Raw genomic sequence first — 57,671 nt, forward strand, 5'->3', positions numbered from 1 at the left:
AAGCGGAACAGCAGCGAGGTGGCGACATTCCGCGCGCCGAGGAAGCCCAGCGGCACGGCAACGATCGCTGCCATCACCGTGCCGAGGAAGGCCATGGCGACACTCTCGCTAAGGCCCCTCAGGATGTCGTCGAGATGCTCGCCGGGCGATGGCGGCACCATCAGCCGCAGGATCGTCATCACCCCGGCGATGCCGTTCCAGATGCGCACCGGCGAGACGTCGAACCACCAGAGAACGGTGCCGAGCCATGCGGCGAAGGCAAGCCAGCCGAGCCAGCGAAGCACACGCTGCGTTGGCGGGCTGCCGAAGGCAGCGGGAACCTTCGCGCGCGCCGCGGCGACCGCTGCGGCGTCGATCGTGGCCAGCCCCGGGCTCATCACCGCGCCCCGATCACGCGGAACCGCAGCCGTTCCGAGACGAGATCAATCGCCGAGACGGTGAGGATGATCAGTGCCACGATTGCCGAGACCTCCTCGTAGTAGTTGAACGAGATCACGGTGTAGAGCTCCTGGCCGATGCCGCCGGCGCCGACGAAGCCGATGACCGATGCGCCGCGGACATTGATCTCGAAGCGCAGCAACGCATAGCTGAGCATGTTCGGCAGCACCTGCGGCAGGATGGCGAAGCGCACCGCATGCAGCCAGGTTCCGCCCGAGGCGCGCACGCCATCGACGGGCCGCCTGTCGGCATTCTCGACCGCTTCGGCGAACAGCTTGCCGAGAGCGCCCGTGGTATGCAGCGCGATGGCAAGGATGCCGGCCAGCGGCCCGACGCCGAAGGCCCAGACGAGGATGAGCGCGTAGACGATGTCAGGCACGGTGCGGAACAGCTCGAGAAACCGCCGCACCAGGATAAAGGTGACGGGCGCGAGCGGCATCAGGTTGCGGCTCGCCGGAAAGCACAGCACGAGCGCCGCCGCACTGCCCATCAGCGTGGCGAGTGCGGCCATCTGGCTCGTCTCAAGCATGAGCAGCGCCCAGGCATCGAGCCGATACATCCAGAAGGCGAGGCTGCCCTCGACCTTCACGCCATAGAACAGCGTCTCCCACCGCAGGGTCGGCAGGATCAGCCAGAAATACTCGCCGATGCGCGGCAGGCCGGCGGCGAGCGTCGCCGGCCTCACCTCGCTCACCAACGCCGCAAGCAGAAGGCAGGCAAGCATGACCGCTGTGTAGAACAGCGTCGCCGTGCGCCGGGCGCGGCGCTGCCCCTCCCACGCAGCGAGCATGCGTGGGATGGGTGACGCGAGGGTCGCGACCGTCATGCCCGCCCTGCCCTCGTCCGTGTGTTCAGCGCGTGCGCCGCGCCGCCGCCTCTGCCTGACGCATCGCCACGAAGGGAGCGTACATCTCGTGGGTGGCAAGCTGATAGCCGCGCGGGTTGCCGCGCTCGATCTGGCGGAACACGGCGGCGTTCTCGGTCGGCAGCGCGAGCAGGAGGCGGCGGAAATCGTCGCGGAAACCCTGCGGAAGATCCTTCCGGATGCCGATCGGCCCGTTCACGATCTGGCGCGAGCGCCAGACGATGCGGATGTCGGACATGTTCAGCATGCCCTTCTCCACCATCGCGCGGAGGTTTCCGCGCGAGAAGCCCTGCGCCTCGTCACCGATGCCGCTCGTCCATGTCACGCCGGCGTCGAACTGCCGCTGCAGCACCGCAATCACCGCCTGCTCATGCCCGCCGCCGAAGCCGGTACGGCCGAAGAACTGCTCGGGCGGCTTGCCAGCCTCGCGCAGCTCTGCCCGCGGCACAAGGTAGCCGGAGGTGGAGTTCGGGTCGGCGTAGGCAAGGCTGCGGCCGCGCAGGTCGTCGATCGTGCGGAACGGGCTGTCGGCGCGCACATACATCACCGCGAAGTAGCCGATCGAGCCGTCCTGCTCCTGGGTCACGACCATCGGCTCGATGTTGCCGTTCGTGTCCATCCAGATGCCGGCATAGCCCGAGGGGCCGAGGCTGGCGATCTCGAGCTGGCGTGCCGAGAAGCCCTGCATCACGCCGGCATAGTCGCCAGCGGCGAAGATGCGCGTCGGAACGCCGAAGCTGTCCTCGACGAGCTTGCGGAAGCCGTCAAAGCGGGCGATGCGGTCAGCCTCGTTCTCGCCGCCGAGCAGGCCGATGCGGATCTGAGGCACCTCGCGCGCCCAGGCCGGCGGGGTGCGCTGCGCCAACGCCGGCGCGGCGAGGCCTGCCACGGTGGCCAGCAGCGTTGACCCAAGAAGCGTGCGTCGGTTCAGCATCGTCGCTCTCCTGCGATGATCGGTGAAAACGCGGGCTGTGCTGTAATGCCGGGCAGCGAAACCACATTGACGGTTTCGTTGCTGACGCATGACATCGCGCTGGCAGGGCGGACAGCTCAGGCGATGGCGAGTGCCGGGTCGCGCAGCGTGCCGACGGAGGTGCTCGTCACCGCCTCTGCCTCGGCGAGTTCGTCCTCGGTCATGCCGTAGATCTCGCGCACCATGTGGGCCGTGAGCGCCGCCGGCGCGCCATCGAACACCACGCGACCCTTGGCCATGCCGACGATGCGGTCGCAATAGGCGCGCGCCGTGTCGAGCGTGTGCAGGTTGCAGATGACGGTCAACCCGTCCTCGCGGTTGATGCGGCGCAGCGCATCCATCACCACCCGGCCGTTGCGCGGATCGAGGCTCGCGATCGGCTCGTCGGCCAGCAGGATGCGTGGTTCCTGCAAAAGCGCGCGCGCGATCGCCACGCGTTGCTGCTGCCCGCCGGACAGGGTGTCAGCACGCTGCAGCGCGGCCTCGGCCAGGTCGAACCGGTCGAGGGTGCGGATCGCCAGCGCACGCTCCTCGGCCGTGAACAGCTTCAACAGCGACGACAGGGTGCCGCGATGGTTCAACCGGCCGACGAGAACGTTGGTCAGCACATCGAGGCGCTGCACAAGGTTGAACTGTTGGAAGATCATGGCAGCGCACGTGCGCCAGTCGCGCAACGCCTTGCCGCGCAGCGCGGTGACGTCGGTTCCCTCGAACATGATGCGGCCGCCGGAAGGCTCGGCGAGGCGGTTGATGAGCCGCAGCATGGTCGACTTGCCCGCACCGGAGCGGCCGATCACGCCAAGCATCTGGCCGTTGGACACCCTCAGTGTCACGTCATCGACAGCCGTGACGGCACCGAAACGCCGTGTGAGACCCTGGAGTTCGAGCATGCCATCCCCATCCCTCGGTGCAGCGGGAATGCGATAGCCGAATGCGCGCGACGCTTGGGTGACGCTTCGGTGACAGAGAGGGACGCGGGGTCAGCGGAGCCGGGCGGCAGCCTCTGGTGCCAGGTGGGCGATGCGGCCGGCGGCAATGGTCGCGAGCACGCGCGGTGCGCCCGGAGCGTCGGTGTCGAGCAGCACGAGATCTGCACGCCTGCCCGGTGCGATCACGCCGCGATCGGCAAGCCCCGCGGCCCGAGCGGGGTTGGCGGAGACGAGCGCCCAGGCCTCCGGCAAGGCGAGCGCCCCGCGGGCGACGAGCGCGAAGGCAGCGCGTGCCATGGCCGGATAGAAATAGTCGGACGCGAGGATGTTGCAGGCGCCTGCGCGCACCATCGCCTCGGCGCTGTGCCAGCCCATGTGGCTGCCGCCCCGCACGACGTTGGGGCAGCCCATGATGACCCCCTCGCCGGCCGCGCGCGCGTCAAGCCCCGTCTCGGCGTTCATCGGGAACTCGCAGATCGCGCAGCCGAGGGAGCGCCAGCGGCCCCGCACCTCCGGCGACGAGTCGTCATGGCTCGCCATCGGCAGGCCTGCCGCGCGCGCCGCTGCCGCCGCATCCGCGACGAACGCCTCGACCTCATCGGCGCGCTCCAGCATCGCGCGCGCCTGGGCGAGGATCGCCGGCGCCTTCACATGCGCCCGATCGGCGTAGCGCGAGGCGCGCGCGGGGTCCTCGGCACGGCGGGCGATCTCGGCCGTATGGTCATTGAAGGCGAGCAGGTGGACGGAGCCATCCGCGATCGCCGCCTTGGCGTCGGGCCAATGGTCCATCGCGAAGGTCTCGAGGCGGAGATGGATGCGGTTGTCGGCGGCAAGCGTGCCGGCGAGCGCACGGCGTGCGGCAAGCAGCGCGCGGAACGTCTCGACGCTGCGAAGCCCAGGCTCCCAGGAGAGCGTGACGCCATGGAACGCCGTGGTGATGCCGTTGGCCAGGAGCTGCCTGTCAGTGTCGACCAGCGCAATCTCGGCGGTGAAGTCGACGCCGGGCCGCGGCTGGAGTTGCCGCTCGAACGCATCGCCGTGGATGTCGACGAGGCCGGGGGCGAGCAGCAGCCCGCGCGCGTCGAGCCTCAGCGAATCGGCCGGGATGGGAGCACCGAGCGGGGCGAGCACGCCCCCCTCCGCGAGCACCGACGCTTCCATGAGCCCGCCCTCGGCGAGCACCTCCGCGCCGACGACAGCGACCGGTCTTCCTTGCACCATCGGAATATCCCTCAGAACTCGAACACGAGCTGCACCCGCCCGGCGGCGTAGAGACCGATGCAGAACTCCACCGGCATGCCTTCGGGATCGACGTTGATGTTCTCCGACACGATCACCGCGCGGTTGCGCGGCTGGCGGAGATGATCGGCCTCCTCCGGCGTCGGCAGGCGGGCGGTGACCCGCGTCGTGCGGCGCGCATAGTCGGGCAGGCCGCAGGTCGAGAGCGCGCGGGTGATCGACCCGCTGCTCGTCGCAAGCGCAGAAGGCAGGTCAGGGAAGCGGGCCAGCGGGAAGTGGTGAAGGCCGAAGGAGATGGGCCTGCCATCGGCGAGGCCCAGCCGCTCGACCAGCCACACCGGCCTGCCCTTGCGGATGCGCAGGCCAGCAGACACCGCGTCGGGCGCGGGGATTTCGGCGATGCGCAGCACGCGGCCCGAAGGCTCGCGGTTGCCGCGGGCGATCACCTCGGAGAAGCGCGTGCGGGGGCCGACGCGATAGTCGATCACATCCTCCGCGACGAAGCTGCCGCGGCCCTGCTCGATTCGCACAAGGCCGCGGCGCTCGAGCTCCTCCATGGCGCGGCGGACGGTGTGCCGGTTCACGCGGAACGAGGCGGAAAGCTCCGCCTCGGTCGGCAGGCGCGCGCCGGCGGCGGCGCGGCCGGCGACGATGTCGGCCTCGATCACCTGCTCAATCTGCCGCCAGAGGGTGACGCCGCCGCCGCGTTCGACGCGCGCGACCTCGCGACCAGCGTCACGCCCGGTCATGCCCTCGGCCTCCATCCGTTCGGCGATCGCCATCGATCCCTCATCGCGAATGCCCAGCCGGTCGGCACGGGCGGCAGCGTCACCGCAACGTCATGCAACCCGTCGTTCCGGCGCGCTATTGTGCGGCAGACTAGTTGTTGGTATGTAGGGACGTCTAGACCTTTTTGCCGCAGGCCATGAACAGCACGATGCCAGAGACCCTCGGAGAATCCGCACCGGACGCAGCGATCGCTGCGCGGCGTGCCCGCATGGCAACGCTCGCGCGCGCCCCCCGCGAACGGCTCGAGGCCGCGATCGCCTCGCTGGCGCCGACACCGCAGTGGGAACGGCTGCGCGGCCCCGAGGCCGGCATGGTCATGGTGCGCGGCAGGATGGGCAGTGTCGGTGGCGCGTTCAATCTCGGCGAGATGACCGTCGCGCGCTGTGCCGTCAGGCTCGATGATGGGCGGGTCGGCCATGCCTATCGCGCCGGCCGTGACCTTCGCGCGGCGGAACTCGCCGCGGTGCTCGATGCCTGCGCGCTCGGGCCCGGCCTCCCCGCCTCCCTCGCCGCGGCGCTGGCTGCGATGGACGCGGCGGAGGATGCGGCGCGCGACGACCGCTCGCGCCGTGCAGCGGCAACGCGGGTCGATTTCTACGGCATGGTGCGGATGGGATGAGCAGCGTGGATGGTCTTTCGCCAGGCTTCACGGCGCCGGTCGAGGACCAGCAGGCCTGCTTCCGCGCGGTGCTGGAGGCAACCTCCCGCCCCGGCACGATCGTGACGCTCGCGGGCCCGACCAGGCCGCCTGCCCCGCTTGGCGGCGCGATGGCGGCGGTGGCGCTCACGCTGGTCGATGCCGACACGCCGCTCTGGCTCGACGATGCGATCATGGCGGGCGCTGCGCCGTCATGGCTGCGATTTCACTGCGGTTGCCGTCTTGTCGCCGATCCGTCCTCGGCGGTCTTCGCCTTCGCGGCCGATGCCGCTGCCCTTCCCCCCCTGTCGCGGTTCTTTGCGGGAACAGACGAGTATCCCGACAGGGGCGCGACCATCGTTGTCGCCGTCGCAGCGCTCGGCGAAGGCCATCGGCTTACGCTCACCGGCCCTGGCATTGCCGGCACGGCGATGATCGCCACCACCGGTCTGCAGAAGGGGTTCGCTGCGATGCGTGCCGCCAACCACCGCCTGTTCCCACGTGGCGTCGACGTCATCCTCGTTGCCGGCAACCGCCTCGTGTCGCTGCCGCGCAGCACGACCGTTTCGTCACCGGAGGGTTGAGCGATGTATGTCGCGGTCAAGGGCGGCGAGCGGGCGATCGAGAATAGCCATGCGGTTCTTGCAGAGGCGCGGCGGGGTGATGCCGCCGTCCCTCCCCTCACCCTCCCTCAGATCGCCGGCCAACTCGGCCTCGCCGTCGATCGCGTCATGGCGGAGGCCTCGCTCTACGACCGCGAGCTTGCCGCACTGGCAATCAAGCAGGCGCAGGGTGACCTGGTCGAGGGCGCGTTCCTGCTGCGTGCCTACCGCACCACGCTGCCGCGCTTCTGTGCGTCCCTTCCCGTCGAGACCGAGCGGATGGTGGTCGAGCGCCGCATCAGCGCGACGTACAAGGACCTGCCCGGCGGCCAGGTTCTCGGCCCCACCTACGACTACACGCACAGGCTGCTCGACTTCTCCCTTGCCGCCGAGGGCGATGCCACGTCAGCGCCGCGGGCTGATACGCCGCTCAACGCCACGATGCCGCACGTCACCAGCCTGCTCGGCGCCGAAGGGCTGATGCGCCCCGAGGCGCCCGACCAGGAACGCGAGCCGGCGGACGTGACGCGCGATCCGCCGCGGTTTCCCGCCGATCGTTCCGCGCGGCTGCAGACGCTCGCGCGCGGCGACGAGGGGTTCGTTCTGGCAATGGGTTATTCGACGCAGCGTGGCTATGGCGGCGCGCATCCCTTCGCCGGCGAGATCCGCCACGGGTCGGTCGCGGTCGAGATCGTGCCGGAGGAGCTGGGCTTTCCCATCACCATCGGCGACATCATGGTGACCGAGTGCGAGATGGTGAACCAGTTCAAGGGGAGCCGCACCGAGAAGCCGCAATTCACCCGCGGCTACGGCCTCGTGTTCGGCCATGGCGAGCGCAAGGCGATGGGCATGGCGCTGGTCGACCGTGCGCTGATGGCGGCCGAACTCGGCGAGGATGCCGTCCACCCGGCACAGGACCACGAGTTCGTGCTGAGCCATTGCGACAATGTGGAAAGCTCCGGCTTCGTGCAGCACCTGAAGCTGCCACACTACGTCGATTTCCAGTCGGAGCTCGAACTGGTCCGCCGGCTGCGCGCCGAAGCCGATCTGCGCATGGCGGAGCAGCAGCGCGAGGCAGCCGAGTGATGACACCGAAGGCAGCGCACGACCCCGATTACAACCTCGGCTACCTCGATGAGCAGACCAAGCGGATGATCCGCCGCGCGCTGCTCAAGGCCGTCGCCATCCCCGGCTACCAGGTGCCGTTCGCAAGCCGCGAGATGCCGCTTGCCTATGGCTGGGGCACCGGCGGAATGCAGGTGACGGCAGCGGTGCTGGGCCCGGACGACGTGCTGAAGGTGATCGACCAGGGGGCCGATGACACGACCAACGCCGTCTCGATCCGCCGCTTCTTCGCCCGCGTCACCGGCGTGCGCACGACGGAGCGGACGGTGGAGGCAACCGTGATCCAGACGCGCCACCGCATTCCCGAACAGGCGCTCACCGAGGGCCAGATCATCGTCTACCAGGTGCCGCAGCCGGAGCCGCTGCGAAAGCTCGAGCCGCGCGAGACCGAGACGCGGCGGATGCACGCGCTCGCCGATTACGGGCTGATGCACGTGAAGCTCTACGAGGACATCGCGCGCCACGGGCGCATCACGCTGTCCTACGACTATCCGGTGCTGGTGAATGGCCGCTACGTGATGGCGCCTTCGCCGATCCCGAGCTTCGACAACCCGAAAATGCACCACTCCCCGGCGCTGCAGCTGTTTGGCGCCGGGCGCGAGAAGCGCATCTATGCCATCCCGCCCTACACCGAGGTGCGCAGCCTCGATTTCGAGGACCATCCCTTCCACCCATGGCGGGCCAGCAATTGCTGCGACCTCTGCGGCGCGGCGGACAGCTATCTTGACGAGGTGGTGACCGACGATCGCGGCGGGCGCATGTTCGTCTGCTCCGACACCGATTGGTGCGCGGATCGGCGCGAGGCCGGGCATCGCGGCAGGCTTGCCGGCCACGCGCTCGCCACGCCGCGCGCGGACGATCCCGCATGAGCGACCGCGCCATCCTCGACGTCCCCATTCTTGATGTGACCGGCATCGGCGTCCGCTTCGGCGGCCTCAACGCAGTCAAGGATGCCACTTTCTCACTCTGGCCGGGCGAGGTGCTGGCGATCGTGGGTGAGAGCGGCAGCGGCAAGACCACGCTGCTGCGCACCCTCGCGGGCGAGCTCGCCCCCGATTCCGGCCAGGCGCTGTTCCGCACGCGGGCCGGCGAGGTTGTCGACATCCCCCGCCTGGCCGAACCGCAGCGCCGGGCGCTCGCCCGCACCGAGTGGGGCTTCGTTCACCAGAACCCGCGCGACGGGCTGCGCATGGCGGTGTCGGCCGGCGGCAACGTCGGCGAGCGGCTGATGGCCGCTGGGGCGCGCCACTGGGGCCACATCCGCGCCGAGGCAGCCGCATGGCTTGCCCGCGTCGAAATCGACGGGAGCCGGATCGACGATCCGCCGCGCGTTTTCTCGGGCGGCATGCAGCAGCGGCTGCAGATCGCGCGCGTGCTCGTCACCGAACCCAGGCTGGTGCTGATGGACGAGCCGACGGGCGGGCTTGACGTTTCCGTCCAGGCGCGGCTGCTTGATCTCATCCGCACCCTGGTGGGAGAGCTTGGCATTGCCGCGATCATCGTCACGCATGACCTCGCCGTCGCGCGCCTGTTGGCTGACCGCATGCTCGTGATGCAGCAGGGCCGCATCGTCGAGGCAGGGCTGACCGACCAGGTGCTCGACGATCCGCAGCACCCCTATTCGCAGCTGCTCGTTTCCTCTGTGCTCCAGGCATGAACGCGATCACGGGGGCGCCCGAAGCGCTCAGGGTCGAGAACCTCTCGAAGCGCTTCACGCTGCACCTGCAGGGCGGGCGTCGCTTGCCGGTGCTCGACCGCGTCGACCTCGCCGTCCATCCTGGCGAATGCGTTGCCCTCGTCGGCCCCTCGGGGGCGGGCAAGAGCACGCTGATGCGCACGCTCTACGGCAACTACCTCGCGGGGGCGGGGCGCATCCTCGTGCGGCACGAGGGAGCGATGGTCGACCTCGCGACAGCCGAGCCGCGCACGATCGTGGCGCTGCGTCGCACCACGATCGGCTATGTCTCGCAGTTCCTGCGTGTCATCCCGCGCGTGCCGACGGCCGCGATCGTCGCCGAACCTGCACGGCGTGCCGGCATGGCGGAGGCAGGGGCGATGGTGGCCGCACGCGGCCTGCTCGACCGCCTGAACCTGCCCGAGGCGCTGTGGGACCTGCCGCCCGCGACCTTCTCGGGCGGCGAGCAACAGCGCGTGAACCTCGCCCGCGGCTTCGTCCACCCCTATCCCGTCATGCTGCTCGACGAGCCGACGGCAAGCCTCGACCCAGCCAACCGCGACATCGTCATCGGCCTCATCACGGAGGCGAAGGCACGCGGTGCGGCGATCGTCGGCATCTTCCACGACGCCGCCGTGCGCGAGGCGGTGGCCACGCGCAGCCTCACGGTCGCGGCCCTTGCGGTGGAGGCGGCATGAGCACCGAGATCATCCTTACGAATGCGCGGATCGTCACGCCGAGCGAGGTGTTCTTCGGAACTGTCGCACTCCGTGACGGCAGGATCGCCCGGCTCGACAAGGGCAGCTCCGCCATCCCCGGTGCGCAGGACCTCGAGGGTGACCTGCTGATCCCCGGCCTGGTCGACGTGCACACGGACAATCTCGAGAAGCACATGATGCCGCGGCCGGGCGTGCGCTGGTCGGCACGCGCAGCCCTGCTCGCGCATGATGCCCAGGTTGCTGCGTCAGGCGTGACGACGGTGCTCGACGCGCTCTGCGTCGGCGAGGTCGAGCATGCCGACCAGCGCGACGAGATGTTCCGCGAGGGTGTCGCGGAACTGCGCGCACTGGCCCCCCGAGGCCTGCTGCGGGCCGAGCATTTTCTCCATCTCCGCTGCGAGATCAGCGCCGAGGGGATGCAGGAAAGCTTCGCGGTCGTGGTCGGTGATCCGCTCGTGCGGATGGTCTCGCTGATGGACCATACGCCGGGCTTCGGCCAGTTCGGCGACATCGAGAAGTACAAGCGCAAGAACGCACGCAACATCGGCATGAACGAGCAGGAGGCGGAGGCCTATGTCGCCCGCCGCTGGGCGCTGCGCGAGCGCGTGCGCGAACCCAACCGCACGGCCATCCTCGACGCCGTCGCGGGTCGCGACATCGCGCTTGCCAGCCACGACGACCGCACCGAGCTGGAGGTGGCCGACTGGCGCGAGGCCGGTATCACCATCAGCGAGTTCCCGGTCACAGCGGAAGCGGCGCGCGCGGCACGACGGCACGGCATGGGCATCATCGCGGGCGCGCCCAATATCGTGCGCGGCGGCAGCCACAGCGGCAACGTGCGCGCGGCCGATCTCCTCGCCGAAGGCCTCGTCGATGTCTTCGCGTCCGACTACGTTCCGTCGGCGATGCTGGGCGCCGCCATGATCGCGCATCACGCGATGCGGGTGCCGCTCCCGGCCGCGATCGCCACGATTTCGCAACGACCTGCGCTGATGGTGGGCCTTCCCGATCGCGGCGCGATCGACACCGGCCTGCGCGCCGATCTCGTTCAGGTCCATCTCGCCGATGGCCACCCGCTGGTGCGCCAGGTGTGGCGCGAGGGGCGGCGGATCGCCTGACGCGGATGCATCGCTACGCCATCTACTTCGCACCACCACGCGACCATGCGCTCTGGCACGCAGGCTGCGCCCTGCTCGGCCGCGACCCGGAGAGCGGCGCGGCGCTTCACCTGCCCTCCCTGCCCGGCATCGACCCGGCACGGGTCGCCGCGATCACCGATGAGGCAAGGCGCTACGGCTGGCATGGTACGCTGAAGCCGCCCTTCGCGCTGGCCGAGGGAACCGACGCTGCGGGGCTTCACGAGGCGCTGGTTCGTTTCCTTGCCATCCAGGCGCCGTTCCCGATGCCGACGCTGATGCTTGCCCCCCTCTCCGGCTTCCTCGCCGTCATCCCCGCGGCACCCTCCGAGGCGCTGGCATCGCTTGCCGCCGATTGCGTGCGGGCGTTCGACGCGTTCCGCCGCCCACCCTCGCAGGCAGAACTCGCGCGGCGCCGACGGTCAGGGTTGGACGAGGAGGAGGAACGGAACCTCGCGCGCTGGGGCTACCCCTACGTGATGGAGCGGTTCCGCTTCCATATGACGCTCTCCTGCAAGCTCGACGAGCCTGAGCGCAGTGCCGTTGCCGCTGCCATTGCGCCACGCCTCGCCGATGCGCTCGCGACGCCCCTGTTGGCTGATGCGGTCGCCCTCTACGGCGAACCCGCGCCGGGCGCGCCCTTCGTCCTGCTCGCCCGCTACGGCTTCGGCGGCTGATCGACCAGCAGGTCAGCGAAGCGCCGCGCGGCGTCAGCAAGTGCGCCGCCGTTCACGATCTCCATCACCGGGAGGCCGAGGTCAGGCTCCGCAAGGCCGGCGCGGGCGAGGCGATGGCTGATCTCGCCCTCGCTCTCGCGGCCGCGTGCGGCAAGCCGCCCGGCGAGCACGGCGGCAGGGGCGGTGACGCGCACGGCCAGCACGGGCCAGCCGAGCCGCGCTGCCTCGCCGAGCACGGTGCGCGAGACGCTGGCCACCACCGTGCGCCCGGCCGCGAGATCGCCCGTGACGGCGCGCGGGATGCCATAGCCGTTGCCGTTCGCCTCCCAGGAAAGCAGGAACGCACCGGCCGCGCGGCGTGCGGCGAACATGGCCCAGCTCACCGCCTCATGCGCCTCGCCGCCTGAGCCTTCCGGCCGGGTGATGGCGCGGCGGGCGAACACCACGGGCGCATCGTCCGGCAGCATCGCGCGCGCTGCCTCGATCACGCTGTCCTTGCCCGCGCCCGATGGGCCGAAGACGAGGACGAGCGTGCCGGTCATGCCGGATCGTATCGCTTGCAGAACGCCTCGGCGCCGAGGGCGCGGAAATCGGCCAGCCGTTCCTTCAGCGTCGCGTGCGGCCAATCCCACCAGGCGATGCGGAGCAACGCGGCCTGGATCTCGGGCAGGAAGCGGAAGCGGATCACCTTGCCCGGCACGCCGACGACAACGGCGAAGGGCGGCACGTCCTTCGACACGACCGCCCCTGCGCCGATCCCCGCGCCCGTCCCGATGGTGATGCCGGGCAGGATGGTCGCCCCATGGCCGATCCACACGTCGTGGCCGAGCGTGACATGCGAGGCGCGGCGCCAGTCGAAGAACGCGTCATCGTCCTCGCCGAGTTCGTACTTCGCCGCGCGGTAGGTGAAGTGGTGCAGGGCGGCACGCTCGAGCGGGTGGTTGCCGGGGTTGATGCGGGTGTGCGCGGCGATCGAGCAGAACCGCCCGATCGTTGCATAGATGATGGAGCTGTCGTTCACGACGTAGCTGTAGTCGCCCATCACCGTCTCGGCGATCGTGGTGCGCGCGCCGACCTCCGTCCACGCACCGAGGGTGCTGTCGGTCACGTGCGCGGTGGGGTGGATGGTGGGGCTCAGGGACAGCAGGGGTGCTTCGCTCATGCGGCGATGATGCCACGGCGGATGCGGGCTGACACGGTGTCGATCACGATGACGGTCCCGAGGATCAGAAGGATGAGGAACGCGACCTCATCCCAGTTGTTGAGGCGGATGCGATCGGACAGCGCAAGCCCGATGCCGCCCGCTCCCACCACGCCGAGGATCGAGGCTGAGCGGACGTTGCTTTCGAAGAAGTAGAGGATGTGGCTGAGGATCACCGGCAGCACCTGCGGCAGCAGGCCGTAGCGTGCCTCGGCGAGCCTTCCGCCGCCAGTGGCGCGCACGGCCTCGACCGGGCGGCGATCGGCATTCTCGATCGCCTCGGCGAACAGCTTGGCGAACACCCCCGTGTCGGGCACCGCGATGGCGAGGATGCCGGCGAACGGCCCCATGCCGACGGCGGAGACGAAGATCAGCGCCCAGATCAGGCTGTCGACGCCGCGCAGCCCGTCGAAGCCGCGGCGCAGGCCGAAATGCAGGAGTGCGGCGGGGGCAACGTTCCGCGCGCCGAGGAAGCCGAGCGGCAGGGCGGCCACGGCCGCGATCAGCGTGCCGAGGAAGGCCATCGCCAGCGTTTCGGCCAGCGCGTGCAGCATCGGCCAGAGCGCGCCGCCGGCCGAGGGCGGCACCATGAAGCCCACGAGGAAGCCAAGCTTGCCGACGCCCATCGCGAAAGCCTCCGCCGTCGGCGCGACACGCCAGCAGGCGAAGGCGAGCAGGGCGACGCCACCGAGCCACAGCAGCGCAGGCTTCAGGTGCCGGGCGGCTGCATCCGTCATCGTGCTGCCCCCGCTGGTGCGATCAGCGCGTGGCGCAGCTTCTCGCAGCCGATATCGACGATCGCGACAGCGAGCAGGATCAGCAGAACGATGGCACTGATGTCGCTGTAGATGAACTGCCGCACCACGAGGTAGAGCTCCTCCCCGATGCCGCCGGCACCGACGACGCCGAGCACCGAGGCGGCGCGCACGTTGATCTCGAAGCGGAGCAGCAGATAGCTCAGGTGGTTGGGCAGGATCTGCGGCACGATGCCGAAGCGGATGGCATGCAGCCTCGTTCCGCCCGCGGCGAGCACGGCCTGGTAGGGTCCGGCTTCGGCATTCTCGTTCGCCTCGGCGAACAGCTTGCCGAGGGCGCCTGCCGAATGCAGCAGGATGGCCAGCACGCCGGCGAAAGGCCCAGGCCCGAAGGCGAACACGAAGACCAGGGCAAAGACGAGTTCCGGCACGCTGCGGAGAACGTCGAAGGCACGCCGCGCCGCCTGCCGCGCGAGCGGGCTGGCGCCGCAGTTCTCGGATGCCTCGAAACAGAGGAGTGCCGCGATCGCGCCGCCGAACACGGTGCCGACCAGCGCCATCAGCACGGTGTCGCCCAGCATCACGAGCCAGATGTCGATCGCCCAGAGCCACTCGCCGATATCGGCCCAGAGCGTGTCGAGGCGAAGCACGGGCAGCGTGCGGCCAATGTAGGCGGCGATATTGGGCAGCCCCGCGGCAAGCCGCGCGAGATCGACCTCGCCCACGATCGACGAGACGATGACGGCCACGAGGAAAAGCGCGGCGTAACCCGCGCTTGCGGCACGGCGCTGGGATCGGTGCGCGGCGAAGCGGCGGGAGAAGACCTCCGCCGCGTCGGCCTGCGCCGCAGCGACCGTCACGACCGGCGCTGGCGGCGCCTCGCCTCGTTCTCCTCGGTGACGGCGATCACGTCGAGATAGTCCTCGTGCCGCGCCGGCGCGAGCTGCGGCGTGGTCGAGGAAAGGGCTCTGAGTGCCTCGGGATCGTTCGTGTGCATCGCCAGAAGCGCATCGCGGAACGCCTCCTGCAGCGCGCGCGGCAGGTCAGTGCGCGTGACGAAGGGGGAGTTCGGGATCAGCGGTGTCTGCCAGATGTTGCGGACCGCGCCGGCCGGGATCATCCCCTTCTCCACCATGCGGGCAACGTTGCCGCGCCGCTCGTTCGTCCAGAACGTCGCGGCGGCATCGTAGCTGCCGTTGATGACGGCGAGGACGCCTGTCTCGTGGTTGCCGGCAAAGCCGGTACGCGAGAAGAAGCGCTCGATCTCGATGCCCTCCTTGCGGAGATAGTAGGAGGGAAATGCAAAGCCCGATGCGCTGTTCGGATCGGCCCAGGCGAGGCTCCTGCCGCGCAGGTCGGCAAGGCTGCGCGCGGGGCTGTCGGCCTTCACCACGATGACGCTGAAATAGCCCTCGGCACCGCTGTCGTCACGGTCGCGCGCAACAGCGGTCGCACGCTCGCCCATCACCTTGCGCGAGAGTGCGTAGGCAGCGGGGCCGAGGCGGGAGAACTCTACCTGGTTGGAGCGGAGCGCCTCGACCGCACCGGCATAATCGGTCGCGCGGAAGACGCGGAAGGGAACGCCGAGGGTGCGCTCCATGTAGGCCGCGAAGGGCTGGAAGCGCACGATCGCATCCCGCTCGTTCTCCGACGAGATCAGGCTCATGCGCAGCTCGCGGAACTGGCCGCGCCACTCCTGCGCCCGGGCGGAGACGGGAAGGAGAAGCAGAGGTGCCGCAAGGGCTGCGCGGCGTCGGAGCATCGGTGCCATGGGGCCTCTCCATCCCGGGGTGTGATCCTCCCCGGTGTGGCAGCGTCGCGTTGCCGGACGATGACGCAGCCATGAAGCTTCGATGACGGAACGGATGAGACCGATGCGCGGTCCGGACTATGCCTGCCGCAGCGCCACCACGGGGTCGAGCCGCGAGGCCCGAAGTGCCGGGTAGAGCCCGGCCGCAAGCCCGACGGCGGCCGAGACGCCGAGCGCGATGAGCCCCGCCATGGGGTCGATCACCACCGGCCAGCCCCCGAGGAGTGCGAGCCCCACTGCGGCGCCGACGCCGAGCACCACGCCCGCGATGCCGCCGATGAGCGCGAGCAGCGCGGCCTCGACCACGAACTGCGCCAGGACGTGCCGCGGCCGCGCGCCGATCGCCATACGCAACCCGATCTCGCGCGTCCGCTCCGTCACGCTGACGAGCATGACGTTCATCACCCCGATGCCGCCGACGAGCAACGCGATCAGCGCGACGGCGGCGAGGAAGCTGCCCAGCGTCTCGGCTGCCTTCTCGCGCGCGGCCGCTGCCTCCGTCACGTCGAACACCACGAACGGGTCCGCCCCGCCGATCGGCACGCGCTGTCGCGTGCGCAGCACTTGGCGGATCTCCTCGGTCACAGCCTTCCTGTCGGCGGTCTCCGACGCCTGGATGATGAGCGAGCCGATCAGCCGCCCGTGGCCCCCATCGGCGCCGAAAAGGCTTCGCCGCGCGGCCCAGAACGGCACGAACACGATGTCGTCCTGGTCGGCACCATCGAGGCTCTGCCCCTTCCGCTCCATCACGCCGATCACCTCGAACGGTGTCTGTCGGATGCGCACGGGCTTGCCGATCGCATCGCCGTCCGGGAACAGCCGCTCCGCCACCGAGGCGCCGAGCAGCACGACCTTGGCCCCGCCGACGAACTCGGTGTCGGCGAACATCCGCCCGTCAGCAACCCCCCAACGGCGGATGGCGAGCCACTCTGCCGTCGCCCCCTGCACGGTGACGTTCCAGTTCATGCTGCCGGCGACGATCTGCTGCGAGGCGCGGAGGCTCACAGCGACGAGCTCGACACCTGGGATGCTGCGCACAGCCTCTGCGTCGTCATAGACGAGCCTCGGCCGCATGCCGGTGCCGACATGCGCGCCGGCAACGCGCGTCGAGCCGTTCCAGACGGCGATGACGTTCACGCCCATGGTGTTGACGGTATCGAGGATGCGCTCGCGCGCGCCCCGCCCGACCGCGACCATGGCGATGACGGCAGCGATGCCGACAGCGATGCCGAGCGCGGTGAGGCCCGCCCGCAGCCGGTGCGCGACCAGCGCCTCGAACCCCGCGCGCAGCGTGTCGAGCGGGGCCATGCGATCAGAAGCCGAGGCGCAGCCCGGATGAGCGGCGCGCCGGCCCCTCTGTCGCCACACCGATCACGACCGGCACGCCGGGCTCGAGCACGCCCGCGGGCTCAGCCGAGGCAATCTCAGTGTAGCGCGCATCAGCAGCGCCCGTGGTGACGCGCACCGCCGTCAGCCGCCCGCCCTCGCCCTGCACATGCACCAGCCCCACGCCCGGCGGCAGCGGCTGTGCCGGACCATCGATGGCGGGGCGGAATCTCAGCGCGGCGGCTGGCACGCGCAGCACGTCGCCGCGACGGTCGGTCTCGATGCGCATGGTCGCGGTCATGCCCGGCATCAGCCGCCCGTCCTCGTTCCGCGCGGTGACGACGACAGTGTAGGTGACCACGTTCTGCGTCACGGTCGCCGCGAGGCGGACGGTGCGCACACGGCCCTCGAAGGTCTCGTCAGGCCAGGCGCCCACGGAGAAGCGCACCACCTGGCCCTCGCGCACGCGGCCGATATCGGCCTCGTCCACCGTCGCCCACACCTCCATCTCGGTCAGGTCGCCGGCGATCAGGAACAGGGTCGGCGCCGCGAGAGAGGCAGCAACGGTCTGGCCCACATTCACCTGGCGGTTGACGACCACACCCGCGATGGGCGAGCGGATCACGCTGCGCTCGATGTCGACCTCGACCTGCCGGCGCTGAGCGACACGCTGGGCCACCGTCGCGGTCGCTGCCGCGATCGCTGCCTCCGCCACCTGGAGATCGGCCGCGGCGGAGGCCGCGAGCGCCACGGCGGACGCCGTATCCGCGTCCGCCGCGGCGGCTTCGGCGACGGCACGCTCGGCGGCGAAGCCGGCACGCTCGGCGTCGTTGGCGGCACCGACGCCACGGTCACGCAACGCGCGGCGGCGGGCGAGCTCAGCCGTCGCATCACGCTCGGCCGCATCGCGGGCCCTGGCATTGGCCAGGGCGCGGTCATGCACCGCATCGGCGGCGGCAACCTGGGCGATGGCACGGGTGCGCTGGCTCTCGGCCAGGATGAGGTTGGCGCGGGCGGCCTGCTCCTCGGCCACCGCTGCGCCGAGGCGGGCGACGAGGTGGCTGTCCTCGAGCTGGGCCACCGGCTGGCCGGCCTCGACACGGCTGTTGTAGTCGACCAGCACCTCGCGCACCTGGCCCGAGAGCTGGCTCGACACATCCACCGTCCGCCGCGGGTTCAGCGTTCCGGTGGCCGAGACGGAGGCGACGATGGTGCCGCGATCGGCCACGGCGACGCGGAGCGGGCGCGCAGGCTCATCCCGGACGGAGGCAACGGCGATCGCGCCCCCGGCGGCCAGGCAGGCAATCACGACAAGGCTTCTCAGCGACATGCGGTCGATCGGTTCCCCATGGTCATGCACGCAGCGGCATTGCCGCACCACGCGCCCTGTCCCCATACTCGCCACCATACACCAGAACGGCCCGGCGCGGGACCGCCCAGCCCGGATGTGAACGCCACGGCAGAGGACAGGCGCAACCACCATGACGCGTATTCGCGACATCCGCCTCACCCCCCTCCGGCACGGGCTGTCGGAGCCCTATGGCATGGCGCGGGGGCTCGCCCCTGCCCGCCAGTGCACGCTGGTGGAACTCGACACCGATGATGGCATCACCGGCATCGGCGAGGCCTGGGGCCCGCCGGCCACCGTGCGCGGCTATCTCGACGCGGTGAAGGATGCCTGGATCGGGCGTGACCTTTTCGCCCACGCCCAGGCGCTGCCGCTCATCCTCGGCCGGAACTACCATTTCGGCATCGAGAACCAGATGCTGGCGCTTGCCTCCGGCATCGACATCGCCGCGCATGATGCGATCGGCAAGCGGCTGGGGCTTCCCGTCCACGCGCTCATCGGCGGCAAGGTGGCCGACCGCGTCGCGGTATACGCCTCGGGCGGCTACATGACGGCAGAGCCGGAAAAGAGCCTCGATGCGATGCTCGACCGGTTCGAGGGCCGCGGCTTCTTCGCAGCGAAAATGAAGATCGGGCATTCCATCGAGAAGGACGTCGCCCGCGTCGCGCACGCGAGGCGCAGGCTCGGCGAGCCCTTCGCGCTGATGGTCGACATCAACGGCAACTGCACGGCCGACCAGGCGCTGCTGACCATCCGCGCGATCGAGCCATTCCGCATCCACTGGATCGAGGAGCCGCTGGCCCCGCTCGACTGGGCCGGATACCGCTGGCTGCGTGACCGTTCGCCCGTGCCGATCGCCACCGGCGAGGCGCTCTACACCGCGTACCAGTTCAACCGCCTCGGCATCGAGGGCTGCGCCGATGTGTGGCAGCCCGACCTTTCGCTGTGCGGCGGGCTTTCGCAGGGGAGGCTGATCGCGCAGCTGGCACAGCTGCACCACAAGCGGTTGAGCCCGCATGTCTGGGCATCCGCCATCGGGTTGGCGGCGGCCGTCCACCTCGTCGCTTCCCACAGCCCCTATCCGGCAACGACCCACCCGCCAGACCCGACCTATGTCGAATACGATGTCGGCGAGAACCCACTGCGCGACGACCTCCTCGCAGAGCCGCTGGTGCCGGTGGATGGGTTCATCACCGTGCCCGACGGCCCCGGCCTCGGCATCACGCTCGACCCCGATGCCGTGAAGCGCCTTTCGGCTGACGCCTGACAACGGAGACCGCGAGGATGTCGGACATGCCCACCAACCGCCGCGTCATCCGCAGCCCGCGGGGGAGCACGCTCAACGCCATCTCGTGGCAGACGGAAGCGCCGCTGCGCATGCTGATGAACAACCTCGACCCCGAGGTGGCGGAACGGCCCGACGACCTCGTGGTCTATGGCGGCATCGGCCGCGCGGCGCGGGACTGGGCGAGTTTCGACCAGATCGTATCCGTCTTGAAACGCCTCCGCGACGACCAGACGCTGCTCGTCCAGTCCGGCAAGCCCGTCGGCGTGTTCCCGACGCACGCCGATGCCCCGCGCGTGCTGATCGCCAACAGCAACCTCGTTCCCGCCTTCGCGACGTGGGAGCATTTCGACGCGCTCGATCGCAAGGGGCTGATGATGTACGGCCAGATGACGGCCGGAAGCTGGATCTATATCGGCAGCCAGGGGATCGTGCAGGGCACGTACGAAACCTTCGTCGAGCTCGGCCGGCGGCACTACGGCGGCAGCATGGAAGGCCGCTGGATTCTCACCGCAGGGCTCGGCGGCATGGGCGGTGCGCAGCCGCTCGCCGCCGTGTTCGCCGGTGCCTGCATGCTCGCCATCGAGTGCCAGCCGAGCAGCATCGAGAAGCGGCTTGCCACCGGCTATGTCGATCATTGGGCGAAGAGCCTCGACGAGGGGCTCGCGATGGTGCGCGCGGCGTGCGCGGAGAAGCGCGCGATCTCCGTCGCCGTGCTCGGCAACGCGGCCGAGATGTTCCCGGCCCTCGTCGCTGCCGGCGTCAAGCCCGACGCGGTGACCGACCAGACCTCGGCGCATGACCCGACCAACGGCTACCTCCCCCTCGGCTGGACGCTTGAGGAATGGGAAACGCGCCGCGTGTCGGACCCGCGCGGAACGGCTGCCGCGGCACGGAAAAGCATGGTGGCGCATGTCGAGGCGATGCTCGCCTGGCACCGCATGGGCATTCCCGTCGTCGACTACGGCAACAACATCCGCCAGATGGCGAAGGAGGAGGGGCTGGCCGACGCCTTCGCCTTCCCGGGCTTCGTGCCAGCCTATATCCGCCCGCTGTTCTGCCGCGGCATCGGCCCGTTCCGATGGGCCGCTCTGTCGGGTGATCCGGAGGACATCGCGCGGACGGATGCGAAGGTGAAGGAGCTGATCCCCGATGATCCGCACCTGCACCGATGGCTCGACATGGCCAGGCAGCGCATCCACTTCCAGGGCCTTCCCGCGCGCATCTGCTGGGTCGGGCTCGGGCAGCGGCACCGCATCGGGCTCGCCTTCAACGAGATGGTCGCGAAGGGCGAGGTGTCGGCGCCGATCGTGATCGGGCGCGATCATCTCGATAGCGGTTCGGTCGCGAGCCCGAACCGTGAGACCGAGGCGATGCTGGACGGCTCCGACGCCGTGTCGGACTGGCCGCTGCTGAACGCGCTGCTCAACTGCGCCTCGGGTGCCACCTGGGTGAGCCTCCATCACGGCGGTGGCGTCGGCATGGGATGGTCCCAGCATGCGGGGATGGTGATCGTGTGTGACGGCACCGAGGATGCCGCGCGGCGCCTCGCACGCGTTCTCTGGAACGACCCGGCAACCGGGGTGATGCGTCATGCCGATGCCGGCTACGACATCGCCATCGCCTGCGCCCGCGAGCAGGGCCTCGACCTGCCGATGATCCATGGTTGAGGCGGTGACCCCAGGCGCGATCACGCTGCCCACACTTCGCCGCGTGTTCGCTGGCGGGGCTGCCGCGCTGGCGGATGGCTGGCAGGATGCGGTTGCTGCCTCGGCCGCCACCGTTGCCGGCGTTCTCGCGCGCGGCGAGACGGCGTATGGCGTGAACACCGGCTTCGGCAAGCTCGCACATACCCGCATCGCCGCTGATGACGTGGCGGCCCTGCAGCTCAACCTGGTACGCAGCCATGCCGCGGGAACCGGCGCTGCCCTCCCCGCCCCCGTCGTGCGGCTGATCCTGCTGCTGAAGGCCGCAAGCCTGGCGCGTGGCTTCTCCGGCGTGAGGCCGGAGGTCGTTACCGGGCTGATGCGGCTCTTCGACGCCGATGTGCTGCCGGTCATCCCCGGCCAGGGCTCCGTCGGCGCGTCGGGCGATCTCGCACCGCTGGCGCATCTCTCGCTCGTGCTGGTGGGCGAAGGCGAGGCGATGGTGGCAGGGCGGATCGTTCCGGGCGCTGAGGCGTTGCAGGCCGCCGGCATCGTGCCCGTCACGCTCGCGGCCAAGGAAGGGCTCGCGCTGCTCAACGGCACGCAGGTCTCGACCGCACTCGCGCTCGCAGGCCTGTTCATGGCGGAGGACTGCCTCGCCGCCGCGCTCGTCACGGGGGCAATGTCCGTCGACGCGGCACGCGGGTCCGACACGCCGTTCGATGCGCGCATCCAGGCCGTGCGCGGCCACCAGGACCAGGCGGATGTCGCCGCAACGCTGCGCGGTCTGCTCGCCGGCAGTGCGATCCGCGACAGCCACCGCGTGGGTGACCCGCGGGTGCAGGACCCCTACTCGCTGCGCTGCCAGCCTCAGGTGATGGGGGCCGTGCTCGGCCTTGTCCGCATGGCCGCAGCGACGCTCGAGACCGAGGCGAACGCCGTTTCCGACAACCCGCTCGTGTTCGCCGATGCGGGCGAGATCGTCTCCGGCGGAAACTTCCACGCCGAGCCGGTGGCCTTCGCCGCTGACATCCTCGCGCTTGCGATGGCCGAGATCGGCAGCCTCTCTGAACGCCGCATCGCGCTGTTGACTGACCCAGTGATGACGGGCCTGCCCGCCTTCCTCGCCCCCGACCCGGGGCTGAACTCAGGCTTCATGATCGCGCATGTCACGGCCGCGGCACTCGCAGCCGAGAACAAGGCGCTGGCCTCCCCCCGGTCGGTCGACAGCCTTCCAACGTCGGCGAACCAGGAGGACCATGTGAGCATGGCCACCCATGCCGCGCGGCGCCTCGGCGAGATGGGCGGCAACCTCGCGGCGATCATCGGCATCGAGGCGCTGGCGGCCGCGCAAGGCATCGGGTTCCACCGGCCGCTCGTCTCCTCTCCCCCGATCGAGGCAGCGATCGCGGCCTTGCGCGAGACCGTGCCGGCCTGGGGCACCGACCGCGTAATGGCGCCCGACATCGAAGCGGCCCGGGCGCTGGTCGAGACCGGGCTCCTCGCGGGCCTCGCCCCCATCGTCCTTCCTTCGCGCGGCTGAACGGGCCTTTTCCGCCGCGCGCGCTCGCCTATGATCGGGTGCGAGGCATGTTCGGCTGGGGAAACGAGGGGGTTGCTATGAATCGACGTGGCATTCTGGCAGGCGCGGCGGCAGCGGGGCTTGCGACACCCGCCATTGCCCAGGGACGGATCGAGTGGCGGATGGTCACGTCATGGCCGCGCAACCTGCCGGGAACGGGAAGCCAGGCGAACAAGATCGCCGAGCGCATCGGCATCCTCTCGGGCGGGCGTATCAGCGTACGCGTGTTTGCCGCCGGCGAGGTGGTTCCTGCCTTCGGCGTGTTCGATGCTGTCTCTCAGGGCACCGTCGACCTCTACCACGCGACGCCGCATTTCTGGTTCTCGCGCTCCCGCGCCGCCTCGATCATCGGCAGCTTCCCCTTCGGCCTGATGACGACGGAGCTCACCGCGTGGCTGCGCAACGCCGGCGGCCAGGCGATGTGGGACGAGCTCTACGCGCGCTTCAACCTCAAGCCCTTCCTCTGCGGCAATTCCGGCCCGCAATGGACGGGCTTCTTCCGCCGCGAGCTCACCACGCCCGACGACCTGCGGGGCTTGCGGTTCCGCGCCGGCGGGCTTGTGGGCGGGATGTACCAGCGCCTCGGCGCATCGGTCGTGCAGATGCCGGTGGGCGAGGTGTTCCAGGCGCTGCAATCGGGCAACATCGATGCCGCCGAGTTCGCAGGCCCCTGGGCTGACGGGCCGCTCGGCTTCGGACGGGTCGCACGCTTCTACTACCGCCCCTGCGGCCAGGAGCCTTCCGCCAGCCTGGAGACGGTGGTGAACAAGGCGAAGTTCGACGCGCTGCCGGACGACCTGAAGGCCGCCGTGCGCTTCGCCTGCGAGAGCTTCAACGAGGAAAGCGTGGCGGAGTGGGACCATTTCAACCCCCTCGCGCTGAAGCAGATCGTCGAGACGCAGAACGTCCAGGTCCGTTCCATCCCCGAGCCGATCGTGCGCGCGATGGCGGAGGCTGCCGCCGCCTTCATCCGCGAGCTCCGCGAGGACCCCGACGCGCTGAACCGCCGAATCATCGAGAGCTACATCGCCTATCGCCAGGGTGCGGTGGACTACGTGGCGGAGGCCTACGCACCCGTGCACGCCGCCCGCGCGATGGTGCGCTGGGCGTGAACACCCTCGCTGCGCTGGGTCGAGCACTCGACGGGTTCAGCAACCTCGTCGGGCGCATCGTGATGTGGCTTGCGGCAGCGTTGGTGCTCGTGCAGTTCGCGGTGGTGATCCTGCGCTACGGGTTCTCGACCAGCCTGATCCAGATGCAGGAGGCGGTGATCTACATCCACGCCACCCTGTTCATGCTCGCCATTGCCTACACGATGCTGCACGAGGGCCATGTGCGGGTGGACATCCTCTATGCGGGGTGGAAGCCGAAGCGACGCGCGACTGTCGATGCGCTGGGCGTGGTGCTCGCCGTCATCCCGTTCTGCCTGCTCGTTCTCTGGACGTGCTGGCCCTTCGTCGCTGCCTCATGGCGCATCAGGGAGGGGGCGATCGCCTATGGCGGCATTCCCTACCAGTACCTGCTGAAATCGCTGATCCCGGCGATGGCGGTGCTGCTCATGCTCCAGGGGCTGGCGCACCTCATCCGCTGCCTCCTCGTTCTGGCCGGGCTCCGCAGCGATCATCGCGCCGGCCGCGTCGCCGAAGGGGGCTGAGGCGTTGGGCTCCACCTTGGGCGGCGTGCTCGACATCCTGATGTTCGCGACGCTGTGTCTCGGCATCCTCACAGGCTTTCCCGTCGTCTTCATCCTCACCGGCTCGGCGCTGCTGTTCGGCGGCCTCGGCTGGGCACTCGGCGTGTTCACGCCGGAGCTTCTCGGCGCGATGCCGCCGCGCATCTTCGGCACGATGACGTCCGAGGTGCTGGTGGCGATCCCGCTCTTCGTCTTCATGGGCATCATGCTCGAGCGCTCGAAGATCGCCGAGGACCTCCTCGAGACGATGGGAAGGCTGTTCGGCGCGATGCGCGGCGGGCTGGCCATCTCCGTCACCCTCGTCGGGGCGCTGCTGGCGGCGAGCACGGGCATCGTCGGCGCGACGGTCGTCACCATGGGGCTGATGGCGCTGCCGGCGATGCTGCGCAACCGATACGACCCGGCCTTCGCCTGCGGCACGATCTGCGCGGCCGGCACGCTCGGGCAGATCATCCCGCCCTCGACCGTCATGGTCATCCTCGGCGAGATCCTGTCGGCGGCCTACCAGCAGGCGCAGCTCGCACAGGGCAAGTTCTCGATCCAGACCGTTTCGGTGGGCGAGCTCTTCGCGGGAAGCCTGCTGCCGGGGCTTCTCCTCGTCTCGCTCTATATCGCCTATCAGGCAACGATCGCCTGGCTCAGGCCGTCCATCGCCCCCGCACTGCCGCAGACGGCACGCGTGACGCGGGGCGAGGTGCTTGGTGCGCTGATGCCGCCGATCGTGCTGATCGTCTCCGTGCTCGGCTCCATCCTCGGCGGGATCGCGACGCCGACTGAGGCGGCCTCCGTTGGCGCGGTTGGCGCGACCCTGCTCGCCGCGCGACGCGTCTCTCCCGCGCGTTGGCCATCCTACGCGGCGCTGCTCGCCATCATTGGCCTTGTCATGCTCGCGAGCAGCTTCGATCTTCGCCTTGGCCGAAGCGCCGCACCACTCGCCGATCGCGTCGCGATCGGTGGTGCCGCGGTCTGCGCGGCAGCGCTTGCGGCGGCGATCGTGCATGCGCTCTGGGTCAGCGGGCGGAGCGGTGTCCTGGCCGGGGTGTGCCGTTCGACGGCAACGATCACGGCGATGATCTTCGCCATGCTGATCGGCGCGACGCTGTTCGCGCTGGTGTTCCGCGGCCTGGGCGGCGACGACATGGTGCACGCCGCACTCGAAGCCATCCCGGGTGGTGCGGCCGGTGCCATCACCGCCGTGATGGTGGTGATCTTCGCCCTGGGCTTCTTCCTCGACTTCGTCGAGATCTGCATCATCGTCATCCCGATCGTGGGGCCGATCATCCTGCAGATGGACGTGGACCCGATCTGGTTCGGCGTGATGGTCGCGGTGAACCTGCAGACGTCGTTCCTGACGCCTCCCTTCGGCTTCAGCCTGTTCTATCTCCGCGGCGTCGCGCCCGAGGGCGTGCGCACCACCGACATCTATCGCGGCATCGTGCCGTTCGTGATCATCCAGCTCTGCGGCCTCGCGGCCACGGCCCTGTTCCCGGGGCTCGCGACCGCGCTGCCGAAGGCGCTGTTCGGGATGTGAAGGCTCAGCCCCGAGCCTCGACGGAAAGATCGAGTACGCGGTCGACGTCGAGAACCACCATCAGCTGGCCCTGCAGGCGGTAGACGCCGAGCGAGACAGACCGCCAGCGGTTGTCGAGCGTCGGCGGGTTCGCCTCGCGCGCCTCGCCGTCGAGTGCCAGCACCTCGCCCACCTGGTCGACGAGCAGGGAGTAGAACTCGCCTGCCGCCTCGACCACGACGCTCATCGGCTTCGCTCCCGCTGCCGCGGCCGGAAGGCCGAGCCGGCGGCGAAGGTCGATCGCCGTCACGATGCGCCCGCGCAGGTTCAGGCTGCCGGCGACCTCCGGCGGGCTCAGCGGCACGCGCGTGACCTGCTGCACGCCGAGGATGTCGCGCACCGTCAGCACCGGGATGCCGCAGAGCTGGTTGGCGACCGTCAGCGTCACGAAGTCCTCGGACGCGGCGGCAAGCTGGCCCGCACGGGGCTTTTCCATCACGGTCGTCATGTCAGAGCGTCTCCATCTCGCGGGCGGACAGGACCTGGGCGAGTGCGTTCAGCACGGCGTCGCGGTCGAACTTCGCGACATAGTCGGTGAAGCCTGCCGCGCGGCCACGGGCGATGTCGGCCTCGGACACGCAGCTCGTCAGCGCGACGAGCGGCAGGTCAACCCACGCACCGTCGCGGCGCACCTCGGCGGCGAATTCGAGGCCGGTCATCTCCGGCATCTCGATGTCGGAGACGATGGCGTCGAACATCTGCCCTGCCTCGCGCAGCTTCAGCGCGGCCGCGGCACTCTCGACCACCGTCACGGCATAATCGGCCGTGGTGAGCACGGGCGGCAGGAGCTGGCGGAAGAAGCTGCTGTCATCGATCACCAGCACGCGCTTCTGCCCTGCCTGGGCCTCGCGGTCGTTCCGGCTGAACCAGTCGGGGTAGGCAAGCCGCAGCCAGTAGGTGATGTCGATCACCTCCGTCGCGCGGCCGGCCACGGTCGCCGTACCCAGGAAGCCCGGGCGATGCGTGCCGAGTTCGACCTTCAGCTTGTCCTCGACGACATCGAGGATCTCGTCGACGAGAAGGCCCATAGAGCGCTCGGCGTCGTTGAACACGAGCACCGGCTGGCGCGTACGGCCCTCACCGCCACCCATCCCGCCGCCGTCGACGCCGATCAGCGGCATTAGCTTGCCGCGATACTGCATGACGAGGGAGCCATTGGCGTTCTCGATCGCCTCGATCGGATACTCCTCGAGCCGCGCGACGAGGCCGAGCGGCACCGCCTTCGGCTCGGCGCCACCGGCGCGGAACAGCAGCAGCGCCGTCTTGTCGGTCTCGGTCACGGTCTCGCGTGCCTCCGCGCCCATCGCGTCGCGCTCGGAGCCGGAGCCTGCGCCGATGCCGACGGCACGCGCGATGCCGTTCGGATCGAGGATCATGATCACGCTGCCATCGCCCAGGATGGTGTTGCCCGAGAACAGCGTGATGTGGCGCAGGATCGGCGCCACCGGCTTGACCACGATTTCCTCGGTGTCGAACACGCGGTCAACGATCAGGCCGAACACCTGCACGCCGACCTTGCAGACGATGATGAAGGCACCCGATGCCTCCTCGCCCTCGGCCGGGAGGCCGAGCAGGTGGCGGAGGTCGACGAGCGGCAGGAGGCGATCGCGGAGCCTGAGCACCGGCGTCTCGTTGATCCGCTCGATCGCGACGTCGGACCCGCCGCCGGCGCGCACCAGCTCGATCACGCTGATCTGCGGGATGGCGAAACGTTCCGCACCCGCCTGCACCACCAGTGCCGCGACGATGGCCAGCGTGAGCGGGATTTTGATCGTGAAGGTCGTGCCCTGGCCCTCGACCGAGCGCAGGTCGATCGTGCCGCCGATCTTCTCGATATTGGTCTTGACCACGTCCATCCCGACGCCGCGGCCGGAGACGGAGGTGACGGCGGCGGCGGTGGAGAAGCCGGCACGCCAGATGAACTGGTGGATCTCGGCTTCCGCCATGCCCGCCACCTCGGCCTCGCTCGCAAGGCCCTGGCCAACGATCTTCTGGCGGATACGCGCTGTGTTGAGGCCGCGGCCGTCATCGCTGATCTGGATGATGATGTGCCCGCCCTCGTGGAAGGCGTTCAGCACCAGGCGCCCCGTGTCCGGCTTGCCTGCCGCTCGGCGATCCTCGGGCTTCTCGATGCCGTGGTCGACGCTGTTGCGCACCATGTGCGTCAGCGGGTCCTTGATCAGCTCGAGCACCTGGCGATCGAGCTCGGTGTCGGCGCCGATCATCTGAAGATCGATCTTCTTGCCGATCTCGTGGGCGATGTCGCGCACCACGCGGGGGAACTTGTTCCACGCGTTCCCGATCGGCTGCATGCGCGTCTTCATCACCCCGTCCTGCAGGTCGGAGGTGATGTGGGAGAGGCGCTGGAGCGGCACCGCGAAGGGGTTGTTCTCGTGCGTGCGCGAGAGCTGCAGCGGCTGGTTGCGGGCGAGCACGAGCTCGGAGACCAGCGTCATCAGGTCCTCGAGCACGTCGACGCCGACGCGGATCGACTGCTTGGCCATCATCGACTCGCCGCCCTGGTCACGGGCCGGCTCGCGGGCGACGATCTCGGCCTGGGCGGCCGCCGCAGGGGGCACCGCGCCCGTTTCTGCCTCGGCGACCGGCTCAGGCGCGGTGGCCGATGCGGGTGCCGCGTTCGCAGGCACTGCGGGCTGGGGTGCCGGTGCGGCTGCCTCGGCGATCTCCTCGCCATTGAAGATTCGGTTCAGCACGTCGATGACATCACTGTCATCGGCAGGCACCTCGACGCCGTGCTGCTCGAGATCCTGGACGATCGTCTTGATGCGATCGATGCTGCGCAGCACGGCGCTGATGGAGAAGGTGCTCACCCCCATCGAGCCGTCGCGGAACTTGCCGAGCACGTTCTCGGAGGCGTGGGCAACCTTCTCGAGGCGCGACAGGCCCAGGAACCCGCAGGTGCCCTTGATGGTGTGGACGAGCCGGAAGATGAGCGCCAGCGTCTGCGCGTCATCGGGGGCCTGCTCGAGCTTGATGAGGGCGGTATCGACTTCCGCGAGAGCCTCGGAGGTCTCGGTCAGGAAGTCCTTCAGCAGATCGTCCATGGGCACACCTCCAGTCGGGGATGCGCCATTCGACCCCGGCGGGGCGAAGAAACCGTAAAGGCGGCGGCGATTCGACGCCCGCGACGGCCCGCTACACGCCGAGGCAGGTGCGCCGGTCGGCCGGCGGGCCGAAATCCCGCGGCCTCAGGCCCGCATGGAACCATGAGATGAAGGAGTAGATGTCATACACCGGCAGGCCGAGCGCCTCACGCAGCGCATGTGCATATGGCGGCATGTTGGTGCATTCGAGGACGATCGCGCCCACCTCGGGGTGGCGCGAAACGAGGTCACGCCCAGCATCAAGGATGTCCTGGGCGGCAAGGGCCACGTCCATCTCCGTCTTCTCGCCCTTGATCAGCACGCGGAAGAACTCGCGGCCGTTCTCGGTTCCCACGACCGGGATGTCGCGCGGCACGCCGGCGGCGTCGAGATGCGCGGGCGTGAGCGTCGCCGCCGAGACGGTGATGAGGCCGACGCGCCTGCCCGGCGGCAGCGTCGCCTGCACCAGCGGCACCTGCATCAGCGACGATGTCGCCACCGGAACCTTCAGCCGCGCCGCCATCTCCGCCTGGAACAGGCTCAGGAAGCCGCAATTGGTGGTGATCGCCTCGGCGCCGAGGTCCACCAGGTCAGCCGCCGCCTCGACGAAGGCATCCAGCAGGCCCGGCGCGCCATTGAGCACCACCCGCTCGGGGCTTGCCCCGCGCACCACGCGGAACAGCACCGGGAACGGCCAGGTGAGGCCGTTGCCCATGTCGCCGGGGATGCGGGGAAAGCGCGCCTCGAGCATCAGGATGCCGAGGGGGGCGCCGTAGATGCTGCGCCCCCCGGCCGCGATGGCGGGGCGAGGTGTGACGATCTCACGGGTCATGGTGCCTCCAGGATTTGCGCTCGACGGGTGCAGCGGACACTATGCCGGTCCGGGAGACAACGGGAGGGCTTCATGACCGCTCATTCCACCGCTTCGCGCCGCGCGCTGCTTGCCGCCGCCGTGCTGCTCCTTGCAGCTCCGGTCGCCACGGCGCAGACCTTCCCGATCCAGGGCAAGCCGATCACCATCGTCGGCGGCTTCCCGAACGGCTCGGGCACCGACATCTACAGCCGCCGCCTCGCCGAACCGCTCGGCCGCGCACTTGGCGCGACGGTGGTGGTCGACAACCGCGTCGGCGCGGGCGGCAACATCGCGATGGACCAGGTGGCCAAGGCTGCACCCGACGGGCACACGATCCTGATGGGCACCTCGGCGATGCTGGCCATCAACCCGGCCCTCTATGCGCGCATGCCGCTCGACACGATGAAGGACCTGACGCCGGTGATCGCGCTGGCCGATGTGCCGAACGCGCTCACCGTCGCCCCTGACCGCCGCCCGCAATTCACCGATTGCCGTGCCGTGATCGCCGCGGCTCGCGCGGCGCCCGGGCGGCTCAACTACGCCTCGACCGGCAACGGCGCCTCGACGCACCTGGCCGGCGCGCAGTTCGCCGCGGCAGCGGGTATCGAGATGGTGCACGTACCCTATCGCGGCGGCCCCTTCGCGATGACGGCGCTGCTCGCCGGCGAGGTGGACATCTTCATGCACCAGACACCCGCCCTCGTCGGGCCTTCGCGCCAGGGCCAGGTGAAGCTGCTCGGCGTTACCAGCCGCGGCAGCGTCGCGGGCTTCCCCGATGTCCCGCCGATGGCGGAGGCCTGCGGACTTCCCGGCTTCGAGACGACCACGTGGTACCTTCTCGCCGTTGCTGCCGGCACGCCTGCACCGATCGTGGCGAGGCTGGCGGAGGAGGTGAGGAAGATCATCGACGAGCCCTCCTTCGTTGCATGGGTGAACGACCAGGGCATGGCGCCGATGAAGGAAGGCCCGGCGGAGGCGCGCGCGCTGCTGGAAGCCGACCTGCCGAAATGGGCGGAGGTGGTTCGCCGGTCCGGCGCGCGGGTGGACTGATCCACCAGCAGTGACCGACGCGATCGAATACTTCCACTCGCTGTCCTCGCCTTGGGCGTATCTCGGCGGGCCACGGCTCGCCGAGATCGCCGCGCGCTACCGCGTGCCCATCCTCTGCCGGCCCATCACGGTGCTGACGGAGAATGGCGGCGTGCTGCTCCGCACCCGCCCCGACGCGCGGCAGCGCTATCACGAGGTCGAGCTCGACCGGTGGCGCCGGCATCTCGGCATGCCACTCAACCTGCGGCCGAAACATTACCCCACAGACCCGAAGCCGGCCGCCCTCGTGGTGATCGCCGCCAGGCGGGCCGGGCATGACGCGGCCGCCCTCTCGCACGCCTTCCTCCGCGCCCTCTGGGCCGAGGAGCGCGACACGAAGGACGCCGGCGTGCTGGCTGCCATCGCCGATGCGGAAGGGCTCCCGGGCGCGGCCCTCGTCGCTGCCGCGGCCGCGCCGGAGGTCGAGGCGGAGTGGACGGCCAACCGCGCGGCGGCGATCGCGGGCGGCATGTTCGGCACGCCGAACTACGTCTGGCGGGGCGTGATCCATTGGGGCCAGGACAGGCTCGACTTCCTCGAGCGCCTGGTCGCGCAGGACACAGCACCGGCGATCGCGCGCGGGCGGCACTGGTAGGAGGGGGCCGCATGGCGGAGGCAGCGAAGGGCGATCTCGTCATCCGTGGCGGCGTGCTGGCTGACGCGGCGGTCAAGCGCGCCGAGCCGCGTGACATCCTGCTGCGCGACGGGGTGATCGCAGCGATCGGCCCCGCCGGCATGGCGGCGCCGGAGGGAACGCCTGCCTTCGACGCCACCGGCCTGCTGATGCACCCGGGCCTGATCAACGGCCACACCCACGCGCACGGCTTCCTCGCCCGCGGCTATGGCGACCGCTGGACGCTCGAGCTCCAGCTCGCCGCCGCACCCTGGATCTCGGGTGGGCGCACGGAGGCCGACAAGGGGCTGTCGGCCACGATCGGCGTTGCCGAGATGGCGCTGAAGGGCTGCACCGCCGCGCTCGACATGGTCAACGAATCGCCGCTGCCAACCGAGGCAGGGATGGATGCGGTCGCGGCGGCCTACGACACGGTCGGGCTTCGCGCCGTGCTCGCGCCCATGGTCGCGAGCCGTACCGTCTACCAGGCCGTGCCGGCGCTGGCCGATGCGCTGCCGCCCGCACTCCGCGGTGCCGTCGATGGGCTTGCGCTGCCAGCGTGGCAGGAGACGTTCGCTGCGATGGAGCGCATCGTGCGCGGCTGGCGCTGGGGTTCGCGCGACATCACGCTCGGCCTCGGTCCCACCATCCCGACGCATTGCGACGATGCGCTGCTCGAGGCCTGCGCCAGGCTTGCCGCCGAGCATGGGCTGCCGCTGACGATGCACGTCGCCGAGAGCCGGGTGCAGGCGGTGATGGGCCTGCGCACCTATGGCCGCACCCTCGTTGCCCATCTCGACCGGCTTGGGCTGATCGGGCCGCGTTTCGTTGCCGCGCACGCGATCTGGCTCGACGAGGCGGACATGGCGATCCTGGCCGCCAAGGGGGCGAGTGCCGTGCACAATGCCGGCAGCAACCTCAAGCTCGGCAACGGCGCGTTCGCGATGCGGCGGATGCGCGATGCCGGCGTGAATGTCGGCCTCGGCACGGACACGTGCAGCTGCGGCGACAACCTCAACATGTACGAGGCGATGCGGCTTGCCTCGTTCCTCTCGCGCCTGCAGGGGCCCGACCCTGCCGCCTGGGTGTCGGTCGAGGAGGCCTATGCTGCGGCGACAGAGGGCTCCGCCCGCGCCCTCGGCATTCCCGGCATCGGGAGGATCGCCGAGGGGATGAAGGCCGACATCGTGTTCCTCGACCTCGGCAACCCCACCTGGATGCCGCACCGCTGGAGCGTGAACCAGATCGTCCACGCAGAGGACGGCACGGGTGTCAGGCATGTCTGCGTCGGCGGCCGGTTCATCGTGAAGGACGGCAGGCTCGTCACCGTCGATCTCGCCGCGCTGAAGGACCGGGCTGAGGAGGCGCGCGAGCGTCTCGAACACGCCACCGCGAAGGCCCGGGCGCTGTTCGACGACGTGGCGCCCATCGTCTCGCGCATCGGCCCTGCCCTCGCGTCGGAGCCCTACCCGGTGCGCCGCTACCTCGCCGATACGGGCCGGTTCTAGGCGCCAACCCCCTTGCGGTCCCCTCCTGGGTGGTCTACTGACATGTCAGCGACATGGCGGAACGATGACAGCCCCCCTCTCCCTCGCCCCGAACCTCACCGAGCAGGCCACCGCGCAGCTCCGCCGCGCCATCCTCGCGACGCGGCTGGCCCCAGGGGCGACGATCAGCGAAAGCGGCGTGGCCGACCTCACCGGCCTCGGCAAGGCGCCGGTGCGCGCCGCACTCGCGCGGCTTGCCGATGAAGGCCTGGTCCAGCCCTTGCCACGGCGCGGCTGGGTGGTCTCGCCGGTCACCGTGCGCGACATCCACGAGGTGTTCGGCCTCCGCGCGCTGATCGAGCCCGAGGCGGCGCGGCTTGCGGCCGGGCGCGTCGATGCCGCGGCGCTCGAGCAGCTCGATGCCGTATGCCGCTGTGGCTACGACCCTAGCGATGCCGAGAGCGCGCTCGCCTTCCTCGAGGCCAACACGGCCTTCCACGTCGCGGTGGCGGAGCTTGGCGGCAACCGCAGGCTCGCCCGCACCCTCGCCCGGCTGCTCGACGAAGCGGCCCGCATGCTCGTGCTCGGCCTCTCGGCGCGCGACCGCACGGGCGAGATGCAGACCGAACATGGCACGCTGATCGCAGCCCTCGTTGCCGGCGATGGCGATGCAGCCGCGCACGCCGCCGCCGCCGAGATCGCGGCAAGCCGCGCGATGGTGACGGAAGCGCTGCTGAACCCGTGTTCCACCGCGCGTGTCGGCGCCTGAGGGGGAGCGATGAACACCATGCTTGGCGCGATGGTCGAGGCGATGACGGCCGCGGTGGAGGCGTCGCCCGCCCAGCGGCACGCAGCGATCGCGGACGCGCTCGCCCCGTTTCTCGGCAGGCCGCAGCTTCTCGCCGGCATTCCCTGCCCGTGCAGCCCCGCGCGCTATGTGCGGCACCTGCTGCACGAAGACCGCGCGGGCGGCTGGGCGATGGTGGCGCTCGCCTGGGCGCCCGGCCAGGCAAGCCCCGTGCACGGCCACCGCACGTGGTGCGCGCTCGGCATCCACGAGGGCTGGCTCGAGGAACGCTACTTCACCCTCTCGCACGGCCTGCCCGTCCTCGGCACAGCGCTGCCGCGCGCGGCGGGTGCGACCAGCGCAGGGCCCGCCGACATCACGCTGATCCACCAGCTCGCCAACGTCTCGGGCGCACCCGCCCTCTCGATCCATGTCTACGGCGTCGCGTACGACGGGATGGGCGACGGGGTGAACCACGTGTATGCCGCAGCTTGACGCGGACAGCGCCACCGCGCAGCGTTCGCAGTGTAACACGGGGGCGCAGGGATGGATGCGGCTGCACTGAAGGCACAGCTCAAGGCGCAGATGGCCAATCGCGCGCTCATCTATCTCGAGACGTATGAGGCCCTGTCATCCGAGGTCGGCGCCGCGAAGGCAGAGGCGATCCTGTCGCGCGCGATCTACAACCGCGGGCGCGCCGGCGGCGAGGCGTTCAAGGCGTTCGCGCCGAACGATCTCGCCGGGCTGAAGGACGCCTTCATCGGCGGCCTGCCGGGCGGCACCGACTTCTTCCAGCCCGAGGTGATGCGATGCGACGCCGAGAAGCTCGAGCTCCAATTCCATGACTGCCCGCTGAAATCCGCCTGGGTTGCCGCCGGCGTCCCCGACGCGAAGCTCGCGGTGCTCTGCCGCATCGCCGGCATCATCGACAACGGCACCTTCGAAGCGGCAGGCTTCGCGATCGAGAACCGCACCTGGGAGCCAGGGCGGACCGGTTGCTGCAACCTCCACATCACGCCTGGCCCCCAGGCCACATCAGGCCCGAAGGCCTGACCACACGCTGGCCGACCCATCACGGCCCGATTACATGACGGCCTGACCACATGACGGAGAGACCGATGACAACGACACGACGCACCCTGCTTGCCGGCAGCGCCACGCTTCCCTTCCTCGGCCACGCAGCACTCGCGCAGCCGCGCACCATCACGGTTGGCTATCAGCTGCCGCTGACCGGCGAGTTCAGCCAGTACGGCGAGCGTTTCCGCAACTCGGCGCTGATGGCACTCGAGGCGTTCAACACCTCCCGCCGCATCCCCGCGCAGGTGAACATCGTGTTCGAGGACACGCGGTCAGACCCGCGCGAGGCGGTGGCAGTGGCGCGGAAGTTCGTCGACAACCGCGAGATCGTCGCCGTGCTCGGCGACTTCTCGTCCTCCGCCTCCATCCAGGCTGGCCGCGTCTACGCCGAGGCCGGCATGCCGCAGTTGAGCCAGACCGCCTCCCACCCCGACTTCGTGAAGGTCAGCCCCTGGCAGTTCCGCAACATCACGACGCAGGCCTATGAGGGCCCGCACGTGGCACGCTGGATGTCGGCCTCGGGCGTGAAGCGCGTCGCCGTCGTTGCCATCCAGAACGACTGGGGCCAGTCGGTCGTGTCGAACTTCGTCGACGCCTTCAAGGCGACCGGCGGCGAGGTCGTGGCGACCCAGATGTACAACCCGGGCAACCGCGAGTTCCGCGCGATCCTGACCGACATCGCCCGCACGCGGCCGGATGCGATCTATCTCGGCATGTTCTACGAGGATGGCGCGTCGTTCCTGCAGCAGCGCCGCCAGCTCAATATCCGCGCCGCCGTGTACGGCACGTCCTCGATGTACGAGCCGAAGCTGATCGAGCTCGCCGGCCCCGGTTCGGAGGGGATGTTCCTCTCGACCAGCTTCATGGCCGAGAGCCCTGAGGCACACGTGAAGGCCTATGTCGAGGAGTACACGCGCCGCTTCCGGTCGGAGCCGAACATGTTCTCGGCCCAGGCCTTCGATGCGGTGAACATCATGCTCGAGGCGATTGCCCGCGCCTGGCCTGACGTGACGCGCCAGCGCGTGCGTGACGAGCTTGCGAAGACGAAGGATTTCCCGGGCGTGACGGGTGCCACCACCTTCGACCCCGAGACGCGCGAGCCCGCCAAGACGCTGGCCCGCATGCGCATCCAGGACGGCAAGTTCACCCTCCTCCCGAACTGAACCCGACCGCTGCGCGGGCGAACGCGCCCGCGCGGCGGATTTCCCCCTGGATGGGCCCGTGTTCGATCGCTTCGACATCTTCTTCGTCCAGCAGCTGATCAACGGCTTCTCGGTCGGGCTCGTCTACGCGCTGGTTGCCATCGGCTTCACGCTGATCTTCGGCGTGTTGAACGTGGTGAACTTCGCGCATGGCGAGATCTACATGATCGGCGCCTATGCCGGGCTCATGGCGCTGCTGTTCCTGAGCCCGCCCTGGGTGGCGCTGATCCTGCTCGTCCTGGCGGCTGGCATCGTCGCCGGCATCGTGCTCGAACGCGTGGCGTTCAAACCGTTCCGCCGCTTCCGCGACGAAGCGTCGCTGAAATCGAAGGCGATGCGCGAGAGCACGCTGCTCTCCTCCCTCGCCATCTCCATCATCGTGCGCGAGGCGACGGAGAAGATGTTCGGCGCCGACATGCAGCCGATCCCGCGCGCCTACGCCAATGCGCTGCAGGAGCCGATCCTGTTCGGCGAGTTGGCCATCGCCTCCGGGCAGATCGTGATCCTGGCTGCCGCCATCATCATGTTCCTGACGCTGCAGGTGATTTTGTTCCGCACGCAGATCGGCCTTTCGATCCGCGCGGTCGCTGCCAACCCGCTGGGCGCGCAGTATGTCGGCGTGAATGTCGACCGCACGGTGATCGCCACCTTCGCGATCGGCTCCGGCATGGGCGCGGTCGCCGGCATCCTGATCGGCCTCTACCAGGGCACCATCTTCCCCGCGATGGGCTTCGCACCCGGCGTGAAGGCGTTCGTCGCGATGGTGATGGGCGGGCTCAACTCTATCCCGGGTGCGGTGATCTGCGCGATCATCCTCGGCGTATCGGAGGCGGTGGCGACCGAGATCTTTGCGCAAGGCTGGGCAGACCTCGTGGCCTATGTGTTCCTGGTCGTGACCCTGATCTTCTTCCCGACAGGCCTCTTCGGTGCGGGGCGCGAACGTGTCTGAGCAGTCCGTGTCCCGCCCCTTCCCGACGCTTCCGCTCGTGCTGGCCGCGATCGTGTTCATCGCGGTCCCGGCGACACTGGTCGCACTCGGCTCCGGCTATTTCTTCCGGCTGGCGATCGTCACGCTGATTTTCTCGATCCTCGCGCTGTCGATGCAGCTGATCACCGGCGTCGCCGGCCTGCTCAGCCTGGGGCACGCTGCGATCTACGGTGTGGGCGCCTACACGGCGGCCATTCTCTCGACACGGCTCGGGCTCGATGCGCTTCTCACCGTGCCGCTGTCGGGCGTCGTGTCGGGGCTGCTCGGCATCGCGCTCGCGCTGCCCACCATGCGGCTCGTCTCGATCTACTTCGCCGTCGCCACCCTCGGCCTGGGCGAGATGATCTACGTCACGCTGCTGAACTGGGTATCGTTCACCAAGGGGCCGCTCGGCATCGGCGAGATCCCGCCGCTCCGCCCGCTCGGTTTTGATCTCTCTGGCCCGCTCGGGACCTATCTCGCGGTCGCTGTCGTTACCGCGATCGCCGCGGTGATCGTGCACCGCTGCGCGCACTCCTATTACGGCAACGCGCTCAGGGCCGTGCGCGAGGATGACCAGTGCGCGGACGCGATGGGGCTCAACGTCGTCCGCCTCAAGATCGAGGTGTTCGCCATCGCCTGCTTCCTCGCCGGCGTTGCCGGCGCCCTCTGGGCGCACACGACCGGGTATGTGAACCCGGGCGATTTCCGCTTCGCCGAGAGCATCCTCATCCTCGCCATGGTCGTCGTCGGCGGGCTGGGCAGCGTGCCTGGTGCGATCGTCGGCTCGGCGCTGCTGCTGCTGCTGCCCGAGGCGCTGCGCGCGGTGGGCGAGGTGCGCATCCTCGTCGTCGGCCTCGTGATGTTCCTCTGCATCCTGTTCCTGCCGAAGGGGCTGTTCGGCGAGGTCTCGGCGTTGTCGCTCGCCCGCCGCCAGTTCGGCGCTGCCTGGCAGCCATCGCGCGGGCTGGGGTGGCGCTGACGATGCCGCTGCTCGAGATCGACCGCGTCACGCGGCGCTTCGGCGGGCTCATTGCAGTGGACGACGTGTCCGGCCATGTCGCCGAAGGCGAGCTTGTCGGCCTGATCGGCCCGAACGGGGCCGGCAAGACGACGCTGTTCAACGTCATCTGCGGATTCACGCCGCCATCGGATGGCGAAGTGCGGTTTGCCGGCACGCGCGTCTCGGGCCTCAAGCCCTGGCGCATCTGCCGCCTCGGCATCGGGCGGACGTTCCAGAACCTCCGCGTGTTTCCGAACATGACGGTGTTCGACAACGTCTCGGTCGGTGCTGCCGGCCGCGAAGGGCATGCGCCGCTCGATGCCCTCTGGCACAGCGCATCAGCGCGCGCCCGCAGTGCCGCGATCAGCCGCCGCACCGAGGAGGCACTCGCCCGCACCGGCCTGTCGGATGTTGCCGGCGAACTTGCCGCGAACCTCTCCTACGGGCGGCGCAAGTACCTCGAGATCGCCCGTGCGCTGGCCACCGGCCCGCGCATGCTGGTGCTCGACGAGCCCGCCGCGGGGCTGAACGATACCGAGACGACGGCGCTCGCCCGCTTCATCACCTCGCTCTCGTCCGAGGGGCTGACGGTGTTGCTGGTCGAGCACGACATGGGCCTCGTCATGAGCATCTGCGAGCGCGTGATGGTGCTCGCCTCCGGCCGCAAGATCGCCGATGGTACGCCAGCAACGGTCCAGGCGGACGCTGCGGTTCTCGAAGCCTATCTCGGTGTCGCCGAGGAGGACGAGGCGTGAGCGCGATCCTCACCGTCGCTGACCTCGTCGTCCGCATGGGACCGCAGACGATCATCTCCGGCGTCTCGCTCACCGTGCCGGAGGGCGGCATCGTCACCGTGCTCGGCTCGAACGGCGTCGGCAAGACAACGCTGATGCGCACGCTCTCGGGCGTCTATCGCGCGACATCGGGCACGATCAGGCTGAAGGGCGAGGACATCAGCGCGCTGCCCTCCCACGCCATCGTCGCGCGCGGCCTCGCACAGGCGCCGGAGGGGCGGCAGATCTTCGGGGCGATGACGGTGGCCGAGAACCTCCGCCTCGGCGCAATCGGCAATGTCGATGCCGCGCTGCTCGAGCGCGTCCTCACCCTGTTCCCGATCCTGCGCGACCGGTATCGCCAGCGCGCAGGCTCACTCTCGGGCGGTGAGCAGCAGATGCTCTGTGTCGGCCGCGCCATGATGGCGAGGCCGAAGCTGCTGCTGATGGACGAGCCGTCACTCGGCCTCGCACCGAAGCTTGTGAAGCAGATCTTCGACCTCGTGGCCACCATCCGCGCCGATGGCACGCCCGTTCTGCTTGTGGAACAGAATGCCCGCGCAGCACTCCGCGTGGCGGACTACGCCTATGTGATGGATGGCGGGCGCATCGTGCTCGAAGGCCCCGCGCGCGAGCTCGCCCAGGACGAGCGCGTGAAGGCGGCCTACCTGGGTGGCCACGCGCACGCCTGAGGCACCGGAAGGATCGCTGCCCGATGACCGACAACCGCAACGAGATGCCGCCGAGCCTCTGGGCCGCCACCGCGCCGGCCCCGCCGGAGACGGCAGCCCTCGCGGGCGGGGCGAGCGCCGACATCTGCGTCATCGGCGCCGGCTACACAGGGCTGTCGGCCGCGCTCACCGCCGCCGAGGCAGGCGCGAAGGTCGTCGTCATCGAGGCAGCCGCGATCGGCTGGGGCGCATCGGGGCGCAACAACGGCCAGGTGATCCCCACCCTCTCGCGGATGGACCCTGACGAGATCGCCGCCTCGGGCGGGGCGAAGGGCGAGGAATTCGTCGGCCTGATCCGCGACAGCGCGTCGCTGGTGTTCGACCTCATCCGCAAGCATGACATGGACGCGGAAGCTGTACAGAACGGCTGGATACAGCCGGCGCATCGCGAGAGCCGCATGGCGGTGGCCGCCAAGCGCGTCGAGGCGTGGGGCAAGCGCGGCGCGCCCGTCTCGCTGCTCGACCGGGCGGCGATGGCAAGGCTCACCGGCACGGATCACTGGCATGGCGGGTGGACGAACCGTTCCGGCGGCAGGATCAATCCGCTGGGCTACGCCCGCGGGCTCGCACGCGCCGCGATCTCGGCCGGTGCGACGATCTTCACCCATACGCCAGCCGAGGCGATCGCGCGCGACGGTGCGAAGTGGGTGGTGACGACGCCGAACGGTCGCGTGGTGGCTGACCGCGTGATCATCGCCACCAATGCCTATTCGACCGATCTCTGGCCCGGCTTCCGCGAGGAGGTCATCCCTGTCCGCTCCTACCAGATGGCGACCGCGCCGCTCACCGACAACGTGCGGAAATCGGTGCTGCCGGAAGGCCATGCGCTGTCCGATACGCGCGGCGATCTCTACTTCTTCCGCTTCGATGCGAACGGGCGGCTGATCACGGGCGGCGCGCTCGCGCTCGGCTTCGACTGGGAAAACCGCATCCGCGAGCGCATCGGCAGGCGCGTGGCGGCGGTGTACCCGCAAGTGGGTGTGCCGAAGTTCGACTATGTCTGGTGGGGCTATATTGGTGCTACCGCCGACAAGGCCCCGCATGTGCACGAGCTTGCCCCGGGCGTGACGGGCTGGAACGGCTGCAACGGCCGCGGCGTGGCGCTTGCCACCGCGATCGGGCGCGAACTCGGCCGGCAGGCGACGGGAACGCCGTGGTCCGACATTCCCCTGCCGCTCTCCCCCGTCAGGCCGATCCCTGCCTATGGGTTCGCCAAGCGCATCGCGCCAGCAGCGATCCTCGACCGCCGCTGGCGCGACGGCAGGGACTAGAGCAATATCCGCTTACGTTGAATCGCGAAGCGATCCGTAAGCGGATGAAATTGCTCGCAAACAAGCGCCTAGAGCGTGATCCGCCAAAGCGGATCACGCTCTAGGCTGCCGCCTTCGCGACGTTGATCGCCCGCCACACGCGCTCGGGCGTCGCGGGCATGTCGATGTGGCGGATGCCGAAGCCCGACAGCGCATCGACCACCGCGTTCATCACCGCGGGCAGGCTGCCGGCGCATCCGGCCTCGCCGCAGCCCTTCGCGCCGAGCGGGTTGGTGCGCGCGGGAACGGGACGGCTTTCCGTTGCGAATCCGCACACATCATCGGCGCGCGGCAGCGCATAGTCGGTGAACGAGCCGGAGATCAGCTGGCCGTTCTCGTCATACACCGTGCTTTCGTAGAGCGCCTGGCCGATGCCCTGCACGATGCCGCCATGCGCCTGGCCCGCCACCAGCATCGGGTTCACCACCGTGCCGAAATCATTCACCGCGACGTAGCGCACCACCTGGGTGATGCCCGTCTCCGGGTCGATCTCCACTTCCGCCACGTGGCAGCCGTTCGGGAAGGCCGAGGGCGCCTGGTCGAACACGTGGCGCACGTCGAGGCTCGCGGGGACGCCGGGCGGCAGGGCCTTCGCCGCCCGCAGCCAGGCGACGAGGTCCATCAGGTCCATGCCGCGATCGGTGCCGACGATGGAGAAGCGGCCGCGTTCGAAATGAATGTCGGCCACTGCACTCTCGAGCGCGTGGGCCGCCACCACCCTGCCCTTCTCGATCACGAGGTCGGAGGCTTCGAGGATCGCGGCACCCGAGGCCATCAGCGACTTGGACCCACCCGTGCCGCCACCGGCGACGAGCTCGTCACTGTCGCCCTGGACCAGGCGGATGCGCTCGAACGGGACGCCGAGATGCTGGTGCAGCACCTGGGCGAAAGGCGTCCAGTGCCCCTGGCCGTAGTCGAGCGTCCCGGTGATGATGGTGACGGAACCATCCTTCTCGAAGCGGATGCCGCCCTGCTCCTTCGCCGGCGGCGCCGTCACCTCGAGGTAGTTGCCGATGCCCCTCCCCCGCAGCCTGCCGCGCGCGGCACTCTCGGCCTTGCGGGCGGAGAACCCGTCCCAGTCCGCGGCGGCGAGGGCACGGTCGAGCAGGGCGGTGAACTCGCCGCTGTCATAGGCGGAGCCTGACGCTGCCTGATAGGGGAACTGGTCGGGCCGGATGTGGTTGAGGCGGCGGAGCGCCACCGCGTCGCGCCCGGTCTCGGCGGCGGCGGCCTCGATCAGCCGCTCCATGAAATAGTTGCCCTCCGGCCGCCCCGCACCGCGATAGGCCGACACGGGCGTGGTGTTCGTCACCGCACAGGTGGTGCGCACGCCGATCAGCGGCGTGGTGTAGTTCGACTGCACGTTCTTGACGAAATTGCCCGTGCCCATGAGCGGCGCGACGGTGGCGAGATAGCCGCCCATGTTGGCGAAGGAGGTGAGCCGCACGGCGAGGAACCGCCCCTCGGCGTCGAGCGCGAGTTCGCCCTGCACCTCATGGTCGCGCCCATGCTGGTCCGACAGGAAGGAGCCGGAACGATCATCCGTCCACTTCACCGGCCGGCCGAGCAGCTTGGCGGCAAACAGCAGGCACACATACTCGGGATAGACGGAGGCCTTCATGCCGAAGGAGCCACCGACATTGCCCGTTAGCACGCGCACCTTCTCGACCGGCAGCTTCAGGATGTCGTTGGCGAGCTGCCCGCGCAGGCCGAACACGCCCTGGCTGCCGACGCGGAGCGTGAAGCGCCCCTCGGCGGCATCGTATTCGCCGATCGCGCTCCGCGGCTCCATCGCGCACACCACCACGCGGTTGTTGCGGATGGACAGCGATGTGACATGCGCGGCATTGGCGAAGGCTTCATCGACCTTCGCCTGGTCGCCATAGGCGAAGTCGAGAACGACGTTGCCGGGAATGTCATCATAGAGCAGCGGCGCGCCGGGGGTGGCAGCGGCGGAGGCGTCCGTCACGGCAGGCAGCGGCTCGATGTCGAGGAACACGGCCTCTGCGGCATCACGCGCCGCGGTTTTCGTTTCGGCGACCACGAAGGCCACCGGGTCGCCGACGAAGCGCACCTTGCCCATCGCCAGCGCGGGTCGCTCGATGTTGCGCAGGGGGCTGCCATCGGCGTTCTTGAGCGGCAGCACGCAGCGCATCGTGCCGTAGCCGGCCGCCGCGAGATCGGCACCCGTGTAGATGCCGAGCACACCCGGCATCGACGCGGCATCGGCGGTCTCGATGGCGCGAATGACCCCATGCGCGTAGGGGCTTCGGACCATCACGCACCAGGCCTGCCCCGGGAGCGACACGTCATCGGTGTAGCGGCCTTCGCCGCGCAGCAGCACGGGGTCCTCGTTCCGCGGCACGGGCTGGCCGATGCCGAACTTCAACGTCGTGGGATCGAGGACCTGGGTGTCTGGCATGGGGCGCTCCGGCTGGGCTCTGCTCGCGATGTTCGAGCAGATAAGGCCGAACACTAGGGCAGCAAGCCTGTCGCGTCAGCCCGGGTCGTTTGCCGGAGCCATCACCATGTGATGCGCTCGAGTTCGCTGAACTCGACCTGCCCGCCCTCGCCGAACACGATCCGGCCTGAGGCAGGCGCGCTGAAGTCGAGGGTGCCATCGCCCGCCACCGTACTGACGCCGGGTGTATCGATCACCAGCGTCCAGGCCTGCCCCGTGGCGGGGCCGGCAACGGGGGCTCCCACCACGCCACCCAGCATCAGCGTGTCGAACCCGGCCCCTGCCTGCACTATGTCATTGCCGCCGCCGGCGTCGATGAGGAAGAAATCGTTGCCGGACAGCCCGCGCATCGTCTCCGACGCGTCGGTGCCGATGAACACATCGTCCTGCCCGGTGCCCTGGAGCGTTCCGGCGGTGCCATCTCCCGTGATGAGGTTCTCGGCGACCAGGACCGAAAGGCTCTCGCGCGTGGTGTCGCCGGCAGCATCGGTGAGGCTGATGTCGAGGCTCCGCACGCCAGGGCTGAGCACGCCGCCGCCCTGGTCGACGAGCTGCAGGCTCTCGATCACCGCCGCATAGGTGTCGGCGGAGGCAGCGCCGGAGAGGGAGAGCGTTCCGGTCGCGGCATCGAACGCCCCGCCGACGATGCGGATGCCGGTGGCGCCGATCAGCAGATCGCCACCATCGGCCGTCAACACATAGCCATCGATCGTGATCCGGTCGCCGGCAGCCTGGCCTGTGGTGATGCGCACGCTCGCCGCCGTGATCGCCTCGCCGTCGAGTTCCGTGATGCTGGCCGAACCCACGATGTCGGCCTGCGTCTCCGTCGTCGAGACGGGTTCAGCAGCGCCGAGCGTGAGAACCGGCGCGTGCGCCACGTCATCGATCGTGACGGTCAGCGAACGGACCGTCTCCGCGCTGCTGGCCCCCTCCTGGGCGCGGGCCGTGATCGCGAGCGAGAACGTCCCGACCCAGCCCGTTGGTGCGGCGAGGGCGAGCGTGGCGAGTGCCGCGGGCGGAACGCTCCACCGTCCGCCGCCAAGATCAGACCCAGCCGACAGGGTGAAGCCCGACGGCACCCCGGCGATCGTCACCGACAGCACCTCCGATCCATCCGTGTCGGTGAGCGATGCGGCAAGCGTGAGGGGGATGGTCGTTCCCTCGGTCCCTGCCGCATCGACGACGGACAGGGAAGGCGCATCGGCAACGCCGGTGACAGTGAGGGTGCGCGTGATCGTGGTCGTTGCCTCGTCGCCATTCGCTGTCTCGCGCGCGGTCGCGGAGATGGAGAGCGTCGCCGTCCCGGACCAGTTCGCCGCGGGAATGAGCGCGAGCCCGCTGAGCTGAGCTGGCGTCAACACCCAGCTTCCGTTGCCCTGCACCGTTCCTGCCGTGAGGCTTGCCCCAGGGGGCAACCCGCTGATGGTGACGGTCGTCAGCGTCTCCGATCCGTCCGTGTCAACCAGTGCTGCGGAGATGGTGAGCGGGATGGCGCCATCCTCGACGCCGCTCGCCGCATTGGCGGTGACGACAGGCGCTGTCGCCACGGCATCGACCGTGACGGGAACGATCGTCGTCGTCACTCTGGCATCGGTTTCGAGCTCGCGTGTCTCGGCACTCACGGTCAGGTTCACCTGACCCGACCAGCCAGGGGCGGGGTTCAGCGCCAAGCCGGCAAGCTGGGCGGCGCTGAGCAGCCATGACCCATCCGGCTGCACGGTCCCGGCAGTGAGGGTGGCCCCTGGCGGCAGGCCAGAGATGACCACCCCGACGATCTCCTCGGATCCATCGGCATCGACCAGCGCGACGGCGATCGACAGCGGCACCGCAGCCCCCTCCAGCGCCACCGCGGGTGTGACGGTGATGTCGGCGGCGTCGGTCACCGGGGTGACGGTGAAGACCGTCTCCGCCTGAGCCGACGCGGTCGTGCCGTCAAACTCGGTCGCGACCGCGGTGAAGCGGATCGTGATGTCGCCCGAGGCATGGGCGGGCGGCGTGAAGGTGAGGCCCGGAAGCTCGGCCGCGGTAAAGATCCAGGTGCCGTCCGGCTGCTCGGTTCCGGCGCTGAAGCGCGCGCCTGCCGGAACGCCACTGGCGATCACGGTCAGGGTCTCGGACCCGTCGGTGTCGCGGAGAGCTGCCGAGACGTTGACGGCAATCGCGGTATCCTCGTCACCACGCAGAGTGGTGCGCGCCACGATGATCGGCGTATCGACACCGTCGCTCACCACGATCGGCAGGGCAACGGATGTGACGGCGACATCGCCCGTGCCGCGCTCGACGGCATAGGCCGTCACGGTCGCCGCGATCGTGCCGCTGTAGTTGAGGGGTGGCGTCAGCGTGAGGCCAGCGAGCTCGTCAGGCAGCAACGTCCAGCTGCCATCCCCGTTGTTCACACCGGCCGAGAGGAAGGCAGCAGCCGGCAGGCCTGAGATGACGATCGAGAGCATCTCCGACCCATCGGTATCGGCGAGCGCAGCGGTGATCGACAGCGGGATCGCCTGATCCTCGGTACCGGTTGCCACGCCGGCCGAGAGGATCGGTGCATCCGCATCGGCGGCGACCGTGAAGGGAACGCTGACCACCGTGTCGCGCGCATCACCGTTCGACGCTTCCACGGATCTCACCGTCACCGTGACGGCGAAATCGCCATGCGCGTTGGCCGGCGGAATGAGACGCAGCGCGCCGATCGACGCAGGGTCGATGCTGTAGGTGCCATCGCCATTGTCGGTGATGCCCGGGCCGTCGAGCGCGGCGCCGGCCGGGACATCGCTGATCTGGACACTGGTGATGATCTCCGAGCCATCCACATCGGCCGTCGCCACCGCGATGTTCAGTGCAACGGCCTGGTCCTCGACGCCGGACGCGGGCGCGGCTGTGACCGTGGGCGCATCGGCAACGGCCTCGATCGTGGCGGCAACCGGTTGCGCGGTGCTCGCGGTCGCGCCGATCGTATCGGTCGCGACGGCGCGGAGGGTGACCGAGATCGGGCCGGAATGATCAGCCGGCGGGTTGACGGTGAGGCCGGCGAGCTCACCCTGTGAAAGGATCCATTCGCCGCTGCGACTATCCAAGAAGCCAGCGCTCAGCGTCGCGCCATCGGGAAGGCCCGATACCACGACAGTGAGCGCGACCGCACCCGTACCGCCGCCAGCATGGCCGACCGTGATGGCCAGCGCGAGCGGAGCGTCCTCGTCACCGGATGCGAGGACGGCGGAGAGGGTCGGTGCCGCAAGTGCGTCGGGGGTTGCGCCACCACCGCCGCCGCCGCCGGTGCCGGTCCCCCCGTCGCCGGTCCCCCCGTCGCCGGTACCCCCGTCGCCGCTGCCATCACCGCCACTACCGCTTCCTCCGCCCGAGCCGTCGCCATCCCCGCCGCTGCTGCCGCCACCATCGGTGCTGGGCGGCGCGACGGTGAGATCGAACGTGCTGAGTGACCGCGAGACATCGCCTTCCCGCTCCGTCACCACCGCCTCGACCTCGAGCGCCAGGGTGCCCTCGAACCCCGCTGGCGGCCTGATCGACAGTCCATCCTCATCGCCAGGCGCAAGCACCCACGTGCCGTTGCCCATGTTCCTGCCGGCCGAGAGAACGAAGCCGTCCGGCACGTCATGCAGCACGAGCCTGATCGCCTCTGAGCCGTCGGTGTCAGGGGTGGTCGCCGAGAGGCTCAGCGGAATCCACCCATCCCCGGCGCTGGTCGATTGATGCGTGCTGCCCGTCACATCGGAAGCGTTGATCGTCGCCGCATCCGCCACCCCGCGCGGATCGACCGTCAGCAGGCCGCTGATCGTCTCGCTCACCCCGCCGGTGTCGCTGATCGTCATGGTCACGGAAAGATCGAACGCTACATCGCTGTTGGGCGGCGGCACGATGCGCACGTCATCGATGCGCGCTGCGGGAACGGCGTAGGCGCCGCCCTCCGGCGTCAGCACCGTTCCGTCCGCGTATCGCAGCATCGCGCCGGCAGGGACGCCGCTGATCGTGATTGTTCCGGTCACGGCCTCCGAGCCGTCGCGGTCGGACAGCCCAGGGTCGAGCGCGAGTGCGATCGCGCCATCCTCCGGGCCGGATGCCGTTGCCCAGCGCGCCACGCCGCCACCGAGACCACCAACCGACGGCGTGTCGATCTCCGCACCGATCACCACGGGAAGTGGCACGGTCGTCGTCGCGATCGAGCCGCCGCCCGTTTCCTGCGCGACAGCCGTCAAGGTGAGCGAGAGGGTGCCGGCATAGTCGCCCGGCACGATCAGCGCGGCAGTGGCAGCATCCGCCGCGGTGAGCGACCAGCGGCCAGGCCCTGCATAGGTGCCGACCGTGAGGCTCATCCCCTCCGGAACGCCGCTGACGAGATAGCTCAGCACCTCGGAGCCATCGGCATCCGACAAGGCGGCGGCGATGCCGAGCGGAACCGGTGCATCCTCCGCCACCGCGGCACCGCCGGTGACGGCAACAGGCGCATCGGCGATCGCCACGACGGCCACGGGCAGGGCCACGGGCGCGCTCTCCGCCGTGCTGCCATTCGGTTCTGCCGCGATGCTCGAGACCTGGAGCGTCATCCAGCCATGCCAGTCACGCGGCGGGGTGATGGTGAGGCTTGCGGCCTGGGCGGCGGGAACGAGGAAACTGCCATCGGCCTCGGCCACGAGCGCGCCCGAGGACGTGGCCAGCACCGCGCCGGGAGGAACGTCGCCGACGCGGAATGCCGTGATGCTCTCCGATCCGTCACGGTCCCTCGCGGTCGCATCGAGGGCGAGGCGAATCGCATGGTCCTCGCCGCCGATCGCCGGCGAGACCCGCACCGTCGGCGTATCGGCCACGCCGGCAACCGACACCGTGAACACCGCCTCCACCGTCGCCGTCGAGCCATCGCGCGCCTCGGCGGTGTAGGCACGCAAGGTGAGCGCGAGATCACCCGAGAAGTCGCGCGGGGGAAGGATCGCGAGGGTGCCGAGATCGCCTGCGGGAACGGTCCAGAAGGTGCCGTGCGCGGTGCCGTGCGAAAGCGTGGCGCCGGCCGGCACGCCGAATATCTTGACGGTCAGCGTCTCCGATCCATCCGTGTCGACGAGCGCGGCGGAGAGCCCAGTCAGCGGGATCCATTGGTCCTCGAGCCCAGCGGCATCGGCCACCGTGATGGCGGCTGCATCGGCCATCGCACTGACCGTCACGACCCCCGTTCCGGTCACGAGCCGCGTGTCGGTGGCGCCGTTGCCGCTGTCGGTCAACAATGCCTGGAAGGTGAGGGTGAAGTCCGCGTCACTGTTGGCGTTCGGCAGCAGCTTGACGCGCCCGGCGTAGAGCTCCCATGTCGACACTTCCCAGGTGCCGGGCACAGTCTCGGTTCCCTGAGAAAGCACGGCACCCGCGGGAACGCCACTGACCGTGGTGGTGACGGACCAGGTCTCCGACCCGTCCGTGTCGGGGGTGACGAAGTTCGGCTTGATCGTGATCCAGCTGTCCTCGGCGCCCGCGGCGGACATCGGGATCGTTCCGATATCGGCGACAGGATCGACCGAGACCTGGAACGTTGCGCTGGCACTTGCCGGGAGCACCCCCGCCTCGTTCTCGGCAGCGATCGCCGTCAGTGTGAGCGTATAGGTTCCGGAATGGTTCGGCGGCGGCACGAAGGCGACAGTGGTCAGTTGAGCCGGGGTGAGCGTCCAGCTGCCGTCGACGTTCTGCTGCCCGACCGTCAGCGTACCGCCCGCCGGAAGGCCCGAGAGCCGGAAGCTGAGCGTCTCCGAGCCATCGGTGTCGGCCAGCGCGCCGCCGAGGCCGGTGAGCGGGATCGGCTGGTCCTCGACACCTGCATGGTTCGCGACCGTCACGGTCGGCGCATCCGCCACGGCGGTGACGATGATCGTCCCCGCGCCGTCGATCACGCGGCTCACCGTCGTGCCGTTTGCCGTGTCCGACTGGACCGTTTCGAATGTGAGGTGGATGTCGGCGTCGCTGTTCGCAGGCGGCCGGATCATCACGGCCGAGGCGCCGAGCGAGGCCGTCGAGACCTCCCAGACACCGGGGCTGATCTCCGCGCCCTCCGACAGGACCGCGCCGGCGGGAACGCCGCGGATCGTCGTCGTCGGCGCCCAGCTTTCCGAACCATCCTGGTCAGGCGATGCGAAGCTCGCAGCGATGATGATCCACCCATCCTCCGCCCCCTGGCCGGTGACGGTGATGCTGCCCTGGTCGACCTCCGGCGCGACGGTGACGGTGAAGCTGCGCAGCGCCTCCGCCGAACCACCGGCGGCTTCTGTCGCCACCGCGCGAAGGGCGAGGACAATCTCGCCCGAGAAATGCTCCGGCGGACGCAGCGAGAGTGTTGCCAGCGCCCCGACCGGCACCGACCAGACGCCGCCGCCGAGCGACGTGCCGGCGGAGAGAGTCGCTCCGGTGGGAACGCCCGAGAGCGTGACCGCAAGGGTCTCCGACCCATCGGCATCGACGAGCGACGCCGCCAGGCCGCCGAGCGCGATCCACCGATCCTCCGTCCCGGCAGCATCGGCGACCGATGCGACGGGAACATCCGCCACCGCATCGACGCCAAGGGTGAGCGCCACGACAACGTCCTGCCGCGCCTCTGCCGTCCCAGCAGTATCGATCACCGTCGCGGTGACGGTGAGCGCGATGTCGGCATCGCTGTTTGCAGGCGGCGTCAAACTGACGTTGCCGGCCGCGAGCGCTGCCGTGGGAACGCGCCAGACGCCGCCGCCGAGGCTGTCGCCGAGATTGAGCGACGCATCGGCGGGAACGCCGGCGATCAGCACGGTCTCGGCCCAGGCCTCGGACGCATCCGTGAGCGCGGCGAAGCTGACCGAAAGCGGAATCGCGGTGTCCTCGGCACCGGAGGCCTGGGCCGTGATGGCAGCACCATCGACCACGGGCGCGACCGTGACGGTGAACGGCACGCGCGTTGTCTCCACATCGCCGTTCGACACCTCGGTGCCCGTGGCCTCGAGCACGAGTGCGATCTCGCCGGCGAAGTCAGGCGGCGGCTGGAGGGAGAGCGCACCGAGATCGGCGGCCGGCACGCGCCACACGCCGCCATCCGCGCTGCCGTGCGACAGCACCGCACCAGCGGGAAGCCCCGTGATGGCAACGCTCAGCGTCTCCGATCCGTCGAGATCGACGAGCGAGGCAGCAAGACCGCCGAGCGCGATCCAGCCATCCTCCTGCCCTGCCGCATCGGCGGCAGACGCTGTCGGCGCATCGGCCACCGCCGTGACCTCGACCGTGAACGGATGCATCGTCTGCGCAGCACCGCCATCAGCCTCCTCACTCGTCGCGACGAGTTCGAGCGACAGCGTGCCGGAGACATGCGCGCGCGGCGTCAGTGTCAGGCCGGGAAGATCGCCAGGCGCAAGCGACCATGTGCCATCGGTGAGAAGCGTGCCGGCCGACAGCACTGCGCCATCCGGGACACCGCGGATGATGAGCGCGGTGATCGTCTCGGAACCGTCGCGGTCGGTCAGCGCAACGGTGAGGTCGAGCGCGATGGCGGTATCCTCGCCGCCAGCGCCACCCGTGCCGGTGACCGCGGGCGCGTCTGCCACCGCATCGACGGTGAGCCGGAGCTCCTCCCGCGTGACCACCGTGTTGCCATCAGGCACGCGGGATGCGGCCTCGACGACGAGCGTCGCCTCGCCACTCCAGTTCTCGCCAGGATGCAGCACGAGGCCGTCGAGGTCGGCGGGAGCAAGTCGCCACGAGCCGTCGGCGAGAACGGTTCCGGCGGACAGCGAGGCACCGGGCGGCAGCCCGGCGATGGTGATCGTCAGGACCTCGCCGCCGAGCCCGTCGCGGTCATCGAGGGCAGCGCTGATCCGGATCGCGACCGATACATCCTCGCGCGTGGTGGCGTTCTCGACGGCAAGACGCGGCGCGTCGGCGATGGGCCCGGGTGCCGTCACCTCCGCATTCGTGTCGGCCGGTGCCCGCGCCGGCCGTGGGTCCTCGGCGACGCCATCGATGCGCGCGGCAGCGCCCTCCGGCAGCGGTCCGGCCGTGGCAGCTGCCGGCGCGATCGGCAGCAGCGAGCCGCCCGGCACGGCGGGCGAGAGCGAGGGGAGCAGAACCAGTGGCGCGGCGCGCGACGGCGGCGGGGTATCGGGCGTCGCGGCGATAGGGACGGCCAACGAGGGGCCGTCCGGAAGTGAGCCGCGCAGCGCTGCTTCGCCGTCGGGCAACTCCGCCACGCTCGCGCTGTCCTGCGAAGTCGGCGATGGATCGGGCAAGAGGTTGCCCACGCCAGCAACGGCGACGCGGCCGGATGCGGCAAATCCGACCACGACGGGTGCCGCAATGGCAGCATCCGGCAGGCCGGGCCGCTGTGCTGCGCGGAGCGCCCGCAGCGCTGCCTCGTCGACGACGGCGCCCTCGGGCAAGCCATAGGCCGGATCGTTTCCGCGCGTATCACTCACATCATTCGCTCCCGCCCGGGTGGCGGCGTCCTGCCGCTCTTCCTGGCTTGCCGCGCGCGTTCAGCGCTCGCGGAAACTGTCGCTCATCGCGGCATGCACCGGCTTCATCAGGTAGGCGAGCAGCGTCTTCCCCCCCGTCACCACATCCGCCTGCACGGTCATGCCCGGCAGCAGGCGGTTCAGCCCGGGGTCACGCCCGACATGGTCTGCCGTGAGCGCGATGCGCGCCGCGTAGTAGGGCTGCTGCTGCTGATCAAGCGTGGTCGATGCAGCGACCTGGATCAGCGTGCCCTCGACAGAGCCGTAGCGCGCATAGTCGAACGCATGCACCTTCACGCGCACCGCCTGACCGGGTGAGACGAAGCCGATCTCGCGCGGGGTGATCCGCGCCTCGACGACCAGCGGCGCGGTAACCGGAACGATCTCGACCAGCGGCCCGCCAGGCGGCACGACGGTGCCGGTGCGGCGAACCTGCAATCCCTTGACGATCCCATCGACCGGCGCGAGGACGGCGAGGCGGCTGACACGTTCCCACGCCTCGCGGACCGCCTCCTGCGTCTCGAGGCGCTCCACCACGACGCGTCCGAGTTCCCGCGCTGCCTCGTCACGCGCCGTCGTCTCTGCCTCCACGAGCCTCGCCTCGGCTTCATCGGCGCCACGCGCGGCTGCCACGGCCATCGCGGCAAGCCGTTCACCCTCGGCCGTCGCGGCAAGATAGGCGCGGCGCGTCTCGAGAACGGCGATGCGGGTCGTAAGCCCCTGGGCGAGCAGCGTCTCGCGGAGGGCAAGCTCGCTGCCGTGCAGCGCCAGCTGGCGCCGGATCCCCTCCTCCTGCGCAGCGAGGGCGCGCTGTTCCGCCCGCCGCTGATGTGCCACGTGCGACAGCACGGCAAGGCGGTCATTGCGTGTCCGCAGCGCCTCCTCATGGGCGGCGCGCTGGTCGGCAGCAAGCGCCGCAAAGCCCTGATCCTCACCTCCGATGTCGAGTGCCGTTCCATCACGGAGCGCGCGCAGGTTCGCCTCCCGGAAGCGAAGCCCCGCGTCGCGGGCGCGCAGGCGGTCGAGCTCCGCCTGCGCAGGAGCGGAGGCGAAGCGCATGAGCGTCTGCCCCTCGCGCACCGCCTCGCCGTCGGAGACGAGAACGACCTCGACGAGGCCGCCTTCGAGGTGCTGCACGATGGCAACGGGTTCGTCGGTCATGACCTGGCCCGGCGCGATGGCGACCTCCGGCAGGGAGGTCACGGCAGCCCAAAGGCCGAAGGCGACGAGCATGGCAGCCGCGCCGACCACGACGACGCGATCACGGCGCCTGCGACGCGGGTCGTCGAGGCCGGCAAGCGCCAGCAGCGCCTTGGCCTCGAAATGCTGGACGTCCTGGCGCGTCATGTTCACTGCCTGCCATCGTTCATGTCGAGCGCCCCTGCGCCAGAAGCTTCACCGCCGTGGGACCAGCGGCGGGTGGTGCTGAGCGCCGCTGCTCCTCGACCTGCCCTTCGGTGAAGCGGAGGATCCTGTCGGCGAGCGCGATGTGGCTCGGCCGGTGCGTGACGATTAGGATCGTCGCCTCGCCCCGCAACGAAGCGATCACCTTCCCGACGGCGGCGCTGCCATCGTCATCGAGGCCATTCGCCGGCTCGTCCATGAGCACGATCCGCGACCGGCGCAGCAGAATCCGCGTGAGCGAGATGCGGGTCACGAGGCTAGCCGCGACCATGCCGGCGCCGTTGTCGCCAAGTCGCGTATCGAACCCGTCGGGCAACGATGCGACCAGCCTGTCGAGGCCGGTGATGGACGCTGCCGCGCGGATCTCGGCCTCGCTCGCGCCGGGAGCGGCGAGCAGGAGGTTCTGCGTCACGGTGCCGTAGATGATCTGCGGCACGGCCGGCGCATAGGCGATGGCGCGACGGAGCTCCACCGGGTCGAACCGACGGATGTCAAGCCCGTCGATCCTTACGCTCCCCGCGCTCGCCCGATGAATCCCCAGTACCGAGAGCAGGAGCGATGTCTTGCCCGCACCGGACGGCCCGACGAGCGCGATGACCTGCCCCGCCCTGATCTCGGCGTTGACGCCAAGCAGTGCCGGCTCCGCCTGCGGCTGGTAGCGCAGGCTCAGCCGCGCGATGCCGATGTCGCCGCGGATGCTGCCGACGGGGCGCACCGGCGAGCGATGCTCGCTCTCCGGGGCGAGCGCCATCATCTGGTCGACCTGCCGCATGCTCGTCCGCACCTGTTCCCAGCGCGACAGGATCGTGAAGGCCATCTGGATCGGCCCGAGCACGCGCCAGATCACCATCATCGCCGCGATCAGCCCGCCGGCGGTGATGGTGCCGCCGAGCACCGCGTGGACGCCGAAGGCCACCGCCGCCAGCGCCGTGACGCCAACGATTGCCTGGCCGAGCGCGGTGACAATCCCGCCGAGCGCACCAACGCGGGCAGCAGCCGCTGCCGCCTCAGCCGCGGCCGCTGCGTGGCGGGCGCGCCAGACCGGGCTGGCCCCGCTCGCCCTGATCAGGCGCATGGCACCCAGGGTCTCGAGTGCGAGCTGGTCACGCTGCTGGGCCGTCACCGCCGCCGAGGAGACCGCACGCCGCATCGGGCCGCCGACTGCGATGAACAGAAGGGCGAAAAGGAGCACAGCGACCGCGGGCGCGATGGCAACCGGTCCGCCAACAGCTGCGAGAACGCCAACGAGCATCAGCGCGAACGGCGCATCAAGCGCGGCAATCGCGAGGCTTCCACTGAAGAACTCCCGCACCGTGCCGAAATCCCGCACGCGGTTCACCTGCGCGGCGATGCCGACGCGCTCGGTCATCGCAAGCGGCAGGCCGAGCAGGCGATCGAGCACGCTGTGCGCCACGACCGAATCAAGCCGTTCCCCGATGCGCGCGAGCGTGTCGAGCCGTGCCGCCCGGAACAGCCCCTCGAACAGGAGCGCGAGGCAGAGGCCGATGAGCAGAAGTGGCAGCGGCCCTGCATCGCCGGCGCCGATCAGCACATCGAACACGGCCATCGTGAAGAGGGGCACGGCAAGAGCGAGAACGGCGAGAAGGAAGCTTGCACCGAGCATGGGCCTGGCGAGGGGCGCGAAGCCAAGCAGCACGCCCCGGAGCCACGCGTCACGCGATGACGCCTGCACCGGCTTTGGAGCAAGGCAGAGCACGGGGCAATCGATGTCGAGGCTGTCGATCCTCTCGTGAACGCCCCCGGCAGTCACGCGAAGGATGCCTCCCGTGGCAGACCCCACGAGAACTGCCACCCTGTCGCCGGCCTCGATCACCAGGGCGGGCAGATGTTCCGGGCGCAAGGCACCATGGGCGGCATGGATGCTGACGGTCGGGTAGCCGAGATTGACGAGGGTGACGCGAAGTGCGGCGATGTCGAAGTGGCCGCATGCATGGGGCATCGCACCGACGAGCTGCGCGGGACCGCCCTGCCAGCCAAGCGCGGCGAGATAGAGCCCGAGTCCTGTCACGATCGGCCCGGGCTCCACCAACGTGGCCGGCACCGGCACCGGGACCAGCGTTTCCTCCAGCCCTGCCCAGGGCGATGTGCCGAGCCAGGAGGGCGGCGGCATTGCGTTCATGTCGCTGCCACCAGCTTGCCGCCGGCGAGCGTGTAGCGCCGATCGGCCAGTGCGAGCGTCGATGGGCGGGAGCTGATGATGATGACGGTGCAGTGATTGCGCAGCCGGGACAGCAACGCATGCACGACATTGTCGGCGGTCGCGTCGAGGAACACATTCGCCTCGTCAAACAGTACGATGCGTGGGCCGGTGACGAGCGCGCGCGCGATGGAGACGAGCTGCACGGCACCGCGCGGCAGCAGCACTCCCCCCTCGCCCACCTGCGTGTCGTAGCCCTGGGGCAGCGCTGCCGCGAGCTGGTCGAGGCCGAGCTCGGCGGCAAGCGCGCGGGCCCGCGGCGTGAACAACGGCCGGTGCATCGTGATGTTCTCGACCAGCGTGCCGCGCACCAACTCGCCCTGCGTCGGCAGGTAGGAGCAGACGAGGGGGATGCTGTCAGGGTCCACTCTCGTGAGATCGGTACCGTCGATCAGCACGCGCCCATGCGCGGGGGAGAGGAGGCCCGCCATGAGGCGCAGCAGCGTCGTCTTGCCCGCCCCGTTGCGCGCGGCCACTGCAACGATCTCGCCCGGCATGACGACGAGATCGATCCCGGCGAGGATCGGATCGCCCTGGTCACGCAGCACGACGGCATCCTCGATGCGGAGCCCGCCCTCCGGGGCGGCGAGTGCCGGGGCCGGTGACGGCAACGGCGATGCCATGATCTCGCCAAGCCTGTCGGCAGCCCCGCGCAGCACCTCGGCGCGCGTGAACACCGAGAGCGCAGCGCTGAGCGGCTGCAGGGTTCGTCCACTGAGCAGGAGGCAGGCGCCGAGCCCGCCAACGGTCAAACGACCGGCGATCACCTCCATGCAGCCGATCGCGGCGACCAGCCCTGCACCGACACTGGCGAGCAGGAGCGCGGCGCCATGGCCATTGCCGGAGAGGACGGCAAGCCGGCGACGCGCTTCGGCGCAGCGCAGGATCAGCCGCTCGTTCCGGCGCAGCATCTGCTGCTCGAGGCCGAGCGCCTTCACCGTGTGGATGTTGCCCAGGACGTCGAACAGCATGTTGAAGCGCCGCTCCTCGCCCTCCGCGAGCGCACTGACGGTGCGGCGAAGGCGGCGGCCCAGCAGGAGCGTGAGGGCGAGGTAGAGTGCCGCCAAAAGCACCGGCACGGCGGCGAGCGTCGGCGAGAGATGCATCATCGCCGCGACGTAGAGAAAGCAGAATGGGAGATCGAGGAGCGCCTGGAATGCGGCCCCCGAATAGGCCTCCCGCACGACGGCGATGCTCGACAGACGCTCGAGATACACACCGGCGCCACGTCGCTCGAACCGCGCGAGCGGGGTGCGCGTCAACGCCTCGATGGCGCGGGCATGAGCCTCTGCCTCCCAGCGCCCGCCCAGGCGCGCAACGATGCCGGCGCGCACCGACCGCAAGGTCGTCTCGAGAAGGCAGGCGACGAGGACGGCGGACGCCAGGACCCAGAACGTGGCCAGCCCGCCGCTGGCCAGCACCCGGTCATAGACGTGCAGCATGGCAATCGGCAGGGCGAGCGAGAGCGTGCTGATCAGCAGCGACGACAGGGCGAGTTCGGGCACGGCGCCGAAAAGGCACCTAGCGATCGACGGCAGCGCCATCGCCTCCGGGCCCGATCTCGACACACCTCACCTCACGCCATCGCCACGCGCGGACCGTGCAGCGCGACATGGCGCAGTTTCGGATGGCGCGGTTACCTGCCGGTTAAGCCAACGGCGTTGGCCGGGACAGGCGGGCGGTGACGGGCACAGGCCCACGTCGAACACGCAGGCGCGTGTCGCTTGGCAGCGATCGGGCGGCCATCCCGGACCCGGGAGGATCGGAACGGGCTCTAGCGGCTGCCGGGCCTCAGCCCTGCCGCGACCAGGGCGGCAACCAGTGCGCGCGCGCTCTGACCCACGGCACCCCCGTTCCGCCTCGCGGTGTCGTTGACGGCTGAGATGATACCCTCACGCCACGTGCTCATCCCGTCGCCGATCTCCGCGCTGTCGGCTGCCACCGTGGCAGCGGCGATGCCGCGCAGGTCGAGGGCCGGAAGGCGGCTCGTCCCTGCCCCGTCGATGCCCATGCCGGCATCGTTGTAGAGCGCGGCGAAGACCGGGTGGCTGACCGCCGTCCCGGCGCGCCCGCCAAGCACACCGCCATGCGACCCGGTGACGACCACATG

General features: G+C 69.8%; 48 protein-coding genes (2 of these 48 running past the window's edge). 26 read left to right on the plus strand and 22 right to left on the minus strand.

Annotated elements, in window-relative coordinates:
• The 6 genes from phnE (Q0C38_RS12050) to phnF form a co-directional block, all read right to left on the minus strand.
• A protein-coding gene (gene phnE / locus Q0C38_RS12050; RefSeq protein ID WP_291297344.1) for a phosphonate ABC transporter, permease protein PhnE crosses the window boundary here: on the minus strand, window positions 1-377 show its start. 484 nt of this gene lie to the left of the window's left edge; only the first 377 of its 861 coding nucleotides appear in the window; the start codon lies at window positions 375-377; its stop codon lies off the left edge, out of view.
• Entirely contained in the window at window positions 377-1,264 is an 888-nt protein-coding gene (gene phnE, locus Q0C38_RS12055; protein WP_291297345.1) for a phosphonate ABC transporter, permease protein PhnE, read from the minus strand. The genes phnE (Q0C38_RS12050) and phnE (Q0C38_RS12055) overlap by 1 nt, the downstream gene beginning before the upstream one ends.
• A 25-nt stretch (window positions 1,265-1,289) precedes the next feature.
• Window positions 1,290-2,237, minus strand: a complete 948-nt coding sequence (gene phnD / locus Q0C38_RS12060) for a phosphate/phosphite/phosphonate ABC transporter substrate-binding protein (RefSeq protein ID WP_291297346.1) — start codon at window positions 2,235-2,237, stop codon at window positions 1,290-1,292.
• A 116-nt stretch (window positions 2,238-2,353) separates the two neighbouring features.
• The gene (gene phnC / locus Q0C38_RS12065; RefSeq protein ID WP_291297347.1) at window positions 2,354-3,166 is read right to left on the minus strand and encodes a phosphonate ABC transporter ATP-binding protein; all 813 of its coding nucleotides are present in this window, start codon (window positions 3,164-3,166) and stop codon (window positions 2,354-2,356) included.
• A 90-nt stretch (window positions 3,167-3,256) separates the two neighbouring features.
• Window positions 3,257-4,426, minus strand: a complete 1,170-nt coding sequence (locus Q0C38_RS12070) for an alpha-D-ribose 1-methylphosphonate 5-triphosphate diphosphatase (protein ID WP_291297348.1) — start codon at window positions 4,424-4,426, stop codon at window positions 3,257-3,259.
• Between the two features lie 11 nt (window positions 4,427-4,437).
• Window positions 4,438-5,226 carry a phosphonate metabolism transcriptional regulator PhnF gene (gene phnF / locus Q0C38_RS12075; RefSeq protein WP_291297349.1) on the minus strand — a complete coding sequence of 263 codons (789 nt, stop codon included), beginning with the start codon at window positions 5,224-5,226 and terminating at the stop codon, window positions 4,438-4,440.
• Window positions 5,227-5,381: 155 nt separating this feature from the next.
• On the opposite strand from phnF, the gene phnG reads away from it, so the two are divergent.
• The 8 genes from phnG to Q0C38_RS12115 are packed head-to-tail and all read left to right on the plus strand — an operon-like array spanning window position 5,382 to window position 11,804.
• Complete coding sequence (gene phnG / locus Q0C38_RS12080; protein WP_291297350.1) at window positions 5,382-5,852, plus strand: phosphonate C-P lyase system protein PhnG; 471 nt, start codon at window positions 5,382-5,384, stop codon at window positions 5,850-5,852.
• A 5-nt stretch (window positions 5,853-5,857) separates the two neighbouring features.
• Window positions 5,858-6,454, plus strand: coding sequence for a phosphonate C-P lyase system protein PhnH (gene phnH / locus Q0C38_RS12085; protein WP_291297351.1), 597 nt, complete (start codon window positions 5,858-5,860; stop codon window positions 6,452-6,454).
• A gap of 3 nt (window positions 6,455-6,457) precedes the next feature.
• The gene (locus tag Q0C38_RS12090; protein WP_291297352.1) at window positions 6,458-7,558 is read left to right on the plus strand and encodes a carbon-phosphorus lyase complex subunit PhnI; all 1,101 of its coding nucleotides are present in this window, start codon (window positions 6,458-6,460) and stop codon (window positions 7,556-7,558) included.
• Window positions 7,558-8,466: an alpha-D-ribose 1-methylphosphonate 5-phosphate C-P-lyase PhnJ gene (locus tag Q0C38_RS12095; RefSeq protein ID WP_291297353.1), complete on the plus strand. Its 909-nt coding sequence runs from the start codon at window positions 7,558-7,560 to the stop codon at window positions 8,464-8,466. Before Q0C38_RS12090 ends, Q0C38_RS12095 begins: the two co-directional genes overlap by 1 nt.
• Window positions 8,463-9,254: a phosphonate C-P lyase system protein PhnK gene (gene phnK / locus Q0C38_RS12100; protein WP_291297354.1), complete on the plus strand. Its 792-nt coding sequence runs from the start codon at window positions 8,463-8,465 to the stop codon at window positions 9,252-9,254. Before Q0C38_RS12095 ends, phnK begins: the two co-directional genes overlap by 4 nt.
• On the plus strand, window positions 9,251-9,970 hold the full coding sequence (gene phnL, locus Q0C38_RS12105) for a phosphonate C-P lyase system protein PhnL (RefSeq protein WP_291297355.1): 720 nt from the start codon (window positions 9,251-9,253) through the stop codon (window positions 9,968-9,970). Before phnK ends, phnL begins: the two co-directional genes overlap by 4 nt.
• Window positions 9,967-11,109: an alpha-D-ribose 1-methylphosphonate 5-triphosphate diphosphatase gene (locus Q0C38_RS12110; RefSeq protein WP_291297356.1), complete on the plus strand. Its 1,143-nt coding sequence runs from the start codon at window positions 9,967-9,969 to the stop codon at window positions 11,107-11,109. Before phnL ends, Q0C38_RS12110 begins: the two co-directional genes overlap by 4 nt.
• A 5-nt stretch (window positions 11,110-11,114) precedes the next feature.
• Window positions 11,115-11,804, plus strand: a complete 690-nt coding sequence (locus Q0C38_RS12115) for a DUF1045 domain-containing protein (RefSeq protein WP_291297357.1) — start codon at window positions 11,115-11,117, stop codon at window positions 11,802-11,804.
• On the opposite strand, the gene phnN is transcribed toward Q0C38_RS12115, so the two are convergent.
• The 7 genes from phnN to Q0C38_RS12150 all read right to left on the minus strand — a co-directional run bounded on the left by phnN (window position 11,786) and on the right by Q0C38_RS12150 (window position 18,256).
• Window positions 11,786-12,346: a phosphonate metabolism protein/1,5-bisphosphokinase (PRPP-forming) PhnN gene (gene phnN, locus Q0C38_RS12120; protein WP_291297358.1), complete on the minus strand. Its 561-nt coding sequence runs from the start codon at window positions 12,344-12,346 to the stop codon at window positions 11,786-11,788. The two genes, Q0C38_RS12115 and phnN, sit on opposite strands and share 19 nt — an antisense overlap.
• A complete protein-coding gene (locus Q0C38_RS12125; protein WP_291297359.1) occupies window positions 12,343-12,966 on the minus strand; it encodes a chloramphenicol acetyltransferase in 624 nt (207 codons plus the stop codon). Before Q0C38_RS12125 ends, phnN begins: the two co-directional genes overlap by 4 nt.
• Window positions 12,963-13,742, minus strand: coding sequence for a phosphonate ABC transporter, permease protein PhnE (gene phnE, locus Q0C38_RS12130; protein ID WP_291297360.1), 780 nt, complete (start codon window positions 13,740-13,742; stop codon window positions 12,963-12,965). The genes Q0C38_RS12125 and phnE (Q0C38_RS12130) overlap by 4 nt, the downstream gene beginning before the upstream one ends.
• Entirely contained in the window at window positions 13,739-14,620 is an 882-nt protein-coding gene (gene phnE / locus Q0C38_RS12135) for a phosphonate ABC transporter, permease protein PhnE (RefSeq protein WP_291297361.1), read from the minus strand. The genes phnE (Q0C38_RS12130) and phnE (Q0C38_RS12135) overlap by 4 nt, the downstream gene beginning before the upstream one ends.
• Window positions 14,617-15,531: a phosphate/phosphite/phosphonate ABC transporter substrate-binding protein gene (phnD, locus tag Q0C38_RS12140; protein WP_291297362.1), complete on the minus strand. Its 915-nt coding sequence runs from the start codon at window positions 15,529-15,531 to the stop codon at window positions 14,617-14,619. The genes phnE (Q0C38_RS12135) and phnD (Q0C38_RS12140) overlap by 4 nt, the downstream gene beginning before the upstream one ends.
• Window positions 15,532-15,648: 117 nt before the next feature.
• Window positions 15,649-16,878, minus strand: a complete 1,230-nt coding sequence (locus Q0C38_RS12145) for an ABC transporter permease (protein WP_291297363.1) — start codon at window positions 16,876-16,878, stop codon at window positions 15,649-15,651.
• Between the two features lie 4 nt (window positions 16,879-16,882).
• The gene (locus Q0C38_RS12150; RefSeq protein ID WP_291297364.1) at window positions 16,883-18,256 is read right to left on the minus strand and encodes an efflux RND transporter periplasmic adaptor subunit; all 1,374 of its coding nucleotides are present in this window, start codon (window positions 18,254-18,256) and stop codon (window positions 16,883-16,885) included.
• Between the two features lie 121 nt (window positions 18,257-18,377).
• On the opposite strand from Q0C38_RS12150, the gene Q0C38_RS12155 reads away from it, so the two are divergent.
• The 6 genes from Q0C38_RS12155 (at window position 18,378) to Q0C38_RS12180 (ending at window position 25,981) form a co-directional block, all read left to right on the plus strand.
• Window positions 18,378-19,511 (plus strand): mandelate racemase/muconate lactonizing enzyme family protein, encoded by a 1,134-nt coding sequence (locus tag Q0C38_RS12155; protein WP_291297365.1) that lies wholly within the window; start codon window positions 18,378-18,380, stop codon window positions 19,509-19,511.
• Between the two features lie 17 nt (window positions 19,512-19,528).
• Window positions 19,529-21,199 carry a urocanate hydratase gene (gene hutU / locus Q0C38_RS12160; RefSeq protein WP_291297366.1) on the plus strand — a complete coding sequence of 557 codons (1,671 nt, stop codon included), beginning with the start codon at window positions 19,529-19,531 and terminating at the stop codon, window positions 21,197-21,199.
• Window positions 21,192-22,718, plus strand: a complete 1,527-nt coding sequence (gene hutH, locus Q0C38_RS12165) for a histidine ammonia-lyase (RefSeq protein WP_291297367.1) — start codon at window positions 21,192-21,194, stop codon at window positions 22,716-22,718. The genes hutU and hutH overlap by 8 nt, the downstream gene beginning before the upstream one ends.
• A gap of 77 nt (window positions 22,719-22,795) precedes the next feature.
• Entirely contained in the window at window positions 22,796-23,869 is a 1,074-nt protein-coding gene (locus tag Q0C38_RS12170; RefSeq protein WP_291297368.1) for a TRAP transporter substrate-binding protein, read from the plus strand.
• The gene (locus Q0C38_RS12175; protein WP_291297369.1) at window positions 23,866-24,411 is read left to right on the plus strand and encodes a TRAP transporter small permease subunit; all 546 of its coding nucleotides are present in this window, start codon (window positions 23,866-23,868) and stop codon (window positions 24,409-24,411) included. The genes Q0C38_RS12170 and Q0C38_RS12175 overlap by 4 nt, the downstream gene beginning before the upstream one ends.
• Before the next feature lie 40 nt (window positions 24,412-24,451).
• On the plus strand, window positions 24,452-25,981 hold the full coding sequence (locus Q0C38_RS12180) for a TRAP transporter large permease subunit (RefSeq protein ID WP_291297408.1): 1,530 nt from the start codon (window positions 24,452-24,454) through the stop codon (window positions 25,979-25,981).
• Window positions 25,982-25,985: 4 nt separating this feature from the next.
• Here the strand turns inward: Q0C38_RS12180 and Q0C38_RS12185 are convergent, their stop codons facing one another.
• From Q0C38_RS12185 to Q0C38_RS12195, 3 genes are all read right to left on the minus strand, one after another.
• Window positions 25,986-26,468: a chemotaxis protein CheW gene (locus Q0C38_RS12185; protein ID WP_291297370.1), complete on the minus strand. Its 483-nt coding sequence runs from the start codon at window positions 26,466-26,468 to the stop codon at window positions 25,986-25,988.
• A 1-nt stretch (window position 26,469) separates the two neighbouring features.
• Window positions 26,470-29,085, minus strand: coding sequence for a chemotaxis protein CheW (locus tag Q0C38_RS12190; protein WP_291297371.1), 2,616 nt, complete (start codon window positions 29,083-29,085; stop codon window positions 26,470-26,472).
• 91 nt (window positions 29,086-29,176) lie between these two features.
• Window positions 29,177-29,956 carry an aspartate/glutamate racemase family protein gene (locus tag Q0C38_RS12195; RefSeq protein WP_291297372.1) on the minus strand — a complete coding sequence of 260 codons (780 nt, stop codon included), beginning with the start codon at window positions 29,954-29,956 and terminating at the stop codon, window positions 29,177-29,179.
• Between the two features lie 72 nt (window positions 29,957-30,028).
• Here Q0C38_RS12195 and Q0C38_RS12200 point away from each other — a divergent pair, with 72 nt between their 5' ends.
• The 12 genes from Q0C38_RS12200 to Q0C38_RS12255 all read left to right on the plus strand — a co-directional run bounded on the left by Q0C38_RS12200 (window position 30,029) and on the right by Q0C38_RS12255 (window position 40,977).
• Window positions 30,029-31,027 (plus strand): tripartite tricarboxylate transporter substrate binding protein, encoded by a 999-nt coding sequence (locus tag Q0C38_RS12200; RefSeq protein WP_291297373.1) that lies wholly within the window; start codon window positions 30,029-30,031, stop codon window positions 31,025-31,027.
• A 10-nt stretch (window positions 31,028-31,037) separates the two neighbouring features.
• Window positions 31,038-31,661, plus strand: a complete 624-nt coding sequence (locus tag Q0C38_RS12205; protein ID WP_291297374.1) for a 2-hydroxychromene-2-carboxylate isomerase — start codon at window positions 31,038-31,040, stop codon at window positions 31,659-31,661.
• 11 nt (window positions 31,662-31,672) lie between these two features.
• The gene (locus Q0C38_RS12210; RefSeq protein WP_291297375.1) at window positions 31,673-33,187 is read left to right on the plus strand and encodes an amidohydrolase family protein; all 1,515 of its coding nucleotides are present in this window, start codon (window positions 31,673-31,675) and stop codon (window positions 33,185-33,187) included.
• Window positions 33,188-33,251: 64 nt separating this feature from the next.
• Entirely contained in the window at window positions 33,252-33,935 is a 684-nt protein-coding gene (locus Q0C38_RS12215; RefSeq protein WP_291297376.1) for a GntR family transcriptional regulator, read from the plus strand.
• 9 nt (window positions 33,936-33,944) lie between these two features.
• Window positions 33,945-34,448, plus strand: coding sequence for a cysteine dioxygenase family protein (locus tag Q0C38_RS12220; protein ID WP_291297377.1), 504 nt, complete (start codon window positions 33,945-33,947; stop codon window positions 34,446-34,448).
• A gap of 51 nt (window positions 34,449-34,499) precedes the next feature.
• Window positions 34,500-35,006, plus strand: coding sequence for an L-2-amino-thiazoline-4-carboxylic acid hydrolase (locus Q0C38_RS12225; RefSeq protein ID WP_291297378.1), 507 nt, complete (start codon window positions 34,500-34,502; stop codon window positions 35,004-35,006).
• A gap of 65 nt (window positions 35,007-35,071) precedes the next feature.
• Window positions 35,072-36,193 carry an ABC transporter substrate-binding protein gene (locus tag Q0C38_RS12230; RefSeq protein WP_291297379.1) on the plus strand — a complete coding sequence of 374 codons (1,122 nt, stop codon included), beginning with the start codon at window positions 35,072-35,074 and terminating at the stop codon, window positions 36,191-36,193.
• Between the two features lie 58 nt (window positions 36,194-36,251).
• Window positions 36,252-37,181: a branched-chain amino acid ABC transporter permease gene (locus Q0C38_RS12235; protein ID WP_291297380.1), complete on the plus strand. Its 930-nt coding sequence runs from the start codon at window positions 36,252-36,254 to the stop codon at window positions 37,179-37,181.
• A 7-nt stretch (window positions 37,182-37,188) separates the two neighbouring features.
• Entirely contained in the window at window positions 37,189-38,181 is a 993-nt protein-coding gene (locus Q0C38_RS12240) for a branched-chain amino acid ABC transporter permease (protein ID WP_291297381.1), read from the plus strand.
• Between the two features lie 2 nt (window positions 38,182-38,183).
• Entirely contained in the window at window positions 38,184-38,957 is a 774-nt protein-coding gene (locus Q0C38_RS12245) for an ABC transporter ATP-binding protein (protein ID WP_291297382.1), read from the plus strand.
• Window positions 38,954-39,667 carry an ABC transporter ATP-binding protein gene (locus tag Q0C38_RS12250; RefSeq protein WP_366937261.1) on the plus strand — a complete coding sequence of 238 codons (714 nt, stop codon included), beginning with the start codon at window positions 38,954-38,956 and terminating at the stop codon, window positions 39,665-39,667. Before Q0C38_RS12245 ends, Q0C38_RS12250 begins: the two co-directional genes overlap by 4 nt.
• Window positions 39,668-39,690: 23 nt before the next feature.
• A complete protein-coding gene (locus tag Q0C38_RS12255; protein WP_291297383.1) occupies window positions 39,691-40,977 on the plus strand; it encodes an FAD-binding oxidoreductase in 1,287 nt (428 codons plus the stop codon).
• Window positions 40,978-41,077: 100 nt separating this feature from the next.
• Here the strand turns inward: Q0C38_RS12255 and Q0C38_RS12260 are convergent, their stop codons facing one another.
• The 6 genes from Q0C38_RS12260 to Q0C38_RS12285 form a co-directional block, all read right to left on the minus strand.
• The gene (locus tag Q0C38_RS12260) at window positions 41,078-43,438 is read right to left on the minus strand and encodes a xanthine dehydrogenase family protein molybdopterin-binding subunit (protein ID WP_291297384.1); all 2,361 of its coding nucleotides are present in this window, start codon (window positions 43,436-43,438) and stop codon (window positions 41,078-41,080) included.
• Window positions 43,439-43,539: 101 nt separating this feature from the next.
• On the minus strand, window positions 43,540-51,900 hold the full coding sequence (locus Q0C38_RS12265) for a hypothetical protein (protein WP_291297385.1): 8,361 nt from the start codon (window positions 51,898-51,900) through the stop codon (window positions 43,540-43,542).
• Window positions 51,901-51,960: 60 nt separating this feature from the next.
• Complete coding sequence (locus Q0C38_RS12270; protein ID WP_291297386.1) at window positions 51,961-53,286, minus strand: HlyD family type I secretion periplasmic adaptor subunit; 1,326 nt, start codon at window positions 53,284-53,286, stop codon at window positions 51,961-51,963.
• A gap of 19 nt (window positions 53,287-53,305) precedes the next feature.
• Complete coding sequence (locus Q0C38_RS12275; RefSeq protein ID WP_291297387.1) at window positions 53,306-55,483, minus strand: peptidase domain-containing ABC transporter; 2,178 nt, start codon at window positions 55,481-55,483, stop codon at window positions 53,306-53,308.
• Window positions 55,480-57,066, minus strand: a complete 1,587-nt coding sequence (locus Q0C38_RS12280) for a peptidase domain-containing ABC transporter (RefSeq protein WP_291297388.1) — start codon at window positions 57,064-57,066, stop codon at window positions 55,480-55,482. Before Q0C38_RS12280 ends, Q0C38_RS12275 begins: the two co-directional genes overlap by 4 nt.
• A gap of 269 nt (window positions 57,067-57,335) precedes the next feature.
• Window positions 57,336-57,671: the final stretch of a hypothetical protein gene (locus Q0C38_RS12285; protein ID WP_291297389.1), read on the minus strand. The gene runs 501 nt beyond the window's last position; 336 of the gene's 837 nt are visible here — the last part of the coding sequence; its start codon lies off the right edge, out of view; its stop codon occupies window positions 57,336-57,338.

Origin of the sequence: Elioraea sp. (assembly GCF_022842375.1) — a bacterium.
Classification (GTDB): Bacteria; Pseudomonadota; Alphaproteobacteria; order Acetobacterales; family Acetobacteraceae; genus Elioraea_A.

Excerpts from the sequence above, each read along its gene's own strand:
- phnE (WP_291297345.1), bottom strand. The coding sequence starts at position 1,264 with ATGACGGTCGCGACCCTCGCGTCACCCATCCCACGCATGCTCGCTGCG.
- phnD (WP_291297346.1), bottom strand. The coding sequence starts at position 2,237 with ATGCTGAACCGACGCACGCTTCTTGGGTCAACGCTGCTGGCCACCGTG.
- phnC (WP_291297347.1), bottom strand. The coding sequence starts at position 3,166 with ATGCTCGAACTCCAGGGTCTCACACGGCGTTTCGGTGCCGTCACGGCT.
- Q0C38_RS12070 (WP_291297348.1), bottom strand. The coding sequence starts at position 4,426 with ATGGTGCAAGGAAGACCGGTCGCTGTCGTCGGCGCGGAGGTGCTCGCC.
- phnF (WP_291297349.1), bottom strand. The coding sequence starts at position 5,226 with ATGGCGATCGCCGAACGGATGGAGGCCGAGGGCATGACCGGGCGTGAC.
- phnG (WP_291297350.1), top strand. The coding sequence starts at position 5,382 with ATGCCAGAGACCCTCGGAGAATCCGCACCGGACGCAGCGATCGCTGCG.
- Q0C38_RS12090 (WP_291297352.1), top strand. The coding sequence starts at position 6,458 with ATGTATGTCGCGGTCAAGGGCGGCGAGCGGGCGATCGAGAATAGCCAT.
- Q0C38_RS12095 (WP_291297353.1), top strand. The coding sequence starts at position 7,558 with ATGACACCGAAGGCAGCGCACGACCCCGATTACAACCTCGGCTACCTC.
- phnK (WP_291297354.1), top strand. The coding sequence starts at position 8,463 with ATGAGCGACCGCGCCATCCTCGACGTCCCCATTCTTGATGTGACCGGC.
- phnL (WP_291297355.1), top strand. The coding sequence starts at position 9,251 with ATGAACGCGATCACGGGGGCGCCCGAAGCGCTCAGGGTCGAGAACCTC.
- Q0C38_RS12110 (WP_291297356.1), top strand. The coding sequence starts at position 9,967 with ATGAGCACCGAGATCATCCTTACGAATGCGCGGATCGTCACGCCGAGC.
- Q0C38_RS12115 (WP_291297357.1), top strand. The coding sequence starts at position 11,115 with ATGCATCGCTACGCCATCTACTTCGCACCACCACGCGACCATGCGCTC.
- phnN (WP_291297358.1), bottom strand. The coding sequence starts at position 12,346 with ATGACCGGCACGCTCGTCCTCGTCTTCGGCCCATCGGGCGCGGGCAAG.
- Q0C38_RS12125 (WP_291297359.1), bottom strand. The coding sequence starts at position 12,966 with ATGAGCGAAGCACCCCTGCTGTCCCTGAGCCCCACCATCCACCCCACC.
- phnE (WP_291297360.1), bottom strand. The coding sequence starts at position 13,742 with ATGACGGATGCAGCCGCCCGGCACCTGAAGCCTGCGCTGCTGTGGCTC.
- phnD (WP_291297362.1), bottom strand. The coding sequence starts at position 15,531 with ATGGCACCGATGCTCCGACGCCGCGCAGCCCTTGCGGCACCTCTGCTT.
- Q0C38_RS12145 (WP_291297363.1), bottom strand. The coding sequence starts at position 16,878 with ATGGCCCCGCTCGACACGCTGCGCGCGGGGTTCGAGGCGCTGGTCGCG.
- Q0C38_RS12155 (WP_291297365.1), top strand. The coding sequence starts at position 18,378 with ATGACGCGTATTCGCGACATCCGCCTCACCCCCCTCCGGCACGGGCTG.
- hutU (WP_291297366.1), top strand. The coding sequence starts at position 19,529 with ATGTCGGACATGCCCACCAACCGCCGCGTCATCCGCAGCCCGCGGGGG.
- hutH (WP_291297367.1), top strand. The coding sequence starts at position 21,192 with ATGGTTGAGGCGGTGACCCCAGGCGCGATCACGCTGCCCACACTTCGC.
- Q0C38_RS12170 (WP_291297368.1), top strand. The coding sequence starts at position 22,796 with ATGAATCGACGTGGCATTCTGGCAGGCGCGGCGGCAGCGGGGCTTGCG.
- Q0C38_RS12180 (WP_291297408.1), top strand. The coding sequence starts at position 24,452 with ATGTTCGCGACGCTGTGTCTCGGCATCCTCACAGGCTTTCCCGTCGTC.
- Q0C38_RS12185 (WP_291297370.1), bottom strand. The coding sequence starts at position 26,468 with ATGACGACCGTGATGGAAAAGCCCCGTGCGGGCCAGCTTGCCGCCGCG.
- Q0C38_RS12190 (WP_291297371.1), bottom strand. The coding sequence starts at position 29,085 with ATGGACGATCTGCTGAAGGACTTCCTGACCGAGACCTCCGAGGCTCTC.
- Q0C38_RS12195 (WP_291297372.1), bottom strand. The coding sequence starts at position 29,956 with ATGACCCGTGAGATCGTCACACCTCGCCCCGCCATCGCGGCCGGGGGG.
- Q0C38_RS12200 (WP_291297373.1), top strand. The coding sequence starts at position 30,029 with ATGACCGCTCATTCCACCGCTTCGCGCCGCGCGCTGCTTGCCGCCGCC.
- Q0C38_RS12210 (WP_291297375.1), top strand. The coding sequence starts at position 31,673 with ATGGCGGAGGCAGCGAAGGGCGATCTCGTCATCCGTGGCGGCGTGCTG.
- Q0C38_RS12215 (WP_291297376.1), top strand. The coding sequence starts at position 33,252 with ATGACAGCCCCCCTCTCCCTCGCCCCGAACCTCACCGAGCAGGCCACC.
- Q0C38_RS12220 (WP_291297377.1), top strand. The coding sequence starts at position 33,945 with ATGAACACCATGCTTGGCGCGATGGTCGAGGCGATGACGGCCGCGGTG.
- Q0C38_RS12225 (WP_291297378.1), top strand. The coding sequence starts at position 34,500 with ATGGATGCGGCTGCACTGAAGGCACAGCTCAAGGCGCAGATGGCCAAT.
- Q0C38_RS12230 (WP_291297379.1), top strand. The coding sequence starts at position 35,072 with ATGACAACGACACGACGCACCCTGCTTGCCGGCAGCGCCACGCTTCCC.
- Q0C38_RS12245 (WP_291297382.1), top strand. The coding sequence starts at position 38,184 with ATGCCGCTGCTCGAGATCGACCGCGTCACGCGGCGCTTCGGCGGGCTC.
- Q0C38_RS12255 (WP_291297383.1), top strand. The coding sequence starts at position 39,691 with ATGACCGACAACCGCAACGAGATGCCGCCGAGCCTCTGGGCCGCCACC.
- Q0C38_RS12260 (WP_291297384.1), bottom strand. The coding sequence starts at position 43,438 with ATGCCAGACACCCAGGTCCTCGATCCCACGACGTTGAAGTTCGGCATC.
- Q0C38_RS12270 (WP_291297386.1), bottom strand. The coding sequence starts at position 53,286 with ATGACGCGCCAGGACGTCCAGCATTTCGAGGCCAAGGCGCTGCTGGCG.
- Q0C38_RS12275 (WP_291297387.1), bottom strand. The coding sequence starts at position 55,483 with ATGAACGCAATGCCGCCGCCCTCCTGGCTCGGCACATCGCCCTGGGCA.